Here is a 53,035-nt window from a genome sequence, read left to right as displayed (position 1 = left end):
GTACCGTTCCGTAATTCATCATCCGCCGCATTTACCATTGCTTGCATTTCACCAAGTTCGTTATCGTTAACGAACTTGGTGAGTGAACTAGTATCTAATTTAACTTGTGTCATTCTCCCGATCTTCCTTCTTTTTTGATTCACCTCTAATAATACCGAACGATGTAGCCGTTTTCAATTAGAATTAACAAAATCTAATTACAAGTATTTTTATCTTTAATTAGTGAATCTTTGCCTATTTTTCGTCTTATTAATTGAGAAGGATTTTCCTCAAATTTTTATAAGAAGGAGCTAAGTGAATGCATAAGATAAATTTAGAAAGGCGCTGGGAAGAGGCCGGATTAACTGATGATTTCATTTTCAGTAAGGTCTTTTTAGATCCAGAGATTACTTTAGAATTATTGCGACGAATCTTCCCTGAACTAGCGATTGAAGGAATTAAAATTCTCAATAGTCAGCAAGAATTTAAGAGTACCTATGATGCAAAAAGCATCCGTTTCGATATCTACGTCGAAGATCATGCAAATAATCATTACGATATTGAAATGCAAGTTGCTAACCATCATAACCTCCCCCAGCGAAACCGTTTTTAACAATCAAGTCTGGCAACTGCAGTTTACACGAAAGGACAAAATTACAGTCACGCTGACAACACATTTGTGATCTTCTTTTGTTGCTTCGATCCCTTTGGCCTTGGCGAGCAGCGCTATGAAAGCAAACGAATGCTTAATTATTATCCTGATTATCCCTACAATGACGGTGAAAAAACGATCTTCTTCGACATTACAAACCTCCGGAAAACGGTCGGTCCAAGAATGCAACACGTGTTAGATTTATTAGCCAACCGGAAGCTTGATGAAGAGGATGATTTCATCATACAATTAAAGCAAAGAATCGCACTGGTTAAACAAAATCGGAAATGGAGGAAAGAATATATGCAACGATCATTGTATGAAATGGATATGGAAAATGCCCGAAACGAAGCCGTTAAAGAAGGCCATGAGCGTGGCTTACAACAAGGGCTACAGCAAGGACTGCAAGAGGGCGTGAACGCGGTCTACAAGAAGGACTACAAGAGGGACTACAAGAGGGACGTGAACGTGGTCTACAAGAAGGTCGCAAGCAAGGATTAGAACAGGGAATGCAGCAAGGTTCTGATAATGAACGCCTCGCCCTTGTAACGGATCTAATCAAGAGCGGTCAATCCAAAGAACAAGTCATTTAATGAGCTAATCACATAAAACTTCTTTCGTTCAACCTTTCTTCCCAATAAAACTCGTTCTTTTTTGACAAACCCGATTCATCTTGAGTAATTCCCTCGCATTGGTTAATCAGCTCTATCAACTCATGTAGCGTTAACTGTACTATATTGGTCTCACGCAAGAAACGTTGTAGGTTAGAGTCCTTCTTATATCCAACCACTAGAAGGCTAGTTTCAGCTTTATCAATTGCTGTATGTAATTCCTTTCGATATTCCGCTACTACCTTACTAATGTTTTTAAAATTAGCTATTCCTGTTATTTTTTCACGTAAAGAATCGCGTAAAACTTGCTCACTAATTAGAGTAGGAAATTCATCAATTAAATTTAGTAAATTAATGATATCCAATATTTCTTGATTCCTTTTATCGTAATCTAACCGCCAGAAAATAATTATAATTGAAATGACTCCACCTGCTAATGTTCCTATTGCATTACTTAAAGTATCGTTTTCAAATTTCTTATATTTAATTTGAGTAAAGATCACAATAACAGCTATTAGAATTATCACTATTCCACAAAGGAATAGATTTCTATTCTTTTTCCACATATTTTACCTACCTTTAGCACAAAAAAGTGCTACTCTCGTAGCACTTTGACTATACAATTTATAGCTTACTTGACTACATTTCCCACTTCTTCATCAAGCCAAAACCAAACATCATTGAAACCGCACCTAAGACAACAGCGGCAAGTGAACTATTGTTACCAGTTTGTGGTAAGGCAGTAGCTTTGCTAGAAGCAGAATGACCACTCTTAGCAGAAAGACTTACTACTTGACCACCAGCGGTAAGGTAACCATTAGCGGTACCAGTAACGACTTGCTTAGGCATTAGCTTGTCACGCAAAGCATTGTATTCGGCAGCATCGTTAGCCTTCAAATTAGCTAACTTTTGGTTAAGTTGGTCTTGTTTTGCAGCTAAAGCAGCCTTCAATGCGTTAATCTTATCAATGATTGGTTGGTTAACGTCATTGTGTGAATCAGCTAATTGTTGCTTCAAGGCAGCGATTTGTTGTTCCGCATCAGCCTTGATCTTAGCGAGCTTAGCTCCGTGATCCTTCTTCAATTGAGCCAGCTTTTGTGCTTGCTTTAATTGATCTGTGTTTTCAGGATATGCCTTGATCGCATCAATGTCTTTTTGATATTGAGCATCAAGAGCACTCTTCTTCTGGTTGTAAGCATCGTTTTCTGCCTTAACATTAGCAACATAAGACTTTTCAAGATTGGCAAGTTGGTCTTTCAAAGCCTTAACCTTAGGTGATTCAGTAACGCCAGGAATATCCTTAGTAGCATCACCCTTCTTTAAGCTAGCAAGGTTAGCCTTGGCAGTGTCCAATTTACTTTGATCATTCTTAAGCTGTGTTTGAGCCTTTGATAATGCAGAATTAGCATTATCCAGAATTTGTTGAGCTTGGTTAACGGCATTTTGAAGAGTTTCCGTATTATCAACAGTAGAATTACCAGCTAACGGAAGGTCCTTTTGGTTGTTGAGGTCCATGAACCAGAGCATGTCGATACCCTTCTTACCAGCATAGTTAAAAGCAATATATTGATTGTTCATCAATGGGTACCATAAACCTGTTCCGTAGATTGAGGCACGGTGTCCATCTGAGTTTGATCTAAATTCATCCAGGCTAGCTAAAATATATTGATTAACGTCTTCCTTAATTTTGGCTAGTGAAGTATGCTCATTTGGTGTGAAAGCATTTTTGATTTTGTGACCGAAAAAGAGGCGGCCGTGGCTATATCCATTGGCTGCCTGTTCAGCCGTTGATACAACTTCATTATCACCTTCATTTACTTCCGGTTGATCAAATAGGTGACCGCCCTTGATAGCGATGTTAATAGCGTCTTGACTAACCTTAACATGCTTGGTTCCAACCTGGTCACGTAGGTGGTTAATAATTTTAGCAGCAAATTTAGCGGCTTCAATTGCATCTTGACCTGTTAATCGACCCTCACTGTCTAAAATAACTTCACGCTGGTCTGCTGGGTTAGTGTCCTTCCAGTTTTCCGCTTGATAGTCATTATCATTATCTAATAAGGCTGTATCTCCGTTTCCATCTTTCTAAACAGATCCATCACTGTTTCGGGCGATTTCATACTTAGGAAAGTCATTTGAGTAGTCAGTTTGACTACCCTTTTGCGCATCATTCAATACCTTAGTAGCACTATCAACTTGACTTTGCACCTGGTCAAACAGTCCTTGTGCATTCTTAACGGCAGTTTGGTCGTCATTAACCTGGGCATCCAATTGAGCAACCTTACTCTGGGCAGCACTGATTTGACTAGCCAACTTATCCTTAGCACTTTGAACTGCTTGGTCATGGGCTTGTTCTGCACTAGTTTGGTTGGCCTTGATCTCGTCATTCAACTTAGTGGCTTGCTTGTCATGATCAGCCTTTAAGTTGTTTAACTTAGTTTGGTGTTCTTGATCAAGCTTAGCCTTGTCTTGGTTGTATTGACTAGTCTTGTTCTTTTCTAGCTGTTGCTTTTGGGCTGGCGTGTAAATGTTCTTGGCAGCGTCAGCTAAGGCTTCCTTATTAGCAGCTTCTTGGCTCTTAACCGCATCAGAGTAAATAGCGTTTTCCTTAGCAGTTGCTTCTTCTGCCTTTTGGTTAATGGCCTTCGTACCAGAAGCTAGCTTTGGCGCATCTTCAGCGGCTTGACTAGCTTGGTTAGTCTTTAATTCATCTTGCAATTTTGCTACTTGACTGTTGGTATCGGTAGTAGCAGAAGCCATTTCTGCAGCGTTAGCACTGGCCTTTTGGCTTTCAGCTTGGCTGTGTTGGGCCTAACATGTTGTTCAATTGATCCTGAGCGCTTACTGTTGATTGCTTAGCTTGGGCACTCGTTGTCGTAGTATCAGCATGAGCAGTTGTAGCGACCATCGCACCAGTAGTTGCCGCAGCAACCGCAGCGGTCGTGGTCAAAATCTTCTTGGTCTTAGACATTATTTTTCCTCGCTCCCTGTATAAAAGTTTTCATTTAATTTCTATTACTCTTTTTAGCTTACTTTGAACTAATCGGGAGGAAAACAATTTCTCAACAGATTCTCAAATTAGTCATATCTTAGATGAAATTCGGTTACCGATAACTGAAATGTAGTGAATTATTGCACTTTTTACTAAATTCACTTAATTTTACTCTCTTTGTTTTATCAACCATCCCCTGAAAAACTCCCTTCGCAAATTTCAGCTTTGTTTAACCTTTTCTGCAAAATGTTGATAGGACGGTGGATTCTACCCCTCCCCACTAATTTATAGTAGTTTGTATAGGTTACGGAGGGGTTAAAATGTTAAAGGTATTCATTATGGAAGATGATGTTCAACAGTTAACAGAACTAAAATCCATTACCGAACAAATAATTACAAAACTCGATTTAAGCGATTCACTGGTCTTGACCTTTGACTCGACGACTGATCTTGCTCACGCGTTACCAAAACCGGGACCGGAGAACGTCTACATCCTTGATTTACAGATTAACTATAATAAACGAGCAGGTCTGCAACTGGGACAACTGATTCGGCAATCGGATCCGGACGCGACCATCATCTTTATTACCGTCCATGATGAATTGCTCTACACCGCCTATAAGTACCGGGTTCAGGCGCTCGACTTTATTTCCAAGGATCAGGATAATATCTACCAAGAACTTTTAAAGGATTTTCGTTTGCTTACTCACCGCCAGCAACAACAGCAAGCTAATGTTTTTACCTATAAGAGCTACAAAAAGGATCCCCGCTTTTACCGGGTCCACCGTAGTTACCTTGTTAACCCCCATACAGTAAAAAATGTCGACTTCTACAGTCGGCAGATTGTATTTTATAACGGTTTAACCTGTCCTGTTTCACGGCGGAAAGCACGTGATTTCTTTGAACTTGTCCGTCAGTTGAAGCATCCCCAGGACGAGAATTTACCAAAACAGAAGCGTAAGTAAAACAATCCTATTAGCATTCCTCGTTAATGGGATTTTCTCATATATAGAAAGTAATCTCATGGTATGATAGTTCATGTATTTTTATTTAGGTGGTGTAAATTATCATTCATTATTTCCTACCGAGTGACCCTCTCATAGTAGTCATTTAGAAAACCCTTAACCCGTTAATTGTGTCAGTTATTGAGCTGTTACTATTTCAACTCTTAACGAAAATCAAAAGTCCCTGGTGGCTTTACCTGATTAATGCCTTAATCGGTATTTCGGTTGTTAATTCCGTCCCCCTTACCTCCTTGGTGCTTGTTGTAATCCCGGTCCTCATTTATTTCTTTGTTGTTCACCGGAATATTACTTTTACCTTTGTCGCCAGCAGCTTCATTTTCGCTTACCTTTCTTACAATGTAATTACGGCGCTGATCGGACCAATCGTGTTAGTAATTTATAGTTCAATCTCACCGGAAACTACAATGGCTTTCAGTAATTGGTGTGCTAACTTCATTTTACTTGTTGAGGGGTACCTGACCTACCTTCTCTTAAAGTCATTCTTGAAATTCTACCAAAAGTATACCCAAGTAGTTATCCGTCAACGGCAAATCTTTGCGTGGATTGTTAACATTTTCTTCGCTAGTTTCGAGTTAGTTCGTTTTGGCTACCACTACCAAATTTTGAAGTTCCCGCTGCCGATTTACTTCCTGATCATCCTTATCCTCTACCTGGTGGTTATAATGGCAACCATGAAGATCAGTGCAAACTACTTTGCTTACCGTGACCTGGCAAATAACCAAGCAGTGGAATTAGCAAACTTACAAACCTACACCAGCCATATTGAGTCGATGTATGATGATCTGCGACGTTTTACAAAAATATTCTTTTGAGTCTCCAAGATGCAATCTAAACAGGGACGATTGAGGACGTCCGCCGACTCTTTAACCAGATCGTCCTCCCAACAAACAATAACGTTGAGATCCGAACGGCTGTCCTCGGGCACCTCAAGAATATTAAAGATCTCGAAGTAAAGAGTCTAGTTTACAGTAAGGTTATCGCGGCAATCGAGCAAAAAATCGATGTAACTGTTGAAGTAGTTGACCCAATTAAACTACCAGATAATGTTGATCAAGTTGATATTCTCCGAATGATTTTAATTCTATTCGATAATGCGATTAACGCTGCAATTCAGTCCGAAAAAAAGCAGATCAACTTTAGCTTCTTTACGAAGGATGACGCGGAATATATCGTCGTTGGAAACTCGACGAAAGAAGAACGGGTTGACCTGCAAAAACTTTCCGGAAGTTTTAAGGGACTGTCCAGCAGTCGTCATTCATTAGGATTGCGGAACCTCCGTATCTTGCTTGCTAAGTACCCGTTTATCCAACATAATACCTCTGCTAATCACTATTGGGTTGAACAAGTGTTAATTATTCACGGAGCTGTTAGGAAGAAAAACGAAAATTAAATAAAGAGGCTTGGAAAACAAAATATTTTCCAGGCCTCTTCCTATTTCATCCCGTATTTGTAATAATAATGTTTATATCAATATAGCGAACCTTGGGTTGTCCACTAACCTTGACTGAATAACTCTTATCTTCTAATGGATCAAACAGTTCCCAACCAGAAACATGATTCTCTTTTCGTGTTAACTTAATATCGATCCGTCGCGGGGTAGTTATTAATGTGTTGTGCTGATTCATAACGATTTGGCCCCGCCGGCTGCTTTGCTCATACAGCTTACGCATCTTACCAAAATTGATCGTCTTAATTAATCGCTTATCAGTTGTCGTTTGCCCAATATACGCAACAGGAAGGTGGTAATTATCCGGCCGCTTATCCATATAGTAACTTGTATACAGGCGCTTTTGATGTTGATCAAAGTAGGTTAACTGTAAGCCGTAATAACCAGTCGACCGTTCCGAGATAGATAATTGGCGGGTCGAGATAATATAGTATGCGGTTAGAATAAAAAGAATAGTTGCACCAATCCAACTATTCTTTTTATTCTAACCGCTTATGATGAGTATGGACATGGTTTGTCAACGGTACTGTTTGTAACTTTGCCTGCTTCAACGAGGTATGACAGACCGGGCACTCCTTGGTTCCAATTGGTGAAACCTTCCCACAGTTCGGACAAACCAAGGCAAACATTCCTGGGAGTTTTGCCCCACAGTTACGACTGAACAAGGCATCGTCACTATTCACCGTATTACATTTCTTACACGTTTTCATTTTAATTACCCTAACTCTGAAATAATCCTCTACCTATTATATAAGAAAACAAAAAAGGAGGAAAACGGTAGCTCATCGCTTTCCCGTTTTTCTCCTTTATTTGGATATTTTCTTTGATCTGCTTTAATTTTGACCTAATCTCTATGCGAAGGCAGTTGCAATACTACCAACAACAATTAAAACAATTCCCCAGATAGTGTAGGTCATTTCACGGTGACTCTTGTGTTCGTGAAGGATCCAAATACCACCAAATGTTGCGATGATAACGTTTAATTGAGTGAAGATGAATGCTTCGGTAACACCGAGAGCCTTAGCTGAAAAGATGTAAGCAAAGGCGGCAATTCCCCATGATAAACCACCAAGAATGTTTAAGTACTGTTCCTTTTGCTTAAATGATGAAGCATTACCAGAGCAGATTGCGTAAATTACGGAACCAAGTAAGATTCCGAGCATTTCTGGGAGGAAGATCCCTTGGGCACTTTCATGAGCAACAATCGGGATCTTTGGGAAACTAGAGTATACCCAGAAACCAATGGTAGTAACCAGCAAGAAGATGAAGTTACTCGTAGTAACCTTCTTGTCTGAATTACCATCAGATACTGATGTCATTAAAGCACCAATGATAACGATTGCTAAGGCGATGAAACCAATAGTCAAAGCCCGAGCACTGCGCCATTCACCAAAAATGATAACCCCAATCAATGAGTTACCAACTAATTGGAAAACAGTTGAGAGTGGCATTGTGTTAGAAACACCCATCCGCTTAAAGGAAACGAATTGACCAATTTGACCAATTGTCCATAAGGCACCACACAATACTGAGAACCAGAAGGCGGTTGTGCTGACAGTTGGTTGAGTAGTGACGTACGCAATCAAGCCAACAATTGTTGCACCGGCACCGATACCGAACATCTGATTAACAGCTGAACCACCAATCTTACCGGTGATCAATGGCATAAGCCCCCAACCAAGCGCTGGGATTAATGCGAGTAAATAAACCATCTTTTTTCTCTCTCCTATCAAATGAATAATGATTACGAGATAGTATTATAACTGGTTGCAAACGTTTACACAAGGACTTTCACAAAATAAGTAGATGGTCTAAAGCAATTTATTATTGTTAATACACTTAAGAAAACGTTTGACAAAACATTGGTCTAAATGTGAAATCAGGATTATTGAGCATTCCGATGCGGGGCGTTTTGCTGATCAGGGAGAAAGATTGTGAATGTCGTTCCCTTCTTTGGTTGGCTTTTGACGGTAATTTTCCCGCCATGAAGGTTCACTAATTCATGAACAATCGGTAATCCAAGACCAGATTCACCATATTGACTATTACTTCGTGACTGGTCTGCCTTATAGAAACGCTCCCAGATGTTCTTGAGTTGTTCATCGGTCATTCCAATACCATTATCGCTGATCTTGAACTCACAGCCATGCTTAGCTTTTCGAGCAGTCACCTTAATTAAGCCTTCATCGGTGAATTGGATGGCATTTTGAATAATGTTAAACATGATTTGAACAAAACGATCATAGTCGGCGTAAACTAAGAGGCCATCTGGAACATCTAGTTCAAGTGTGTCTCCCTTTTCGCTAGCCCGCTTAGCAAACTGTTCTTTAAGGTTCGTCAAAACGGCGGAACAATCAAATAACTTCCGGTCCATTGAGATTTGGTTAGTTCGGATCTTCTCGTAATCCAGATTGTCATTTACAAGACGGATGAGCCGCTGAGTATCATTCCGCATTAATTCAAGACTGTGTTTCCGGTCTTCTTCTGGAATGGCATCATATTGAAGGCCTTCTAGTAGACCGTTAATGGTGGTTAATGGCGTTCTCATCTCATGAGCAGCATCAGCGAGGAACTTACGACGACGTTCTTCCTGCCGGCGAATTTCTTGATCGGATTCACGAAGAGCTGTCGTCATTTTGTTAAAGCTTCGAGCTAGATCATCCACTTCGTCCTTCCCATTGACGGGAACCTTAACCTGATAATTTCCCTTAGCAACTTGCCGGGTCGCAACCCGCAAACGATCGATCCTTCCGGTAATTGACCGAGCCATAATATAGCTGATTATTAAGGCCACCAACGTAGCGATTAGGAAGGCAACTGCTAGATTAATCTTAAGCTGATGCATATTTTCCTCTACCACAGAAACGAAGGTCGCGATCGAAACAACCGCGATTAACTTTTTATGGTAGAAATACGGCCGAATTACCTCGGTCATTGCTGAATGTTCTGAATTACGAACGTTGATTTGGGGTCGAGTAATCCGTAAATAGATTGTCTTTCCCTTGCCCAACTTTTTCCAGTCACTTTTACTAATCTGTGGTGCAAAGCCGTTACTAGCAAAGGTCTGCTTCTGGCTCACATCGAAGATCGCAAAATGAACATGTTGATTGGAAAGTAAGGCAGCATTGCTAAGAAGGGCCTGATTTTCAAAGCCACGAAACTTATGATTTACAGTATCATAGCGGATTGCATCCTGAACAAGACTATCAGAGTACGTTTTCAACTGGTTCCAGGTATTCCGGTACATCGTCTCGTTAGTAACGTTGATGAACGCAAGACTCAAAACAGCCATTAGCGTAATGATTACTGTGAAAAAGGCAATCATTAACCGATATAAGAGCTTCATTATTCCTTACCTTCATCATCAAACTTGTACCCAACACCCCAAACAGTCTGAATTACTTGGGGACCAACAGCTTCGAGTTTTTGCCGTAATTTTTTGATGTGGGCATCGACTGTTCGCTCATCACCGTAATATTCATAATCCCAAACTAATTGAAGCAATTGAGAACGCGTAAAGACTTGCCGTGGCTTACTTGCCAGAGTCTTTAGGAGATCGAACTCTTTTGGTGTCAGATCCTTAACGGGCTTTCCGTACATGTAAACTTCACGGGTCTTGGTATCCATCTTAAAGTGCTTAGTCTTAACGTCAAAACGATCATTGGTTGCTTGGTGGCTTTCTTGAATAGCGCCAAGTTGTGAACGCCGCTTGAGAGCTTTAATCCGGGCAATCAAAGTAATCGGGCTGAATGGTTTTGTTACGTAGTCATCAGCTCCGATCCCCAAGCCAAGGACTTGATCACTCTCTGAGTCCCGCGCTGTTAACATAATCAATGGGACTGTAGATGAAATCCGCCGAATATCAGCTGCAACCTGCATTCCATCCTTTTTAGGCAAGTTCAAATCAAGCAGAATAACATCCCATTCATGAGGATCCGCACTAAACTTTTCTTCAGCCTCTACCCCATCATAAGCAAATTCATATTGCCAGTTTTCTTTTTTGAAAAACATTGCCATCATTTCGCATACGGAATGATTATCCTCAATCATTAATATCTTCATTATGCCAAATCCTCCAATCATGCATATTTAAGTACACTATAATTTCCTGGGAAATAATTTATCAGTTATTATCAATAATTTCTTAAGTGAGTCTCCTTATACAGTAAAAAGACTGATCATGCTGGCTATCAACATTCTCAGTCTTTCAATCACTGTTTCATTCACTAATGGAGATGACGGGAGTCGAACCCGTGTCCAAGCATATCGCCATTTCAATCTCTACGTTCGTATCTCAACTATTTAAATTTTATTAGCCAAAACGCCGTTGATCAGGGCAACCATGACTAACTAGCTTGGTAATCTCTTCTTAATACTTCAAGCTTGAGCATTAAGCGTAGTCCACTATTTTATGAAACCCATCACTGCATCATGGACGAACCCAGAATGGATTTACGCGCGCTACTTGTTAGGCAGCGTATGCGTAAGAGTTTGAATTATTGTTTGCAGTTATAATTTAAAACTGAGCGTTTTTACGAAGACGCAACCTTCGAAACGCAATTGAAACTCGACCTATACCTGTCGAATCCAAAAAGCATCCCCAAGATACTGTACTCATTGTATCATTGAAGTGATTTAATTGCACTACTTAGGCTTGGTTTTTATTCTAAAAAAACTCCCAACTAAATGCACATAGCATCTAGTTAGGAGTCATTTTTTATTTGTTAGGATTGTTCTAGGTTACATAGACGAAATACGTTCGCCAGGAGCCTGCTAGAGTTAGCGGTTCTACTTTAACACAGTCAAAACGTGCTCGCCCTAAGCATCCTCAAGCTAACGACCTCCACCTCCGACGACAAACTCGTCGTTCGGTGGAGAAATCGTTAGCCACCGGAAGCTTTTAACGGGCTCACACTCTACTTTTTTAATACCAACCGTTTGCGATCCAATGTTGTTGGGCAGCGGTCCAGGAACCGTAGCGACTAGCAACGTATTGGTCGGCAACCCGTTCTTGGTTAGCAGCTGAGTAGTCACCGTTAAGGTATGAGGCAGAAAGTTGGTACTTACCAATGTATTGGCCGTTAGTAGCACCGTAGTTACCACCAGATTCGCGGTTAGCAATCCATGCCTTTGCTGCGGCATCTGATCCACTTACAGTACTAGTTGCACTTTGTTGACCATTATTAGTAGTAGTGCTCTTTTGAGTAGTCGTTTGAGATGGAGCTACTTGAATTTCGCCATCGCTCTTGATAACTAAGCGTTGGCCAACGTAAATCTTGTTAATATCCTTGATGCTGTTTTGTTGAGCAATCTTGTTAACAAGGCTGTTGTCTTTGTTAAACTTGTAAGAAATGCTTGAAAGTGTGTCACCACTCTTAACAGTGTAAATTGTGTCAGCGTTAGCAGCAGCTTGAGTTGCGGCAACACCGAAAACAACAGCACCAATAGAAGCAGTTAATTTAGCAAGCTTTTTCTTAGAAATCATAAATTCAATACCATCCTTTTTTATTTAATTCGATTCAACGTTTCCTATATTACACGATTAATGTTACTGCCAGATAACAGCAAGATATCGATTAGCGGATTATTGCGAAGTGTTTGTAAAGTTACTGAAATATTAATTGTACAAAAACTCACATTTATTAAATTTATGGTGTTAAAGCCTAACATATCGCAATTTACCATTTCTTTGGCTAACCTAAATTAACTGAGTGAATAATAAAAAAGTTGTTAAATTAACTGTGATTTTTCTCTAAATCACTCTATTTAACAACTTTTTAGTTATTTTTATCAACTTTTATTACAGCAATGTTGCAAAATACTTCTCACAATACGTAGCAACACCGTCATCATCGTTTGAATCAGTAATTGCAGTAGCGACCTTCTTAACTTGTGGTAAGCCATTTGCCATTACAATTCCTTGGGCAGCAGCTTGGATCATTTCAAAATCATTATCCGCATCCCCAAATGTCATCAGGTTACTGAAGTCTAATCCAAAATGCTTCAAAAGTGCTTGCAAACCAACCATCTTGTTAACCTTTGGTGGTAAGAACTCCATAATCATTGGCTGCGATTGAACTGCATGATACTTTTCTTTTAGTTCTGTTGGCAACTGCTTGATAATTGGTGTCAGCTTTTCAGCTGGTGTTGCAATAATGGCTTTACTATAAGTTGTATCTGGAAGATTAGCACCCTTAATGTCACGGAATTCAATGTTCTTCAAGACCGCCTTATAAATTGATCTCGGTACATCGCTTAATTCATATACCCGATCAAAGTCCAAGATATCAAGCGGAATCTTTTCTTCGTTAGCAAATTTCAAAAGCGGCCGAAGATCATCCCGACTCATCCCTAATTCAAAAAGCCGTTCCTTTGATACGTTATTAATTACCAAACCACCATTAAAGGTAATTGTATAATCATCGGGAGTAGTCAAACCTAGTTGTTCAATCAATGGCCAGATAGCGTTAATCGGCCGACCAGTACATAAAACAACGTGAATCCCTTTTGCATGTAACTGCTTAAGGACCCGTTCGTTCCGTGCGCTAATTTCCTTGTTACTGTTTAAAAGGGTATTATCTAAATCTAATGCAACTACTTTAATCATTTTCTTCTCCTCATTATTATCTGCTTGTTGAAATCTTCCAGGAGGTCTAACAGTTCAGCACCACGGTCCTTCCCGTAAACATCGACCCACTTTGAAAAGCGCCTCATCACTAACGAGCTAATCCGGTGTTCAACTTGCTTACCCTCTGGAGTGCTAATTAAGAATAAGCGGCGCCGATCTTCCGGATCAGCCTCCTGCTTAATATAATTATTATTCAAAAGTGGCCGAAGTTGTCGGGAAATGGCACTTCTAGTTACGCCCCGCTCCTCCGCAATATCCATTAACTTAATTTTCGGTTTTCGTATGATTTTCTTTAGGATTAGGTACTGTTCAAAGGACAGTGAATATTCTGCGGAAGGCTCGGAAATAAATGAACCGAGGCCCTTTAAGCCAGTTAAGTATAAATCAATTGCCTTATCCAGCAGTTTTTCATTATCATCCATCCCTACTCACCTCATTGATGTTTCAAGATTGTCTTTGCAATTAACTTGGCGTAGTGATTATTTCCTTGCTTATTCATATGGACGCCATCCTTAGCGAACCAGCCAGCCTGACCATTACTTGCGGCATACCAGTCAACTAAGTGCACGTTGTGGTGCTCCTTAGCAATCTCTCGAATTTGACTATTAACTTGCTGTTGCCAACTCTTTGTTGGAATATGGGGAGTTACCCAATAGACTTGTCGCTCTTTACCAATTGTATTTAAGATCTCATCAATTGTTTTCTGGTCCATTGCTCCATTATTTCCCAGGTTAAGAATTACGATCTGGTTAAGGTGACCTTCATCCTTCAGTTGACTAAGGACCTTTGGTGTTTGCGAGCCTTGACGACCAACCTTGGCATCGACATAGGCATGGGGCATTAATTGTTGCAAGCTATCTGAAGCATCGAGCATTACCGAATCACCGACTGCTGTAGCCTTCAGCTTTTGTGCACGCTTAATTTCTGCCTTACTTAGCTGGTACTTCTTTTGTACCGTACTAATTTTAGCCGTTTTAACATTTTTTCCCTTACTAAGTTGCTTATTATGCTGCTCGGTTAGTTGATCATTCTTTTCAATCCGTTTCTGAAGATTCGTCTTTTTCGGTTGAACGTTGTGTTGGCAAAGTCCATATACTGCTGTACCAACCACTAGAAAAGCAACGATTGCTAATGAAGCTTGCCGCCAATTAGTAAAGTAAATCTTATGCCACTTAATATCTGATAGTCGTCGCTTTAATAATGGTTGTTCAATTAACCTGTAAGAACACTCACTAATAATTATGATAATTGCCAATTCCTCAATCCCGCTAACTACGGGGTGAACACCAACATCAATTGCTCGTTCATAAAAGACGAGGACAGGGTACTGATAAACATAAATCCCGTAAGAGCGCTCCCCACACCAAGTAAAGAATGGGTTAGTCAGCCACCGGTTCATGTGACTTCCAGGATGAAGAATCGTTGCCATAAGAACCATCCCAACGACACTATAGAAGAACATTCCTCCGTAATAAGTAAAGGATGATTGACCATCCAAACTTATAAAACCATACAAGGTAATAATTAAGGTAATAATCCCTAAGCCATCTAATATTCGAGATGCAGTCACTGAAATATCCTTCTTTAATCGGTCTAACGGCCAAACTAAGCCAAGCCAAGAACCCAGCAAGAGGGAGAAAGCTCGAGTGTCTGTTCCGTAGTAAACCCGGTTAAGAGTCGCAGGATGATAAAGGACCGCCATTTCAATTGCGGATAAGATCGCTAACACTAAGACGATGTACTGGACGATTGAACGTTTCTTAAAGATTTTGAACAAGAGATAGATAATCACCGGCCACAAAACGTAAAACTGAGCTTCAACACCTAATGTCCAAAGGTGAGTAAACGGTGACTTATTAGCAAACTGATCAAAATATGACTGGCCGTGATAAATCTCCCACCAGTTATATACCCAAAGAATATTTGTAATAAAGATTTGCCGAATATTATGTAATAACTCACGGGCAAATAGCGTGATATAAGCAATCGTCAGTACTAGCATCGTGATGAGGACCGGGTACAAACGATAAAAGCGCTTGGCATAGAAATGACCTAAGCCTAGCGCACTGCCACGTTCAAATTTTTTACTGAATTGGTAAGTAATAAAATAGCCTGAAATTAACAGGAAAAGTGGAACACCAAGAAAGCCACCCTTTACTTGAGTTGGCAATAAATGGTAAACAATAACGCCCAAAACAGCAATTGTCCGCAAACCATCGATCCCAGTAACGTGGTGAGGACGAGTCCGGCAATTGCTAAAGTCTTTTTTTGTGTTCATCAACAGAACCCCCAATATATATCTTGTTTAATTATAATGTCTTGGCAAATGACTGTATAGACTCTTTTAAAATTAAATTCATAATCACATAATTCACTAACCAATGTGGTTTTCTTCCAAAATATCGTGAACTAGTTGATCTGCTTCTGGTGTTCGTTCCCATTCCTCCCAGTAGTCCATTGACTCATCCTGCATCTTGTAATGCGTATTGATAAAGTGCTCATACTTAATAACGTTTTGTGAATGCGGAATATTTAATTGGAGGATCCGGACCTCTTTAATAAATCCTCGCTCAGCTGCAAGTTCAGCCCGGCCATTTTGGACCATGTTACCAATCTCATAATAGGTGGTCCCGTCATTTCGGGTAATCAATTCAATTAAATCTAAGACTTCATGTTGTTCTTCCACAATCTCTACTCCCTTCATATACTCAAACTATTATAGCCGGAAAAATAAAAAAAATCATCGTCGAAAATGGCGATGATTAGCATAAGAGAGAAAGAGAATTGATTAGAAGGTAATTACTTAAATACCTTACAGCTATTATGATAGCGGTTTCAGAAACTAATGTCAATAAGTTTTTTTATTATTTTCCTTAAAAATGTTAAGTTATTTCTTAAATAATGGACAAAAAATCGCCAGATGCTAATCATTGAAGTGCATCTAGCGATTATAAATTAATTATTGAACAGTAACTGACTTAGCTAGGTTACGTGGTTTATCAACATCCAAGCCTTTACCAAGACTAGTGTAGTAAGCCAACAATTGTGCTGGCACAACACTAAGCAATGGACTTAATAATTCGTCAACGTCTGGCAAGATAATGTTATCGTTATCCTTTGCCAAGTGACGAGAAACGATTGTCAGGGTATTAGCACCCCGGGCTTCAGTTTCTTCAAGGTTACTCCGAGTCAAACCGGCAGTCCGGTCTTGAGTAATGATTCCAATAACTGGAGTTCCCTTTTCAATCAAGGCAATTGTTCCGTGCTTTAATTCACCAGAAGCAAAGCCCTCAGCTTGAACGTAGGAAATTTCCTTCAACTTCAAAGCCGCTTCAAGAGATACAGACCAGTCGATTCCTCGACCAATGTAGAAGGCATTCCGTGGCTTGGAAAGGTACTTGTCTGAAAGGTCCTTCAAGATGCTCTTGCTATCAGTAATTGATTGCATCCCGTTGGCAACCAAACCAAGTTGGTGCTTAACATCAAATGCACCAGCAACAGGCTTATCCATGTATTCCCCAAGGGCCTTAGCCAAAATTGCTTCAACAGCAATTTGAGCAGTGTAAGCCTTCGTAGAAGCAACGGCAATTTCTGGACCAGCATAAAGTAATTCAGTGAAAGTTGCTTCACGAGAAAGAGTTGACTTGTCAACATTAGTGATCGTCAAACTTGGCCAGTTATTCTTATTAACATTAACCAAAACTTCACGACTATCAGCGGTTTCACCACTTTGACTCAAGAAGATAAAGAATGGTTTCTTAGAAAGCAATGGTTGTTCATAAGCAAATTCTGATGAAATGTGAACAGAAGTTGGGATACCAACCAATTTTTCAAAGATCCGTGCACCAATCAAACCAGCGTGGTAACTAGTACCAGCGCCAATGATGTAAAGGTGATCAGCTTCTGACATTGCCTTTAACAATTCTTCGTTGATTGTTGGCTTGCCATCTTCGTCAAAGTACTTTTGGACTAACTTCCGCATTACAGCAGGTTGTTCGTCAACTTCCTTTAACATGTAGAATGGGTAAGCTCCCTTATCAGCAGCATTTGGATCCATATCAACAGTAAAGGTATCACGGTGCTTTTCGTTTCCATCAAAGTCTTCGATCTCAATGGAGTGTGGCTTAACGATAACTAATTCGTGATCGTCCAATTCCATGAATTCGTTAGTTTGCTTCAACATTGAAGTAGCATCTGAACCAACCATGTTGTAGCCGTCACCAATTCCCACAAGTAATGGACTCTTGTTCTTGGCAACGTAAAGGGTGTCTGGTTCTTCCTTATCCATCAAGACAAATGCATATGATGAATCAGAACTAATTAACTTCAGAACCTTAAGCAATGCTTCCTTGGTGGTTAAGTTATCTTCAACCACAAACTTATCTACTAACTGAACAATTACTTCAGTATCTGTTTGACTCTTGAAATCAACATCAGCCAAGTAGTCAGCCTTCAATTGAGCATAGTTTTCAATCACACCATTGTGAACAAGGTAGAAACGTTCATCGCTTGAGTATTGTGGGTGAGCGTTGGCTTCATTTGGTTCACCATGGGTAGCCCAACGAGTATGACCAATTCCTGATAACCCTTGAACCTCATCAGTCAAAGCGGCTTCAAGGTTACTAATTCGCCCAGCCCGCTTTACAAGGTAATCATGACCTTCGTTATCGTTAACATAGACACCGGCTGAATCATAACCACGGTATTCAAGCCGTTTTAAGCCATTAATTAAAATTGATAGACTGTCCTTATTTCCAGTCACTCCAACAATTCCACACATAATTAATACCATCCTTTTAAAATTGGTATAGACACTTATGAAGCGTCCCGTTTATTAAATACACTTAGTATCATAATGCCTTGCGCAGTTCTTGTCAATTTAATTATCTTTAATTGGTCTAGTTTATAAAATTGTGAAATAAAAGGTGAGAAAAAGCAAAACGCTTTTTCTCACCCTTAACCAATTATTTAACTTCAAGTTCTTGCCGAGCAACATCAGCAATCCGTTCAACATATTGGTGGACCAATTCTGGAGTGGCTGCTTCTGCCATAATCCGGAGTAGTGGTTCCGTTCCACTTGGACGAACTAATACACGACCATCGCCATTCATTTCATTTTCAACTTCTTCGATGATTGCACGAAGCTTTTCGTTATTCATCGCAGCAGCCTTATCAGCAACCTTGATGTTTACAAGTTCTTGTGGGTAATCAGCCACATCACTTGCCAATTCCTTCAATGACTTACCAGTTTCCTTAATTACGGAAAGTAATTGAAGGGCAGTCAACATTCCGTCTCCAGTAGTGTTGTAGTCCAAGAAGATAATGTGACCGGATTGTTCACCACCGAGGTTATAACCGTTCTTCAACATTTCTTCAACAACGTAACGGTCACCAACCTTGGTCTTTACGCTAGTCATGTCATGACTTTCAAGTGCCTTGTACATCCCCATGTTACTCATCACTGTCGTTACAACAGTATCTTTCTTCAACAATCCCTTACTATCCATGTACTTACCACAGATATACATGATCTTGTCACCGTTAACGATATTTCCTTCACTATCAACAGCAATACACCGGTCACCATCACCATCAAAGGCAATTCCAAGATCAGCCTTATTTTCGACAACGGCCTTTTGTAGTCCTTCTGGGTGTGTTGAACCACAGTTAAGGTTGGTATTTAAGCCGTTTGGTTGGGCGTTGATTGGAATAAAGTCAACGTTCATGTCAGCAAAAAGGTTGGAAACAAAACCTGAAGTAGCACCATTAGCGGCATCAACAACAACCTTCAAACCAGATAGATCTGTTGATACAGTTTGTTCAAGGAATGAAGTATACTTTAGTGCCCCTTCATGATAATCCGCCACAGTTCCAAGACCTTCGTCAGATGGACGTGGTAAAGTATCTTCTTCAGCATCTAATAATTGTTCAATTTCGTATTCCAAGTCATCAGATAACTTAAAGCCGTCTCCACCAAAGTACTTAATCCCATTGTACTTGATTGGATTATGACTTGCAGTAATCATGACACCCGCATCGGCTTCTTGGGCCCGAACAAGGTAAGCTACACCAGGCGTAGTAACTACTCCTAACCGTAAAACTTCGATTCCCACTGATAGCAAACCAGCAACTAAAGCGCTCTCTAACATTTGACCAGAGATCCGGGTATCACGTGAAACCAACACTTGTGGTTGCTTCCGATCAGAGTGACGGGTTAGAACATACCCACCAGCGCGGCCAACACGAAAGGCTAATTCAGGGCTTAAATCTTGATTTGCAACTCCACGAACTCCATCAGTACCAAAATATTTTAACTTCATTATTTTTCTCCTCTTAATCATTATTATTTGAACTTACTTGTGTGCTACTACTTGACGAACTATTTTCACTCGAACTTTCGCGACTGGAGTGGCTAGCACTGGAACTAGATTGCTCATTTTCACTACCACTCGACGAATCATCAGTATCGCTATTGTTACCGTGAATTGGGATCGTCACGTTAGTTGTATTCGGCTCAATCACCACGTTTAGTATTTGACCATTCTTATCCACTGCTTGTAAGGTTACTAGACGGTGAATATCTTCGGTAGTTTTATTTGGCATTGCAACAAAGGCCACTACCCGGTCAACCTTATCAACCTCTTCACGTGAGCCAGAAACACGGACATGATCCACATCAGTCCGTGGATCCCCAACTTTGAAATTATTGCTTAAGGAATGGGAACTCAAACGAACCGTAATCTTCTTTACGATCGTCTTCCGTGGTTGAATATTAATCGTCACGTACTTTGGTTTGATCGTTGCGTGAAGTTCTGAATTCAAACCGCTCGTTTTTACCTTTACCCGGTGCTTACCGGTCCCAACGTTGGTTAAGTCGATATAGGCCTTAAAATTCTGTGTATTTGAGGTCGTTGTTACTAACGCTGAAGGACCACTAACACTGACCTTTACCGTTTTGGGATAACCACTCACTACATAGTTGCTATCCGTAGTGATATCAAGTGGCATCCGAATAACTGCTGTTTTGTTAGACATTAACGCACTCGTTTGATCATGCTGCCTAGTATTCTGACGAAGGAAACCATTACTCCCGTTATTAACATAGAAGAATAAGAACAGCGCCAAAACCAGTGATGTTATCCGCAAGAACCACTTATTATTGAAAAATTCCCAGTTATTCATTGCTGCCACCTCCCCGGCGACTAAAGAATGAGAAGAGCTTGGTAAAGAAGTTCGTATTCTCATTTCCGGATGACTCACTGTAAAGTTGAGCCCGCAAGAATTTCAGGTAATCATTTCGTGACATATTACGGATTAGTTCGTTATCTTTTGTAATCGAAACTTCACCAGTTTCTTCAGAAATAACAATTGTCAACGCATCTGTCACTTCACTAATCCCGACTGCAGCCCGGTGACGGGTTCCTAGTTCCTTTGGAATCAGCTTACTATCGGATAACGGTAGATAGGCTGCAGCAACTGAAATCCGATTATTCTTAATAATAACCGCTCCATCATGAAGTGGTGTGTTAGGAATAAACGTATTAATCAGTAACGCTCCTGAAATATCCGCATCTAGTGGAATCCCAGTTTCAATATATTCCTCCAAACCGGTCTTCATTTCAATACTAATCAACGCACCAATTCGTCGTTTTGACATATACTGGATTGCCTGATCTAATTGTCTAATAGTCTCTTCCTCAGTCTCATTAGCTGTCTGGTTATGGGTAAAGAAAGTGCCACGACCCAGGTGCTCTAGTCCCCGACGAATTTCTGGCTGGAAAATGATCACAATGGCGATAACTCCCCAATTAATGATCTGATCCATAACCCATGAAACCGTACTCAGACCGATATACCAGCTCACAACCTTGACCAAGATAATAATCAAGATCCCCCGGAATAGCTGAACAGCACGGGTACCACGAATTAACAGCAATAATTCATAGATTAAAAACCAAATTACTAAGATATCGATTAGATGGATCAGGTTCTGCCAAGTAAACAGCGCTGAAATAAACTGCATAACTTATCTCACCATCCTCTAAATTACCATAACATTATATCATTTTCTTCCGAAAAGAACCGTAGTTTACTGATATAAATTAGGCAGAAACCCCGTAACTTTAGTCATGGGATGAATGCCTTTATTTTGCTATAATTTGATTACGGAAAAGTGGTGAAAAGATGCTAAAAGGCATTAAGATTCGTTTATATCCAAACGAAAATCAAAAAATAAACTATGGCAAATGTTTGGTAATAACCGCTTTGTTTGTAATCAAATGTTAGGAATGGCTAAGCAACGCTATCGAAACAATCCAAGTAGCCAATTTATAAATGGCTATCAAATGGATGCTTTGTTAAAACGATTAAAACAAGAATATCCGTTCTTGAAGGATAGCGATTCATCAAGCTTACAAATTGTTAATCATAATCTTGATCAAGCATTTAAAATGCTATTTAAGCATCGTGGTGGTTATCCGCGGTTTAAGAGTAGACGGACAGCTAAACAAGCATATACGGGAAAATCTACGATTTCTGTGGTTGCTAAGCGTTACTTAAGATTGCCAAAGTTAGGCGTTATCAAATCTAGCAAAACTAATCAATTAACTAACTGTAAAATTAAACGTTATACTGTTAGCCATGATGCTACTGGTCGGTATTATCTATCGTTACAGTTAGAAGCACCAGAACCACTCTCACTACCTAAAACAGGTAAAAAAGTTGGCATTGATGTTGGAATAGCTGATTTAGCAATTAGTTCTGATGGAGAAAAGTTTGGTACTTTTAATGCTAAATGGTTAGAAAGACAAGCGCTCGCTTGGCAAAGCAAATATGCCAAGCGTAAACATTTAGTGACAATTGCCCAAAGGCAATGGAATCATAACCATAAAACGGTTAAAGAAGAACTGGATGACTATCAAAACTGGCAACGGGCACGAAAACAAAAGGCTCGCTATCAGCAACGGATAACAAATAAGCGAAAAGACTACTTGCATAAGCTAACAACTAATTTGGTGAAAAAGTATGACGTGATTGTCATTGAAGATTTGAAAGCCAAGAACCTTCAAAAAAATCATCATCTAGCTAAATCAATTGCTAATGCAAGTTGGTACCAATTCCGAGCGATGCTTGAATACAAATGTGCTTGGTATGGTAAGAAGCTAGTAACTGTTAAGCCAAATCTTACAACACAAACCTGCCACCAATGTGGCTTTGTGATGGGGAAACATGGTAGTTCCAAGATTGTTCTTGGCGAAGAAGAATGGACCTGTCCTAAGTGTGGGATTTATCATGATAGAGATATTAATGCGGCAGTTGATATCTTAAACAAAGGAATAAACGCTATTAGCTAGGAACTAGCCATGGTAAAAGAGTGAAGTTCCGTAAGTTAGGTATTGTGAATACACATGTAAAATCCTAAATACTACTTCATGTTCCCAGAAACCACTGACTTTAGTCGGTGTGTAGTTCATTAAATTTCTGGTATCTACAGTAAAGTCTGGTATTCTGGACAGTGAAACAATTATTTCTGGAAGGAACCGATTAAATGTTTAAATTAACTAAGCAGTGGCAAATCCGCATTTTCTTTTGGATTGCGATTATTCTCCTTAAGCTTTTCATGCCTAAGCCGTTTAACTTCATGGCTTTCAACGTTTTTCTTGCTTATATCCCGGTAGAAATTGGCTTTCAGTTACCACGGTTCAATGATCGGCGAGCACTAGCTTTTTGGGCTGGTCTGATTATTTGGTTATTATTTTATCCTAATACCCCATACGTCATGACCGACCTCTTTCACCTTTCCTGGCTCAATCCCCATACTAGTATTAATGGGATTCTCAAGTCAGATCCTCATATTTGGCTGATTTTTGCGATCATGGTTCTCTGTGCCGTCAGTTGCCTTTTCTTCGGTTTACTTTCATTAGATCAAGTCAGCCACCAACTTACTGAACTGATTACTCCTAAACACCCGAAGCTAAAATTTGGGTGGATTATTCTCTTTTCATTTATTTCCAGTATTGGGATCTACATTGGCCGCTTCCTCCGTCTCCATTCCATCTACCTCTTTTTCACCCCAAGTTGGTTTTTCCACCAACTCATGTCTATCTGGTCAATTAACATGTTAAAGTTCACCCTCATTCTCACCTGCCTCCAAATTCTTTCCTATTGGATCCTCAAAACAGTGCAGAATACAAGGTTTAGAGTGTGAGTCCGTTAAAACCTTCCGGTGGCTAACGATTTCTCCACCGAACGCCGCCTCGTCGTCAGAGGTGGAGTTCGTTAGCTCGAGGAAGGTTAGGGCGAACTCATTTTGACTCTGCTGCAATAAAAAACTATCTCAACAAAAAAAGTAAGGGGCTGTGACATAAGCCCTACTATATAGATAAAGCACGAACAGTGCAGTACACAAATGACTTCTGTCACGCTCCCTTACTTTTTATTAATCGCGTCCAATAATCCGGACTTCTGTTTCGAGATAAACACCAAACTTCTCTTTGACAACCTTTTGAACATGGTGGATAACATTCAAGTAATCAGTAGCTGTCCCGTTGTTGATATTAACAATAAAGCCAGCATGCTTCTTTGACACTTGGACACCACCTGAAGTGTAACCTTGAAGGCCAGCATCATGAATTAATTTACCAGCAAAATATCCCTTTGGTCGCTTAAAGACACTCCCACAAGATGGCAGCTCTAATGGTTGCTTAGCTGCCCGACGAGCATTAAGATCATCCATTTGGGCAGTAATCTCTTCTTTGTTACCCGGCTTTAAACCAAAGGAGGCTTCTAGCACAACCCCGTTATTGTCCTGAACGCTACTGTGTCGGTAACCAAAGTCTAGTGCTTCGTTATTTAGTTCTTGAATCTCACCAGTTGGTAACATAATCGTTGCTGACTTAACAACAAATTGTGTCTCTCCACCATATGCTCCGGCGTTCATAAAGACCGCCCCGCCAACACTTCCAGGAATCCCGGCAGCAAACTCTAAGCCAGTCAAACTGTGATCCCGGGCTACTTGAGTTGTTTTAATATAAGTAGCACCAGCTTGGGCCTTAACTACATTACCTTCAACCTTAATCTGATTCATCTTCGTAACAATCATTACCAAGCCAGCAATCCCACCATCACGAACAATCAAATTACTGGCGTTTCCGATGACAGTTAACGGAATATCGTTTTCCTGGACAAAATCAACTAATTGTTGAACCTGTTCAACACTTTCTGGAAAAGCTAGCCAATCAGCCTTGCCACCAGTATGAGTAAAAGTATACTTTGAAAGTGGTTCTTGCTTTTTTATATCAATCTCAGGAAATTCTTTAATTAAATCAACTACCATTGCTTCGTCGTCCTTTATTTTGTTTTAATAATATTGTATCATGTTTGTTCAATAAACTTTTGCAATCTACACAAAATTATTGTTAGAATTAATTATATTATTAATAATTTAACTATTGAAAGGAGAGCCTGCTTCGTGAACTTCATCGCGATGGATTTTGAAACTGCAAGCGGCAAACGTTATAGCGCCTGCTCATTGGCCCTAACAATCGTTCGGGATAACCAAATCACTGACGAATTTTATACTCTAATTAATCCCCAAACTGATTTCTTCTGGCGAAACATTCAAATTCATGGCATCCATGAAAAAGATGTTCAGGATGCTCCACTATTTCCCGAAGTTTGGCAGCACATCAAGCAATTCTACCAGCCAGAGCAACTAGTAATTGCCCACAATAATAGTTTTGATAATAGCGTCTTAAAAAACACCCTTCTTCACTATGGAATCCAACCACCGACTTACCAGACTCTTGATACTGTTAAAAGCAGTCGTCAACTAATTCCCGGTCTCAGTAACTACAAGCTCAATACCGTTTGTGACGCCTTACAGATTGATCTGCACCACCACCATAACGCCCTTGATGACGCCCAGGCTTGTGCAAACATTCTGTTATATGAAGCCGAGCATTTTGGTGGCGACAAGCTCCGACCATTTATTAATTTTTATAACTAAAGGAGAACCCAATCCATGAATAACAAGACAGTTAATCTCCTGGGTGGTAATTTAACCTTAACCCAGCTTAACGCAATCTTTCAAACTATCCCCGAAGAATTCGATTTCATTGACAAACATGATATTATTCGCTGGTCGTCTGCAAATAAGCACCGACTCTTCAAGCGGACCGATGACGATTTAGGCAAGCATGTTTTGGAAGTCCATCCCGGTCACAGCCAAGAACGGGTTAAGCAAGTTCTCAAGCAAATGCATGACGGCAAACGTGGTGTTCTTAGCTTGATCATTCATTATCATGGTAAACCAGTTAATATCGCTTTCTACTCACTTCATGATAACGATGGCAAATATATTGGTTGCGTTGAAGTTACTCAAGACGTTTCAGGGCACCAAGAAAAGGGTGCTTGGTGGCATAATCTTAAACAAGTGTTTTTTAAGAAGCATTAAAAGTAACAGGGATGGAAAAAATTTTTTCATCTTCGCTATTTATTACTGAAAGTAATTAATATAATACTAAAAACGGTCCAGAGTTCGCTTTTAACGAATTCTGAACCGTATTTTAATTTAGTTATTATTTAGAATAATACGTCATCAATAAAGCAGGGCGTCCTGCGATTTGCACATGTTTTTGAACCACAAAATTCATTTTTCGATAAAGGTTAATTGCCGGAAGATTATCTTCAAACACATCCAACACTAAACCACTTAAACTACTGTAATTACTATACCAATATTGAGCTTCGTCAACTAAGAGCTGACCGATCCCCTGGCGCCAATACTTTTGGGCAACAATGACACCAAGTTCTCCCATTTCCGGTTTTTCAGCTAACCGCATTACCGTAACGATCCCGATAATTTGTTCACCTAAAATTGCTAAGAGGATTACGCAATCATCAGAGTCATTAATTACTTGTAGGTTTTCCTGTTCTTCCTTTACGGTAACTCGTTCTAAGTGCGGAATTGTTACCGCATCACTTTCGGTTGCAGCTTGCCGGAGAAAACTCAAGACTTTAGATGCGTCCTTTGGTTCTGCTAATTTAATTTTAACTGTATCTGCCAAGATTAAAGCTCCGTAACGATCTGTTCAAAGTGCTGTCCATGAGGTTCAAATTGTAGGCACCGCGTATTTTCATCATCTGTCCGCTTAAAATGAATTGCTAAAAAGTCGGCCGGCAATTCATCCGCAACAAATTGAGCCCACTCAACAACACTGACTCCATCACTATCAAAGTATTCTTCAAGTCCGAGGTCTTCTGCCCCACCATTCTCAAGTCGGTAAGCGTCCATATGATAAAGTGGTAACCGCCCATCATGATATTCCCGGACAATGGTAAAAGTCGGGCTCTTAATTAGATCTGGGATTGCTAAGCCCTTTGCAATTCCTTTAGTGAAGGTCGTTTTACCGGCTCCTAAGTCACCATCAAGTACAAGAACATCTCCCGCCTTAAGTAACCGGCCAATTTGTTCACCGAGATTAATTGTTTCTTCCCGATCAGTTAAAGTTACTTCTTTCATATTTCCATTTCTCCTTGAATTTTCTGTAACCATTGTAGCCGATTTTTTGCCTTAAAAGCAAAAAAGAAGCAAACAAAAATAAGAAGGAAACGTGATCTTCACGTAACCTTCTCATTATATCTATCTTAAATTATAGTGCTTGTGCGGCCGTGATGATAGCAACCTTGTAAGCATCATCTTCACTGCATCCCCGTGAAAGGTCAGCAATTGGTGCATTCAACCCTTGAAGGATTGGACCAACAGCAGTAAAACCACCAAGACGTTGTGCAATTTTGTAACCAATGTTTCCGGCTTCCAAGCTTGGGAAGATGAAGACATTTGCATGACCAGCGACCTTAGAATCTGGGGCCTTTAGCTTTGCAACTTCCGGAACAACGGCAGCATCAAACTGCATTTCACCATCTGCTGCAAGGTCTGGTTCCATTTCATGAACCTTCTTCACTGCTTCAGCAACTTTGGTAACCATGTCACCCTTAGCAGAACCCTTAGTAGAGAAACTAAGAAGAGCAACCTTTGGATCAATTCCAAAGAGCTTAGCAGTTTCAGCACTTTGAACAGCTACTTCAGCCATTGTTGGTGCATCCAATTCAATGTTGATCGCACAATCAGCAAAGATATAGCGTTGTTCACCCTTCTTCATTAAGAAAGCACCACTGATTCGGTGAGCGTTTGGCTTAGTCTTGATAATTTGCAAGGCAGGCCGAACAGTCGAACCAGTTGAGTGAACAGCACCAGAAACCATTCCGTCAGCTTTTCCCATGTAAACTAACATGGTCCCAAAGTAACTAACGTCTTCCAGCATCTTTTTAACTTGTTCAGGGGTGTTCTTCCCCTTCCGCCGTTCGAGCAGGGCATCAAACATTTCCTGCTTATCTGATTCTGGATAGGTCGCAGGATCGATAATTCTTAAGCCATCACTATCTAAATTATTTTGACGAGCAGTGGTCTTAATATCTTCTTCCTTACCTAAGAGAATTGGCTCTACTAAGCCATCGTTTTTCAACCGAATAGCAGCACCTAAAATCCGCTTATCAGCACCTTCAGGGAATACAATTGTCTTGCCCTTTCCCTTTATCTTTGCAGCAATTTCATCAAATAAATCCATCTACAAGAACCTCCTTGTTGGTTATCAAGCCTTACCGTCAACTATCGGTTGATCCGGTAATTGCCAATCAATTGGCTCCTCTCCCATTGCGCGAAGTGCTTCATTTGTCTTTGAAAATGGTTTTGAACCAAAGAATCCGCGGTTAGCTGAAAGCGGGCTTGGATGGGCTGACTCCAAAATGATATTAGTCTTGAGGTTAATCAGCTTTTTCTTATCCCGTGCGGCTCTTCCCCACAGAATAAAGACAACTGGTTGGGGACGCTCGGACAATGCATGAATCGCAGCATCCGTTAATTGCTCCCAACCATGCCCCTTATGAGAAAAGGCTTGGCCTGCACGAACTGTTAAGACTGAGTTCAAAAGTAAAACACCTTGATCAGCCCATTTCTTTAGGTAACCATGTTGAACCGGATGACAACCAACATCACTTTGCAACTCTTTATAGATATTCTGCAAAGATGGTGGAACCGGGATCCCTGGTAAAACTGAAAAGCTGCACCCATGGGCTTGGTGAGGACCATGGTACGGATCTTGACCTAAAATGACAACCTTAACTTTACTAAAGGGCGTCCACTCAAAAGCCTCAAAAATATGATGCATCTCCGGATAAATCGTCCGGTGACTGTATTCTTCTTTTAAGAAATTATGTAGTTGCGCATAATATGCACTTTCAAATTGGGGTTTTAAAACGTCCCACCAATCATTATGAATAAGTTGTTTCACGATTCTAGCACCTCACCTAATATTTTAGCATAAGTCGCCAATAGCCGGAACCGAAAATGAAACCGCTTCGTAAAGTTAACAATTTTATAATTAACCTGGTACAATAATGGTAATTAACTTGTCTTATAAGGAGTGGTGATTGAATGCGGCAACTTTATCTACGTGATCATGATACAGACCTCCACGGAACCACCGTGATCCGAAACTACCAAGGACGCTCATTGTATCTGTTGGTAGGTAAATGGGGAGTGCTTCATGATGTTCTCTCTTTGTATTCAATTTCTGGGGACTTACTTGCGGAAGTTAAGCAGCTTAGCTTTGGGATTATTCCGAAGTTTGCATTATATAAAGATCGACAAAAGGTTGGTACGGTTAGCAAGTCGCTTGGTTTTGTTCGCGAAGTAATTTACATCAAGGGGCTTAGTTGGGTTATTGTCGGTTCACCATTCTCCGGAAAGTACCGAGTCTTTAAGAAAAATCACCTTGTTTTCTCAATTCAACCAGTCGCATTCACTGGTGATTATTACCATGAACTAAAAGTCCAAAGAGAAGAAGATGAACCACTAGCGATCCTCATTGCCAGTGTTCTCCAACACTGGGCTCGTCGCAAGCAACCTTCCCCTCTCCGTGTTCATTGGGGCAGTGTTGCTACAGGAAATGATGCTTGTTTAGGTTACCAGATTGAACCATCACAACTTAAGAAACGTCATTAAATGAAAATAACAAAAGACATCCAGAAATGATCACTTCTGGATGTCTTTTGTGTTATTTAATTAAATTTCTCGAACTAAGCTTATGACGTCCTAGGCATCATTGCTTAGATCTGTTCGCCAGGAACTTGCTGGCTCACACTCTCTTTTAATAGTGCTTCATTACCCTTTCCATTTCACGGTTGGCTTCGCGGCGTTTGATGGATTCACGCTTGTCGTATTCATGCTTTCCTTTAGCGAGGCCAAGGAGGACCTTAGCATATCCATGCTTAATATACATTTTCAGCGGAATTAGGGTAACCCCCTTGTCTTGGAGGGCACCGGTAAGTTTATGAATTTCCTTCTTATGGAGGAGGAGTTTCCGGTTACGGAGTGGGTCCTGGTTAAAGAAGGTCCCGTTATCGTACTCACTAATATGAACATTCATTAACCAAGCTTCACCATTCCGAATTTGAGCAAAGCCATCTTTTAAGTTTACCCGGTGGGCACGGACAGATTTAATCTCAGTTCCTGTCAAAACTAACCCTGCTTCATAGGTATCTGTCACAAAATAATCATGGCGAGCCTTTTTATTCTGGGCAATTAAATTATCATTATTCTGTTTCTTTTTGGCCATGGTATCCCTCCATTAGGTCAAAATATTAGTGACGACGCTGACGACGTCCTTCAAAATCACGAGAGTTATTATGGTGACGGGTCCGACCTCGGTTAATTTGCCGATTATTCCGGTGCCCATTCTCGTGACCGTCATGCTTCCACTTTCCTTGAGTATTTCGGAAGTGTTCTTTGTTATGACCATGACGGTTATTATTGCGACGACCTCCCCGGCCACCGCGACGCCGATCATCATTATGGGGAACTCGAATCTTTGTTGTTGGGGCTTCTTCAGGATTAACTAACTCGAAGTCAACTTCACGAAGATCCTTATCAACCCGAACCAATTTAACCTTAATTGGCTGACCAATTTGGAAGATCCGGTGGTGACTACGTCCAATCAATGCCATATGCTTTTCAGAATATTCATAGTAGTCATCATTCATAACACTAATATGAATTAACCCTTCAACGGTATTTTCTAGTTCAACAAATAAACCAAACTTCATCACTGAACTAACAACAGCATCAAAGGTTTCACCAACATGGTCTTCCATGTATTCAGCCTTCTTCATGCTATCAACATCCCGTTCGGTATCAATTCCCCGTCGTTCAGTAAATGAGGCGTGTTCCGCAATTTCAGGCAAACGATCACGCCAGGCAGCCTTCGCTTTTTCACCCTTACCATATTTTTCGTACCACTTAATTAAACGGTGAACGGTGTCATCAGGGTAACGCCGAATTGGTGAAGTAAAGTGGGTGTAGTAGTTTGCGCCCAGGCCAAAGTGACCGACTTCTTCATCGTCATACTTTGCCTGTTGCATGCTCCGTAACATCATTACCTGAACCATCTGTTCTTCCGGCTTACCAGCAACTTGTTTCAGGACATTTTGAAGCATCTTTGGCTTGATATTATTAACATCTCCATGAGCATTAATCCCGAAGACACTCAGGAATTCGAAGAAGGATTTAATCTTTTCGTTATCTGGTTGTTCGTGGATCCGGTAAAGGAACGGCACGTGTTCTTTGTAATAATGCTCAGCAACAGTTTCATTGGCAGCCAACATAAATGATTCGATCATCCGTTCAGCCAAGCCCCGTTCCCGAAGTTGAATATCGGTTGGGTGTCCCTTGTCATCAACAATGATCTTTGCTTCTGGAGCTTCAAAATCAATTGCCCCGCGACGTTTCCGGGCATTTAAGAGGATCTTGTGAATATCCCGCATAGTTTCAAACATTGGGACTAGATCTTTATATTCAGCCATCGTTTTGGCATCGTGGGATTCCAAAATCCGGTTAACTGCCTTATAAGTCATCCGGGCATGTGACCGCATCACACTTGGGAAAATCCGGTGTTTAACAATCCGTCCCTGTTCATCAATCTCCATTTCACAACTCATTGAAAGTCGTTCTTCTCCAGGATTTAACGAACAGATACCGTTAGAAAGTCGCTTAGGCAGCATTGGAACTACCCGGTCAGTTAAGTAAACGGAAGTCCCCCGTTTAAATGCTTCCTTATCAAGAGCAGAACCTGGTTTTACGTAGTGACTAACATCAGCAATGTGAACCCCAAGGTGGTAGTGACCGTTATCCATCTTCCAAGCGACAACCGCATCATCCAAGTCTTTTGACTCAATGGCATCAATTGTCACAAGTGGTTGATCAGTGATGTCTTCCCGTCCCTTCTTTTCTTCAGGAAGGACTTTTAACGGGATCTTATTCGCTTCGTCCATTACTTCTTTTGGAAATTCATGAGGAACATCATGGGCATAGATTACCGAGAGAATATCAATTCCTGGTTCATCTTTATCCCCGATTACTTCGTTAATTGCCCCGGTCATAACTTGGGGAACTTCATCATCAGGGTAGGTAGCAACAGTTGCAGTTACTACTTGACCGTCCATTGGCTTGAGGCCCTTATCGTTGACGAAGAAGCGGTAATTAGAAAGTTTTTTATCCTTGAGGAGGATTTCACCAATATAATCCCCAACAGTTTCCTGCTTAAATTCACCAACAATCTGATCGTAATTGTGTTCAACGATCTTAACGACTTGACCTTCCGGACCCTGATCACTCCCCGGCTTAGCAGGACGCAGGATTTTAACTTCAACCTGATCACCATTCAAAGCGTGCATTGTGTGATCGGGATTGATATACATATCCGGCAAATCAGGATCGTAATCAACAAAGCCAAATCCCTTATCATTAGCATGGAAGGTCCCAACAATCGCTTGTGGCTTAATTATTGCTTTAAATTCTCCTCGATCCGTTACTTCAACTTGCTTCTCTCGTTCAAGTTCGGCAAGCGTCTGGACGATTGGCGTAAAGGATTCAGCATCGTCCATTTTTAATGCCCGACCTAACTTTTCTGCAGAAAAGCTAACGTTAGCATTATCCTTTAGATAATCTAATATCTGATCTTTTAATTTTGTTTTTGTTGTCATATTACACCTCAAATATTTTTTGTAAGAAGTTAGTAACATCAGCAAATAATTGCTGGTGGGCATCATTAACGGTAAGGACGTGGCCTGCTTGTGGGTAATAATGGTAATCAACCGGTGTCCCCTGCGCTAATAATTTATTTCTTAATTCTTCTCCAGAGTGCGGATCAATCATCTCGTCTTTTCCTCCCTGACCAATAAAAAATGGCTGGTGGATTTGATCAAGGTGTTGATCGATTTCTCGTGTCATTTGACTAATTTCGGTTAATTGCTTAGGTAACAATTGATTAATTTCTGTAATTCGCTCAGTAATTTGTTGCGGGCTTAATCCGGCTTTCTGGTAGTAAGCAGCAGCTAGCCGAGGGAAAAACTGAGGTACGTTAGACTTGCCCCAGCTAGTTACAGGAGAAGCAAACACGCCTCCCCCAGCTAAACTTGGCTCATTTTCTAACGCCTTCGTTGCTAGTAACCCTCCTAATGATAGACCTAGAACCGCTATTTTTTCCATTCGTAAGTCTTTTAGCTTGCGAATTGCAAATTGCGTATCCGCCCACCAATCATCTGGACTACTCTTTTTTAGAACAGTAAGGGGATCACTACCATGTCCCGTAAATACTGGAGCATAAATCGTATAATTCTGTCTTTCTAGGTGCCGTGCAAGCATTCGCATGTCCGCACTGCTACTTGTATATGAATGAAGCAAAACAACACCAAAGCGCCCGTGCGGAAATAAAAAGGGCTTGCCCGAACTAACTTCCATTATTTCTTACTCCTTAAAATAAAAAAGGCCTCCTGAATACATGATACAGGAGGCATCGCTACTCTAGTGTGATGAAACGAAAACCAAGGCTAAAGCAAGGATAAAGAAAATTGCTCCACAAATTGTAGTAACAACTTGCATTACCGCTTCAAAACCACGAGCCTTACGCCGTGAGAATAGGTCTCCAGCACCACCGCTTAAAGCAGACATTGCATCATTATCGTTTTTAGCTGGTTGCATCATTACACATGCAATCAAAACTACACAGTCTATTAAAAATAAAGTCATTAATGTGTTATACAAGGATTTTTCCTCCTAATAATTGCCCACTATATCTAGTACAGAATAACATATTATTTAACTAATTTCTACATTTTTGGCGCGTGAGATGCTCGCTCCAATATTTCTTGTAGTTTGTTCTTATCAGAAATATTTGCTTGAATTACAAGAGTATCCCCTGCTAATAAAACCGTCTTCCCGTTTGGAATAATCTTATCTTCTCCACGGTAAACCAAAGAAACAATACAGTCAGCTGGCCAGTTATAATCTGCAATCTTACAACCATCTAGCTCAGAACCTGGATAAATTGATACAGAAAGTGTTTCCTGGTGAAGCGGCTTTTTCTCGGCCCGTAATCCAATAAAGTTCTCAAACATTTCAGTATAAACCGGCTTACCGTGAAGGGCATCGACCACCAGGTAAGCGATAATTGAAACCATTGCTAATGGCATTAAGTGAGCTAGTGAACCAACCATTTCAGTAATAAGGAGGATTGCGGTAAACGGTGCTTTACTAATGCAGGCAAAGTAACCGGCCATCGCATAAATAATAAAGTTTGGTAGGTATTGAATTGGAAGGATCCCCAAATTAGTCATCAAGGCACAATAAGCTGCACCAAGAACAGCTCCTAACGTCAAAATTGGAAGGAAAATCCCCCCTGGCAACTGGCTCCCGTAACTAACCATTGAAAAGACAAAGCGTAGAATAAAGAGTCCCACGAAAAGAGAGAGTGAAAATGGTAAGAGGCGTAATTCCGCGATTAACTGGTTACCACCGCCAAGGGTATAAGGAAGGTACCAGGCAACCGGGATAACTAGGAGGAACGGGATGATTGGGTAAGCTGTAGGTTTGAGCCAAGTGAGTTTACCAGACCAGTAATCAAGATGTAAAATCACAACCTGATAAAGACGACCAAGAAATCCCAGAATAACCCCTAAAACAATCAAGTGCCAATATAAGCCAACTGGCAATTCATAATGGTAAGGAACGTTCAATACCGGCTTAAGCCCAAAAATAGTCATTGAAACCATGTTTGAACACAGGGAACTGATGAAGGTTGCCAACCAAATTAACGGTGAAAAGTTATGGTAGACTTCTTCAAGAATAAAAATGGTACTGGCAATTGGCGCATTAAAGGCTGCTGCTAGTCCCGCAGCTGCCCCACTTGCAATCCCAACTCGTCGGTTTAGTGAATCCACATGTGCCGTTTCAGCGACTCCTTGGCCAATTGTTGCCCCCAATTGAATAGAAGGTCCTTCACGGCCAAGAAATAGTCCTGAGCCAATTGCAAAGATTCCACCAAGGTATTTCCGCCAAAGAACTGGCCACCATTTTTCCTCAAATTGACACTTTAGTTGTCCCTCAACTTGAGGAATCCCAGACCCCTTAATATTTGGGTACCGTTGTGCCAAATCACCTAAGATTAACGCCAAAATAACAGAGCCAACCGCCCAATAAATTAGTCCAGTCGGATGATGGTGGAAATAGGTAAAACTAATCTGAACAAATTGCAAAAAGTGTTGAATAATTAGTCGAAATGTACTAACCACTAACCCTGTTAATAATCCAATAATGATTGCACGAATCATTTGCTTAACTTGGCTATTTTGGTTGGTAATTACTTTTTTATCCATTCTTTCCCCTGACTTTCCTCAAAAGATACACCAAAATATTGTACTACACCAATTAAGATAAAAAAATAATGAAGGTGAGAAAAAACGTTTTGTTTTTTCTCACCCTCATTCTGTCACTAATAGTCTCCAAACTTATAGAGTCTAACGCAGCGGAGCAAGCCTATTTGGCTACGAACGATTCCGATGATTTAATCATCATTCATCGTTCTAGGTTAGCCAATCAGGCTCTCGAGAAGGTTAGTTCCCAGCTTCCCCTAATTTAAATTATTTAGCTGTCGATTTACTTAAGCCGTGACGAATCAAGTAAACAGTCGTTGCAACAATTAAGACAAGTGCCCCAACAATAACCGAAATCCGTGTATCAGGATTAATAAACATAAAGATCACGATTACAATCAGCATTATAAATGCAAAGTAATTAGAGAATGGGTAAAGGGGCAACTTAAATGGGTGATCTGTCATTAAGTCGGAATTATTTTTCCGAAAACGTAATTCAGCAAGTAAAATTACAAACCACGGAATCATCCCAGGTAAGACGGATGAACTAAAGACAACAACAAACATATCAGATGTCGAATGGCTGTAAGTCGATGAAATCATATCAATAATGAACCCGATTAAGATCCCACCAGAAATTCCTAAGATCGCTGCATCCGGAACAATCCGTTTAGAAAGACGACCAAAAATCTTTGGCGCATCCCCTTCATGCGAGAGTTTAAATAACATTCGGCTTGAACTATAAATCCCAGAGTTAGCACCAGAAAGGGCAGCCGTTAAAACAACAAAGTTAATAATGGATGCTGCTGCAGTAATCCCAACCTTAGCGAAAGTCGAAACAAATGGTGAACCAACACTGCTCAGCTTATCCCACGGGTAAATCGTGACAATTACGAAAATAGCACCGACATAGAAGATTAGAATCCGGAAAAGGACAGACTTAACAGATTTAACAATTGCTTCTTGTGGATCGGCAACTTCTCCGGCAGAAATCCCTAACAATTCAATTCCTTCATATGAACCCACAATGATTGACATTGAGAAGAAGAAACCACTAATCCCACCGGTAAAGAAACCTCCATGTGCCCATAAATTACTAAAGCCTGTCGGATGGCCACCATTACCAAAGCCAAAAAGGATCACCATAAAGCCAAGGAAAATCATAAAAATAATGGTAACGACCTTAATCATCGCAAACCAAAATTCAAGTGAACCGTACGCCTTAGCACTAGCAAGGTTAGCTAACACTAAAAAGATAATGATTATAACTCCGGCAATCCATGTATGCATATGCGGCCACCAAAATTTTAGGTATTCCGTTGCCGCAACCACTTCTGACATTCCCACTACGATGTACTCAAAGACATTCGCCCACTTGGCAAGGTAACCAGCAAGGGGATGAACATATTCGGTAGCATAATCCGCAAAGGAACCAGTTCCTGGATTAATATAAATCATTTCTCCTAAGGCCCGCATAACGACATAAAGGATTAAGCCAACGAATGCATACGCTAAAAGGACTGAAGGCCCCGTCCACTTAATCGTTGAGGTTGATCCCATAAACAAGCCAACACCGATAGCGCCACCTAAGGAAATCATTTCCATTTGGTTAGCCGTCATCGATCGCCGCAACTTTGGCGCAGAATCTTTCATTAGTATCAAATTCCTTTCTCAAACTATAGCTTTTCAAATTATATTATATGAATTACTAATTGCCAAGAGCTTTCTCATCGTTTTCTCATTATTAATTAGAATAGTTACGAAAGTAATTGTTTAACCTAAAGAAAGCAAAAATAGGTTCCTTACGCCCAGATTTAACCAGACGCAAGGAACCTATTCATATTTTAACGCTAATTAAATTAACGGTTTTCGATGTCTTGACGAGCTTGTTCACTCAAATTGTAGAATGAGTGGATACCCTTGTATTGAGCAACGTCACCAAGTTGATCTTCAATCCGCATTAATTGGTTGTACTTAGCAAGACGGTCAGTCCGGCTCATTGAACCAGTCTTGATTTGTCCGGCATTAGTAGCAACAACCAAGTCAGCAATGGTAGTGTCTTCAGTTTCACCAGAACGGTGTGAAACAATGGCAGTGTAACCAGCTTCCTTAGCCATTTCGATAGCTTCAACAGTTTCAGTCAAAGTACCAATTTGGTTAAGCTTGATTAAGATTGAGTTAGCAGCACCCATCTTAATACCCTTCTTAAGGTAGTCGGTGTTAGTTACGAAGAAGTCGTCACCAACAAGTTGAACCTTCTTACCAAGCTTGTTGGTAAGGGTTACCCAGTCGTCCCAGTTGTTTTCATCAATTGGGTCTTCAACAGATACTACTGGGTACTTTTCAATAATACCTGACAAGTAGTTGATCCATTCTTCAGTGGTGTATTCTTCACCAGTTGACCAACGAAGCTTGTACTTCTTGTCTTCGTCGTTCCACAATTCTGAAGCGGCAACGTCAAAGGCAATAGCAATGTCCTTACCAGGCTTGTAGCCGGCATCCTTGATAGCCTTGATCAAGTATTCGAATGGCTCTTCGTTGTTAGCAAAGTCAGGAGCGAATCCACCTTCGTCACCAACAGAAGTTACCTTACCAGCTGCTTCCAATTCCTTCTTCAAAGCGTGGAAAGTTTCTGATCCCCAACGAATTGCTTCACGAACAGTTGGTGCACCAACTGGCATGATCATGAATTCTTGGAAATCAACCTTGTTATCAGAGTGAGCACCACCGTTGATAACGTTCATCATTGGTGTTGGCAATACGTGAGCATTGAAACCACCAAGGTAGTTGTAAAGAGGAACTTGTAATTCGTCGGCAGCAGCACGAGCAGCAGCAAGTGAAACAGCCAAGATAGCGTTAGCACCTAACTTACCCTTGTTTGGAGTACCGTCTAACTTGATCATTGCCTTGTCAATTGCGATTTGGTCGGTAACTTCCATACCAACAATTTCCTTAGCAATAACGTCGTTAACGTTAGCAACGGCCTTTAATACTCCCTTACCGCCGAAACGGTTCTTATCACCGTCACGCAATTCAACGGCTTCGTGTTCACCAGTTGAGGCACCTGAAGGTACGATTCCACGGCCAACACCACCAGCTTCAGTATAAACTTCAGCTTCAACTGTAGGGTTACCACGTGAATCAAGAACTTCACGTGCATAAATATCTGTAATAAGTGACATTTGATGAATCTCTCCTCTGTCTTAAATTCGATAGCAATCGCGCTATTTCATTAATATTGTATTATTTTGTGCATCCAAAAACAAGCATTTAGTGGTTAACTAACCTTAAAAATGTTTCAGGATCTAAACTTGCACCGCCTACTAAGACCCCATCAATGTCCCGACTGGCCATCAGAGCATTGATGTTTGAAATTGTAACACTACCACCATAAAGAACTCGAACATCATCAGCAACTTCTTTTCCGTACATGTATGCAATTGTTTGCCGAATTAGGTAGCATCCTTCTTCAGCTTCATCGGGATCAGCACTTTGACCGGTACCGATTGCCCAACTTGGTTCATAAGCGATGGTTACGTGCCTAATTTCATCACTTGATAGTCCCTTGGCATCAGATAAGATCTGATTAACAACCCAATGAACCTTCTTACCAGCTGTTCGCCGGCCCATTGTGTCGTCACAGCAAACAATTGGACAAAGGTGATCAGCTAAAGCTGCCTTGATCTTCTTATTTACAGTTTCATCAGTCTCATGAAAATATTTCCGGCGCTCAGAGTGTCCAAGGATTACATGGTGAATGCCAGCTTGATATAGAGCATAGGGGCTTGTTTCCCCTGTATATGCTCCCTCATTTTTATAATAACAATTCTCAGCAGCGATTTTTAGTGGGGACCCATCAGCAGCTTCTCTCATTGAAACTAGGGATAGTGTTGGCCCTGCAAGTGCTGTTTCCAACTGATTTGCTGGCGGCAACTGATCCTTTACCTTTTTAACAAACTCAACTGATTCGGCTACCGTTTTGTTCATTTTCCAATTACCAGCAATGATCGGCACCCTCATAAAATCACTCCTTTGCACCATAACGGTATTGTGGTATAAATCATCCTCAATATGCAAATGGGTCCAACCACCCGGAACTTCCGAGTATTTGGACCCTATTGTATTTACGGGGTTTGCAGAAAGCTAGTATCGCATCAACAAACGAACTAGTAGGCTTTCTTCCCTATTATATATTACTTTTCAGAAATTGCAGCAATTCCTGGCAAAGTCTTACCTTCAAGGTAGGTTAATGAAGCCCCACCACCAGTGGAAATGTGGGTAAGCTTGTCAGCAACACCCAATTGCTTAACGGCAGCAGTTGAGTCCCCACCACCAACGATAGTAGTAGCGTCACTCAAAGTACCAAGGAACTTACCAATTTCAAGGGTTCCCTTAGCAAAGTTAGGTTTTTCAAAGACACCCATAGGACCGTTCCAAACAACAGTCTTAGCATCCTTCAATACGTCTTCAAATTCCTTGATGGACTTTGGACCAATATCAAGGGCCATCCAGCCATCATCAATGTCGCCTTCAACAACCTCGGTGTTGGCATCGTTGTCAAACTTATCAGCTACAACGTTGTCAATTGGAAGAACAAGCTTGTCGCCAGCCTTGTCGAGGATCTTCTTAGCAACATCAACCTTGTCCTTTTCAACAAGTGAGTCACCAGTCTTAATACCCTTAGCAGCGTAGAATGTGTAAGCCATTCCTCCACCGATGATGATCTTGTCGGCCTTTTCAAGAAGGTTATCAATAACACCAATCTTGTCAGATACCTTAGCACCACCAAGAATAGCAACAAATGGACGTTCAGGGTTATCAACAGCATCACCCAAGAACTTGATTTCCTTTTGCATTAAGTAACCAGCAGCAGCCTTACCTGGCATATTAGTAGCGATACCAACGTTTGAAGCGTGCTTACGGTGAGCAGTACCAAAGGCATCGTTAACGAAAACGTCACCGAGTGAAGCCCAGTACTTACCTAGTTCAGGATCATTACCCGATTCACGCTTTACATATTCGCCGTCCTTAACATCTTCATAACGAGTGTTTTGAACAAGCAATACGTCACCATCTTTAAGTTCGTTAATAGCATCTTCAAGTTCCTTACCTTCAGTAACTGGAACGAACTTAACTGGCTTATCAAGTAATTCAGAAAGACGTTCTGCAACAGCCTTCAATGACTTAGCTGGCTTGTCTTCTTCCTTCTTAATCCGGCCAAGGTGTGAGAATAAGATTGCCTTACCATTGTGTTCAATAACATACTTAATAGTTGGCAATGCAGCAACGATCCGGTTGTCATCTTCAACCTTACTACCATCGTCACTAATTGGGACATTAAAGTCGACCCGCATTAAAACCTTCTTACCTTCAAGAGGTAAATCTTCAACAGTTAATTTTGCCATGAATTATGTTTCCTCCTTCTCTGTGAAGAAAAAGGTGGTTGGAGTTTCCTCCTCCCACCTTTCATTTAGCTTATTTAAGCAATTAGATTAAAGACTTGCGAAGTGAAGCAAAGTCCGGATCATGTTGCAAGTGAAACCATTTTCGTTGTCGTACCATGCAACAGTCTTAACTAATTGAGTACCGTCTTCGCCTTCCATGATTTCGGTTTGTGATGGGTCAAATACAGAACCAAAAGTAGAACCGATAATATCACTTGAAACGATTGGGTCATCAGTGTAACCGAATGCTGGGTTATCCTTAGCAGCTTCCTTCATAGCGTTGTTAACATCATCAACAGAAACCTTCTTGTTCATGATAGTAACAAGTTCAGTTAATGAACCATCAGGAACAGCAACACGTTGTGCGTGACCTGAAAGCTTACCATTCAATTCAGGAATAACAAGACCGATAGCCTTAGCAGCACCACTTGAGTGAGGAATAGTGTTAACAGCAGCAGCACGGTTGTTACGGAACTTCTTACCACGTGGTTGGTCAAGAACAGCTTGGCTACCAGTGTAAGCGTGAACAGTAGTCATAGTACCAACCTTGATACCAAAGTTCTTATTCAACCAGTATGCCATTGGTGCAAGGCAACTAGTGGTGCATGAACCAGCTGAAACGATCTTGTCGTCAGCCTTCAAAGTATCCAAGTTAACACCAGGAACAACGGTTGGAATGTTACCAGCAGGTGCAGAAATAAGAACACGCTTTGCGCCGGCATCCAAGTGAGCTTGCGACTTTTCTGCAGAAGTGTAGAAACCAGTACATTCAAGGACAAAGTCAACACCGTCGTTCTTTACCCAAGGAATGTTACGTGCGTCACGTTCTGCGTATACAGGGTATTCCTTACCATCAACAACGATACCCTTGTCAGTTGATGAAACTTCGCCATCAAAACGACCTTGGGTTGAGTCGTACTTAAGTAAGTAAGCCAACATTTCTGGTGAAGTCAAGTCGTTAATAGCAACAACTTCGATGTCATCAGTGTTGAGTTCGTGAATACGACGGAATGCCAAACGACCAATACGGCCGAAACCATTAATACCAATCTTTACAGTCATACTGCAATTTCCTCCTTTAGGAAAACATAATTAGTGTCTTTGCTAACTCAATCACATTTACTTAATATCAACTGTAATTAAGTAATACCAAGTATTTATCTAAAATCATGACTTAGCAATTACAACCTTACGGTATTAATAATACTCACAATTCACTAACTTGTCTATTCAATTAGACCGAAAAGTTTGATTTTTCTTGTGAAAACGTTATCATTTTAAAAATTTTAAATTTATTGTTGCAATTATGTTTGAAGTAAGATAATATAATATTTGTTGACGCGCCCTTAGTGTAATGGATCGCACGTGAGATTCCGGTTCTCGAGATCCGAGTTCGACTCTCGGGGGGCGCATTTTTTATGGTGTTTGATTTTGATTACATATTTCACCTAATAAAAAGAACCGTTGCTTATAAGCAACGGTTCTTTTTATATTCAATTGTTTATATTAAAGTAAAAAAGGTTGGTAAAAATTACTCTTACCAACCTTTTTACTTTATAAAGCTAAATTACTTTTCTTCAGCTGGCTTTTCCTTAGCCCACTTACGAATAGCTTCAATCTTTTTTTCCTTTAATGCTCGCTTGTACTTAGGAGCAATTGGCCGACGACCTTGAACGCCGTATGGGTGTGCTTTACGCATAGCAAATGCCTCCTTAATATATTAAACGTAAAATAATTAACGCTCCAATTATACCGGGCACGGTCTTAAAAAGCAACCCTTCTAAAGAATCCCTAACCATTCGATCCCACTATGACAATGATTAACAGCTAAAATATTTTTCTTAAACGTACCTAGACCAATTAAATGTAATCGCCTTAAAAATCCAATAATATAAATAGCTTGTAAAGCATACCAATATGAGGTATTATATAGTCGTAATCAAGAAGGAGCTAATTAAAGAGCTCACTAATATTAAAAAGAGGTAATTTATTATGACTAAAGATATGTTCGAAGCATTCGTTAAATTCAATAATACTGACTGGACAGTTCTTGATAAAGAATCAGCTGCCACTGAATTGGCTTTAATTGCTAAAAACCTTCACTAATAATCAACAATAATTATGGTTAATTATTTTATCTCCCTCTATTAATAATTAATCAACCATTACTATTCTAAATTGATTAAGAATAAAGAAGTTACTAACTAATACTTTAAGTATCTAGTTAGTAACTTCTTTTAATTAAAGCTCCTAGTTATTTTACCGCAAAAAAGGCTAATTATTTTATAGCAAAACATTTGACCTTTTTTGACCAAACGAGTATAGTATTCACATAAGTTAGCAAATAAGACTAACAAGTGCTAAAAATAAGGGAGGCCAATTTACTATGAATTTAGTTCCAACTGTCATTGAACAATCATCTCGTGGTGAACGTGCATATGACATTTACTCACGGCTTCTAAAGGATCGGATCATTATGTTATCTGGTCCAATCGAAGACGACATGGCTAATTCAATCGTTGCGCAATTGCTTTTCTTGGATGCGCAAGACTCTACTAAAGATATTTACCTTTACATTAATTCTCCAGGTGGTGTAGTTACCTCTGGAATGGCAATTTACGATACCATGAACTTTATCAAGTCTGATGTCCAAACTATTGTTATCGGAATGGCTGCTTCAATGGCTAGTGTCTTGGTATCATCTGGTGCTAAGGGTAAGCGTTTTGGTTTGCCACACTCACAAGTCTTGATTCACCAACCATCCGGTGGTGCTCAAGGTCAACAAACTGAAATTGAAATTGCTGCTACTGAAATCTTGAAGACCCGGAAGATGATTAATGAAATTCTGGCCAAAAATTCAGGGCAACCGATAGAAAAAATTAACCGTGATACCGAACGTGATCACTACTTAACCGCTCAAGAAGCTGTTGACTATGGTCTACTTGATGGAATCATGGAAAATAATTCTAAGTTAAAGTAATTTAGTAACTAAGTTAAAAAAAAGAGACCGGAAAAATTCCGGTCTCTTTTTATTTAGTTGCAATTTGACCACGTAACTCATCAGCATAGGCATTTAATTTCCGCAATCTGTGATTTACTCCGGACTTGGAAATTGGACCACCAGGAACTAATTCACCAAGCTCTTTTAAACTAACTTCTTGGTGCGCTAATCTTGTTTCCGCAATTTCCCGTAATTTATCTGGCAAACTTTCCAAACCAACTCGGGCCTCAATCAATTTAATATTCTCAATTTGTCTGGTTGAAGCATTGGCAATCTTATTCATATTGGCATTTTCACAATTAACCAAGCGATTGACTGAATTACGCATGTCACGAACAATCCGAATATTTTCAAATTGGAGCATTGAATTTGTTGCGCCAATCAGTGACATAAAATTAGCAATCTTTTCGGCTTCCTTAAGATAAACGATATATCCACTCCGTCGAGCTGTTGTTTGCGCATTTAGGCCAAACTGATTCATCATTTGTGCAATAATCTCATTATGTTCTTCGTATAAAGAATAAATCTCAAGATGATAACGGGAAGTTTCAGGATTATTCACCGATCCACCGGCTAAAAATGCACCACGTAAGTATGAGCGAACCATCCACTCATCCTTTAATAATTCTACGGGAACCTGCTCTTTTATCTGCATTCCCTGCAAAATCTTTAAGTCATCAAGAACCCGTTCTGCCGAATAACGCAACCGAACAATATATTGATTGTTCTTTTTCAGTTTCATTTTACGACGAACAACAATCTCACTTTCAACGTGGTAAAAGTCTTTCAGCAAAGAATAAATCCGGCGAGCGATTGCTGGATTTTCAGTCTGAATATTTAGTACTAGGTGGTGGTTACTAATTCCGATTGAACCATTCATCCTGATGAGGGCCATTAATTCGGCCTTGGCATTATCACGGTGAACCTTAATCGCTGTTAGCTCTTTTTTAACATCACTAGCATAGGACAAGGTTAAACACCTCCTAATCGTGAACTTCATGGAGGCGATTCATTAATTCATTAACAACCTTATCACGGTCATGAAATGCTCCATTATCCTTTAGCTGCAAGAAATTAGAACTAATTACCCGACATCCCTGCTTACGTAAGCCTTGGAAATCATGGCCAACAGGCTGGGAAATTTCATTCCATTCTTTAAAATCAATATAATTGTCAGGAACTGGTTCAATATTTACCAAAACAGTATTAATAAAGTTTTTACCAAGATGTCGGTTCAAGACACGAACATGATCGGCATCAGTAAAGTGGTCGGTTTCACCCTTTTGCGTCATGATATTACAGATATAGACAACTTCAGCTTTACTTTCACAAACGGCCTTAGCAACATCATGAATCATCAAATTAGGGAGAATACTGGTGAACAGGCTTCCTGGTCCCAAGACAATTTGATCCGCATTTTCAATTGCCTTAATTACTTCAGGAACAGCTTTAGCTTCGTGACCATCCTGATCATTTGATGGTGTTACCCATACCCGTTTAATTTGCTTATGGGCATGAGTGATTTCTGATTCGCCACTCAACGTTGAACCATCAGTAAATTCAGCGTTCAACGTTAATGGTTCGTCAGAAACGGGAAAAACATGTCCCCGAATTTCCATCATTCCTGAAAGTTCCTGGACAGCCTCAAAAATATCACCCTGCATTTCTGAAAGTGCGGAGATGATCAGGTTACCGATCGCGTGACCAGCTAGAAATTGGTCAGTCGTCTTAAAACGGTACTGAAAAATTTCCTGTTGAAGTTTTGGTAACTCGGAAAGGGCAACCAAAACATTCCGAATATCACCAGGTGGGACTACATTAATATAATTCCGTAAAATACCTGATGAACCACCATCATCAGCAACAGTAACTACTGCTGTGATGTCAGCATTTTGATCGCGTAATCCACGGAGAACAACCGGTAATCCGGTTCCACCCCCGATCACAACGATCTTTGGCTTATGAAACATATGATCCTTCCTCTACTGTTTATTCTGCTTTATCCACATCTCGATGGTGAACATTTACTTGGTAACCATCGTTTTTTAGATCTTCCGCAACCTTATTGGCAATTGTAACGGAGCGATGTTGTCCACCTGTACAACCAATTGCAATTGTAAGGCTGCTCTTCCCTTCACGGATATATCCGGGCATTGCTGTTTCTAACAGCGCCTTCAAATGACTGTAAAATTCCTTCGCCAATGGACTCTTCATCACATATTCTTGAACCGGAACGTCATTTCCAGTCAAATGTTTGAGCTCTGGAACATAGAAGGGGTTGGGGAGAAAACGAACATCAAGGACAATATCAGCATCTAACGGAATCCCATATTTAAACCCAAATGACATCACTTCAACGTAGAAGTTACTTCCTTCGCCGTGACCAAAAATCTTATTGATCCGCAATTTAAGGTTCCGCGGTGTCAAAGTTGTGGTATCAATCCGGACATCTGACTCGCTCTTTAAATTATTAAGGAGCTTTCGTTCAGCGGTTACCCCATCCAATAATCTTCCATGAGGAGACAACGGGTGCGAACGCCTTGTTTCCTTATAACGAGAAATCAGTTTATTATCATCTGCATCAAGAAAAAGAACGCTAACCTCAAGGTCCTTAAACTTCTTTAGTTCCTTAATTGCTGGTAATACCTGATCATAAAATCCCTGAGAACGGGAATCCATTACCATTGCAATTTTATCAAACTGACTGGCCTTCTTCATTACATCAACAAACTTCTCTGCTAAATTAGGTAACATATTATCAAACACAAAGTAACCTAAATCTTCAAAACTATGAACAGCAACTGTTTTACCGGCACCGCTCATCCCCGTGATAATAACCACTCGCATCTTTTTCTCCATTTTCTCCCCCTCTTTTCTACGCTTATACTTAGTCATTGTATCACAACGCCCCGGGCGTGTCTTTCAAAAAAGAGTGCGAGCCAGCAAAGGACTTGCGGAAGGCTAACAATTTCTCCTGACAACGGCGGCTTGCGCCTAGGAAGGAAGTTGCTAGTCCTAGCAAGTCTCTGGCGAGCAGATCTAGGCTCAGATGCCTAGAATTTAGGCGGAGATTCGGTCACGGTGAGCTAGATTTAGTAACAGTAGAACTGGCTTGCGCTTAGGAAGAAGGCAGCTCATACATAAAGAAAAAGTTCAGGACGATTTAAAATCGTTCTGAACTAATCTTAGTTATATGCTACTTTTTCTTCTCTTCAAGTTCCTTATCCCGTTCCAACATCTTCTTCAGATATTGCCCGGTATAACTTTCCTTAACTTCAGCAACTTCTTCGGGAGTCCCGGTAGCTACAACATAACCACCTGTATCCCCTCCCTCAGGGCCAAGATCAATTAACCAGTCAGCAGATTTAACGACATCAAGATCGTGTTCAATCACTAAAACAGTGTTCCCTGCATCGACGAGTCGCTGCAAAACTGCCAATAACCGTTTAATATCATCCATATGCAGTCCCGTCGTTGGTTCATCAAGAATATAGAAACTCTTCCCTCGTGATTGCCGGTGAAGTTCAGCGGCCAACTTCATTCGTTGGGCTTCACCACCTGAAAGCGTTGTTGCTGGTTGACCAAGAGTAACATAACCTAAACCAACATCTTCAATTGTTTGGAGTTTTCGCTTAATCTTTGGAATTGCACTGAAGAATTTCAATGCTTCGGAAACAGTCATATTTAAGACTTGTGAAATATTTTTTCCCTTGTACTCAACTTCAAGAGTTTCAGAATTGTAACGAGTACCATGACAAACCTCACACGGAACATAAACATCCGGTAAAAAGTTCATTTCAATCTTAATGATCCCGTCACCATGACACGCTTCACAACGACCACCCTTTACATTAAAGCTAAAGCGTCCTTTGTTGTAGCCGCGCATTTTTGCCTGGTTAGTCTGGGCAAAGAGTTCACGAATATCATCAAAAACACCGGTATAGGTAGCTGGATTACTCCGTGGTGTTCGGCCAATTGGGGACTGATCAATATCAATGATCTTTTCAATATTCTTAATTCCACTAATTGACTTATACTTTCCTGGCTTAGCTGAATTATTATTCAACTTTTGCGCTAAGATCCGTTTCAAGATCATATTAACCAGGGTCGATTTCCCTGAACCAGAAACACCAGTAACACAGATAAATTTACCAAGGGGAAAATCAACATCAATGTTCTTTAGGTTATTTTCGGCAGCACCTTTAAGGACTATGTGTTTTCCGTTACCTTCACGGCGTTCTTTAGGAACTTCAATCATCTTTTTTCCGGAAAGGTACTGACCGGTTAATGATTTTCGTGAACGCATAATTTGCTTAGGAGTTCCAGCGGCCATTACTTTTCCACCACTAGCCCCAGCTCCTGGTCCAATATCAACAATGTAATCGGCCGCACGCATAGTATCCTCATCGTGTTCAACAACGATAAGGGTATTTCCAAGATCACGCATTGCCTTTAATGAGGAAATTAGGCGATCGTTATCCCGCTGGTGTAACCCAATCGATGGTTCATCAAGAACGTACATTACACCAGAAAGGTTCGAACCGATCTGAGTAGCCAAACGAATTCGTTGAGCTTCCCCTCCAGAAAGTGTCCGCGCAGAACGACTAAGGGTTAGGTATTCAACACCAACATTTTTCATAAAGGTTAAGCGGTCTAAAATTTCCTTGAGGATTGGCCGAGCAATCTTCTCTTTTTGTTCAGAAAGCTTGATCCCCTCAAAGAACGAAATTGCCTCACTAATTGGTAATTCAGAAACTTCACCAATATTTTGACCAGCAATTTTTACGGCTAATGCCCGTTGATTAAGCCGGTACCCATGACAAGCTGGACATGGTAACTCTGTCATGTACTTTCGCATTTGCTCCCGGGTAAAGTCAGAATTAGTCTCCTTGTAGCGCCGCTTAACGTTGTTGATCACACCCTCAAATGGAACATCTACATCACGGACACCACCAAAGTCATTTTCGTAATGGAAGTGGAATGTTTTGTCTCCGTTACCATATAAGACTTGCCGTTGTTGCTTCTTTGGCAATTTATTAAATGGCGTATCCATGTCGATCCCGGCAGACTTACAGAATTGCTCAAGTAATTGTGGGTAATACTGTGAAGAAATCGGGTTCCACGGGATCATCGCCCCTTCTTGAAGCGTCTTTGTCCGGTCAGGAACCACTAGATCAACATCAACTTCAAGCTTTGAACCAAGTCCTTCACATTCTGGACAAGCTCCAATTGGCGCATTAAAGGAAAAGAGGCGGGACTCTAGCTCACCAACAGTGAAACCACAGATTGGACAAGCGTACTTTTCAGAAAACGGAATCGGTTCGCCACCAATTACATCTGCAATTGCATAACCATCACTTAGACGAAGGGCTGCTTCAAACGAATCAAACAGCCGGGAGCGAATTCCATCTTTAATAATAATCCGATCAATGACCACGTTAACGGTGTGCTTCTTATTCTTATCAAGCTCTGGAACTTCATCTAGTTCATAAGTTTCACCATCAACTTGAACTCGGACAAATCCTTCTTTCTTGATCTTCTCAAAAACCTTCTTTTGGGTTCCCCGCTTATCCCGGACAACTGGTGAAAGAATTTGCAGACGGGTCCGTTCGGGAAATTCCAATACCCGATCCACCATTTGGTCAGGTGATTGGCTACTAATCGGGATATGATCGTTTGGACAAATTGGTGTCCCAACCCGTGCCCAAAGTAGACGAAGGAAGTCGTTAATTTCCGTAACCGTCCCGACTGTTGAACGAGGGTTATGTGAAGTGGTTTTTTGATCAATTGAGATTGCCGGTGAAAGACCATCAATTGAGTCAACATCTGGCTTATCCATTTGTCCTAAGAACTGCCGGGCATAGGCAGACAAACTCTCAACATAGCGTCGTTGTCCTTCAGCATATAGGGTATCAAAGGCTAAAGAACTCTTTCCCGAACCAGATAAACCAGTAATAACAACAAGCTTATTTTTTGGAATTTTTACATCAATATTCTTTAAATTATGTGCCCGCGCACCATGAATAATAATCTTATCGTTTGCCACGGATAACTCACTCCCCCTTATTATTTTTTACTATGCTTTACTTTTTTAGTTTTCTTTCCTGTCATCTGTGCCTTTAATTCCATTACCGTATCACGGAGAGTTGCTGCTTGCTCAAAGTCAAGGCGTTTGGCAGCTGCCCGCATTTGTTCGGTTAGCTCTTCAATCATCTTAGTTTGATCATCACGTGAAAGTTTTGCAAAGTCCTTACTTGTAAATTCAGTACTATCGGCCTTCTTACCACTATCCTCAGTCTTAGTAGTTGATGAAATAGCTTCTTGAATTGGCTTAATGATGGTCTTCGGTGTAATACCATGTTTCTTATTATAAGCCATCTGGATTTCCCGACGTCGCTTCGTTTCATCAATTGCTTTTTGCATTGAATCCGTAACCGTATCAGCATACATAATTACTGAGCCATTAGCATTCCGGGCAGCCCGACCAATCGTTTGGATCAAGGAACGTTCATTCCGTAAAAATCCTTCCTTATCAGCATCAAGAATTGCTACAAGAGATACTTCTGGAACATCAAGTCCCTCCCGCAAAAGGTTAATCCCTACCAGGACATCAAACTTACCAAGACGAAGATCACGGATAATCTGGGTCCGCTCTAAGGTTTTAATATCACTATGAAGGTACTTTACCTTTAATCCAAGATCCTTGAGATAATCCGTTAAGTCCTCTGACATTTTCTTGGTTAAAGTAGTTACAAAGACCCGCTCATGCTTTTCAATCCGCTTATTAATTTCACCAACTAAGTCATCAATTTGCCCCATTACTGGCCGAACTTCAATCGTCGGATCAAGCAAGCCAGTTGGCCGAATAATTTGTTGGACAACGTGATCAGTTTGTTCCATCTCATATGGACCCGGTGTAGCAGACATGTAGACAACCTGATTAACGTGCTTCTCAAACTCTGCCAATTTTAATGGCCGGTTATCAAGCGCACTTGGTAAACGGAATCCATAATCAATTAACATCTGTTTTCGTGCCCGATCCCCATTGTACATTCCCCGGACCTGAGGCATCGTTTGGTGAGATTCATCAACTACTAACAGAAAGTCCTTGGGAAAGAAGTCCAATAGTGTATACGGTGGTTCACCAGGCTTGCGTCCATCCATATACCGTGAATAGTTTTCGATTCCGTTACAGTAGCCCATTTCACGAAGCATCTCAATATCATAGGTTGTCCGTTGCTGAATTCGTTCAGCTTCAAGCAACTTTCCTTCATTTGTAAACTTCTTAACCTGCTTTTTCATATCGTTTTCGATCTGTGGAAGAGCCCGGTCCATAATTTCCTCACTGGTTAAAAAGTGGGTCGCCGGGAAGATTGATATATGTTCCCGATCCCCAATCACTTCACCAGTAAGGGCATCAACTTCACGAATCCGATCAATCTCGTCACCAAAAAATTCGATTCGTAGCGCCTTATCTTCTCGTGATGCCGGGAAAACTTCAACAACGTCCCCATGAACCCGGAAACGCCCCCGTTGAAAGTCAATATCATTTCGTTCAAACTGGATATTAACCAATTCTCTCAGTAATTGATCCCGTTCAATCTCTTGACCAACCCGCAACGAAACAACGTGGTTATGGTATTCACTTGGGTCCCCAAGTCCAAAGATACTAGAAACTGAAGCAACAACAATCACATCGTCACGTTCCATTAGCGAACTAGTTGCTGAGTGACGAAGTTCATCAATTTCATCATTAATTGAAGCATCCTTTTCAATATAGGTATCACTTGAAGGCACATATGCTTCTGGTTGGTAATAATCATAGTAGGAAACAAAGTATTCAACCGCATTGTGGGGAAAGAACTTCTTCATTTCACTGTATAGTTGACCTGCCAACGTCTTATTGTGAGACAAAATTAACGTTGGCTTATTTACATTTGCAATTACGTTGGAGATCGTAAAAGTCTTCCCAGTCCCAGTTGCCCCTAGTAGGATTTGCGACTTTTCTCCCTTTTCGATTCCAGTCGTTAATTCTTTAATTGCCTCTGGTTGATCACCAGTAGGTTGATAGTCAGAAACTAATTCAAAATTTTTATGAGGTTGGCGATATATCACAAGTAATCCTCCTCAGTACCTGAAAATGGAAGGCAACAATTTATCTCTGCTACCTTCCGTCTCAATGGTTACAATTATCCTCTTTAGTTTATCACCAGAACATGTATTCGTCTATCTATATGAAATGCTCAATTTGTCTTATTATAAAACAACAAATCAACGGAAATTAACTTTATCTTAATCCTGATTAGACATGGTTGAATCATAATTTTCCTCTCCGTATAATAGTAATGTTTAAATTTCACAAAAGAGAAAGTTGGAGATCAATGTTTAGTAGTTTAAAGCAAAAACGGGAACTTCAATTGGGGAGTTTATTTGTTGTTCTCGCAATCATTTGCTTTTTAGGAACCGCAAGTCAGTTGCTCACCCACCTGCAAGAAGCAACCTTACCCTTTATATTATGGTGGATTTTAAAAACATTTATTAGTACGACCGTATTATGGGTCCCAATCGCAATTGGGGCTAACCAACACCAAGGGCGATTTAATCGCCAAATTGCGGTATTAACCTTATGGATCGTCGGGGCAATTACCTTTACCTGGGCAAAGTTTACAACCCAACCAATAATTACCTCAGCCCAGCCATCTCCCGAACTCTACGTTGTCCAGCAGGTATTCATCACCTGGCTCATTTGTAGTGACTTTTACCTTTTCGCACACCCACTACAAAAGTTTTGCCATCGCTGGTCAACAGTTACCCGTCGACACTGGCTAATTGGGTTTTCATTTATTTTCTTGCTGATTAACCTTGTTAGTGGCTACGATGCCTTTGGTTTTCACCGGGGAACGAGTTTAATTTGGTTTATCTACCTTTTCGCACTTGGAGATTGGCTAGCAAATGATCGCGAATGGCTTAAGAAGTGGTCCAATGCTCGTTATTTCTTTTTAACAGTTATTAGTTTACTCTTTGCCGCCCTCATCACCTGGCTTAATATGAACCACGTTGACTATAGCCCCCACAGTGATTTGACTCCTGATACCCACTACCTATTAGGGATTAACCCGTATCAACCATTCTTACTTCTCACTTGTCTTATCATGACGGCGTGGTTCTTACGGACACAGGAGGAAAAACATGAAGATCAGCTTCTTCCTGTCATGGGACTCCTCCTCTTGAATTTTCTTGGGTTACCAATGCTTTTTACACCTTTACTATTACCTCAAGTAAGTTGGCAAGCAATAATTATCCTGGGAATTACGATTGTTGTTATTTTCAGTGCCATTATGATTCTTGTTAATTTCCTGGGAAATAAAATTAATTGGCAGTTAAACTATTGGAATCTTCTTCAAAGACTGAAGCACTTTAGCAAGCATTACTGGCCGGTCCTTTTAACTTACCTTATTCTTTGGGGAATTACGCTAGCCTCATTTGCGATT

General features: G+C 40.6%; 50 protein-coding genes, 1 other RNA gene and 2 pseudogenes (1 of these 53 running past the window's edge). 12 read left to right on the top strand and 41 right to left on the bottom strand.

From position 1 onward, the window contains the following. Window positions 1–298: 298 nt before the first annotated feature. Together NFR46_RS05075 and NFR46_RS05070 are read left to right on the top strand one after the other, a co-directional pair. Entirely contained in the window at window positions 299–592 is a 294-nt protein-coding gene (locus NFR46_RS05075; RefSeq protein ID WP_251575257.1) for a PD-(D/E)XK nuclease family transposase, read from the top strand. A 129-nt stretch (window positions 593–721) separates the two neighbouring features. Continuing rightward, complete coding sequence (locus tag NFR46_RS05070) at window positions 722–1,132, top strand: hypothetical protein (RefSeq protein ID WP_251575255.1); 411 nt, start codon at window positions 722–724, stop codon at window positions 1,130–1,132. Window positions 1,133–1,232: 100 nt separating this feature from the next. Here the strand turns inward: NFR46_RS05070 and NFR46_RS05065 are convergent, their stop codons facing one another. The 5 genes and pseudogenes from NFR46_RS05065 to NFR46_RS05050 all read right to left on the bottom strand — a co-directional run bounded on the left by NFR46_RS05065 (window position 1,233) and on the right by NFR46_RS05050 (window position 4,213). Then, the gene (locus tag NFR46_RS05065) at window positions 1,233–1,808 is read right to left on the bottom strand and encodes a hypothetical protein (protein WP_251575254.1); all 576 of its coding nucleotides are present in this window, start codon (window positions 1,806–1,808) and stop codon (window positions 1,233–1,235) included. 73 nt (window positions 1,809–1,881) lie between these two features. Next, window positions 1,882–2,091: an LPXTG cell wall anchor domain-containing protein gene (locus NFR46_RS09405; protein WP_277612852.1), complete on the bottom strand. Its 210-nt coding sequence runs from the start codon at window positions 2,089–2,091 to the stop codon at window positions 1,882–1,884. 477 nt (window positions 2,092–2,568) lie between these two features. Beyond that, window positions 2,569–3,270 (bottom strand): annotated as a pseudogene (locus NFR46_RS09400) (SEC10/PgrA surface exclusion domain-containing protein); the annotation flags it as partial. 57 nt (window positions 3,271–3,327) lie between these two features. Next, complete coding sequence (locus tag NFR46_RS05055; RefSeq protein ID WP_251575253.1) at window positions 3,328–4,002, bottom strand: hypothetical protein; 675 nt, start codon at window positions 4,000–4,002, stop codon at window positions 3,328–3,330. 31 nt (window positions 4,003–4,033) lie between these two features. After that, window positions 4,034–4,213 carry a hypothetical protein gene (locus NFR46_RS05050; protein WP_251575252.1) on the bottom strand — a complete coding sequence of 60 codons (180 nt, stop codon included), beginning with the start codon at window positions 4,211–4,213 and terminating at the stop codon, window positions 4,034–4,036. Window positions 4,214–4,554: 341 nt separating this feature from the next. Between NFR46_RS05050 and NFR46_RS05045 the strand changes: the two genes are divergently transcribed. The 3 genes from NFR46_RS05045 to NFR46_RS09430 all read left to right on the top strand — a co-directional run bounded on the left by NFR46_RS05045 (window position 4,555) and on the right by NFR46_RS09430 (window position 6,649). Then, on the top strand, window positions 4,555–5,199 hold the full coding sequence (locus NFR46_RS05045; RefSeq protein WP_251575251.1) for a response regulator transcription factor: 645 nt from the start codon (window positions 4,555–4,557) through the stop codon (window positions 5,197–5,199). 170 nt (window positions 5,200–5,369) lie between these two features. Continuing rightward, on the top strand, window positions 5,370–6,071 hold the full coding sequence (locus tag NFR46_RS05040) for a hypothetical protein (protein WP_251575249.1): 702 nt from the start codon (window positions 5,370–5,372) through the stop codon (window positions 6,069–6,071). A 29-nt stretch (window positions 6,072–6,100) separates the two neighbouring features. Beyond that, entirely contained in the window at window positions 6,101–6,649 is a 549-nt protein-coding gene (locus NFR46_RS09430; protein WP_338146923.1) for a GHKL domain-containing protein, read from the top strand. Between the two features lie 46 nt (window positions 6,650–6,695). Here NFR46_RS09430 and NFR46_RS05030 read toward each other — a convergent pair whose 3' ends face one another. From NFR46_RS05030 to cdaA, 15 genes are all read right to left on the bottom strand, one after another. Then, on the bottom strand, window positions 6,696–7,025 hold the full coding sequence (locus NFR46_RS05030; protein ID WP_251575246.1) for a hypothetical protein: 330 nt from the start codon (window positions 7,023–7,025) through the stop codon (window positions 6,696–6,698). A gap of 160 nt (window positions 7,026–7,185) precedes the next feature. Then, a complete protein-coding gene (locus NFR46_RS05025; protein ID WP_251575245.1) occupies window positions 7,186–7,416 on the bottom strand; it encodes a zinc ribbon domain-containing protein in 231 nt (76 codons plus the stop codon). 141 nt (window positions 7,417–7,557) lie between these two features. Beyond that, window positions 7,558–8,418 carry a GRP family sugar transporter gene (locus NFR46_RS05020; protein WP_251575243.1) on the bottom strand — a complete coding sequence of 287 codons (861 nt, stop codon included), beginning with the start codon at window positions 8,416–8,418 and terminating at the stop codon, window positions 7,558–7,560. Between the two features lie 173 nt (window positions 8,419–8,591). Then, on the bottom strand, window positions 8,592–10,052 hold the full coding sequence (locus tag NFR46_RS05015) for a sensor histidine kinase (RefSeq protein ID WP_251575241.1): 1,461 nt from the start codon (window positions 10,050–10,052) through the stop codon (window positions 8,592–8,594). Further along, window positions 10,052–10,768, bottom strand: coding sequence for a response regulator transcription factor (locus NFR46_RS05010; protein ID WP_251575240.1), 717 nt, complete (start codon window positions 10,766–10,768; stop codon window positions 10,052–10,054). Before NFR46_RS05010 ends, NFR46_RS05015 begins: the two co-directional genes overlap by 1 nt. Window positions 10,769–10,933: 165 nt before the next feature. Next, window positions 10,934–11,308: a transfer-messenger RNA gene (ssrA, locus tag NFR46_RS05005) on the bottom strand. 322 nt (window positions 11,309–11,630) lie between these two features. After that, window positions 11,631–12,191 (bottom strand): aggregation-promoting factor, encoded by a 561-nt coding sequence (gene apf / locus NFR46_RS05000; protein ID WP_251575239.1) that lies wholly within the window; start codon window positions 12,189–12,191, stop codon window positions 11,631–11,633. 315 nt (window positions 12,192–12,506) lie between these two features. Further along, window positions 12,507–13,313, bottom strand: coding sequence for a Cof-type HAD-IIB family hydrolase (locus NFR46_RS04995; RefSeq protein WP_251575238.1), 807 nt, complete (start codon window positions 13,311–13,313; stop codon window positions 12,507–12,509). Beyond that, the gene (locus NFR46_RS04990; protein ID WP_251575237.1) at window positions 13,310–13,756 is read right to left on the bottom strand and encodes a MarR family winged helix-turn-helix transcriptional regulator; all 447 of its coding nucleotides are present in this window, start codon (window positions 13,754–13,756) and stop codon (window positions 13,310–13,312) included. Before NFR46_RS04990 ends, NFR46_RS04995 begins: the two co-directional genes overlap by 4 nt. Before the next feature lie 11 nt (window positions 13,757–13,767). Then, window positions 13,768–15,612: an acyltransferase family protein gene (locus NFR46_RS04985; RefSeq protein WP_251575236.1), complete on the bottom strand. Its 1,845-nt coding sequence runs from the start codon at window positions 15,610–15,612 to the stop codon at window positions 13,768–13,770. A gap of 96 nt (window positions 15,613–15,708) precedes the next feature. Then, a complete protein-coding gene (locus tag NFR46_RS04980) occupies window positions 15,709–16,020 on the bottom strand; it encodes a hypothetical protein (protein ID WP_251575235.1) in 312 nt (103 codons plus the stop codon). Window positions 16,021–16,293: 273 nt separating this feature from the next. Beyond that, entirely contained in the window at window positions 16,294–18,114 is a 1,821-nt protein-coding gene (glmS, locus tag NFR46_RS04975; protein ID WP_251575234.1) for a glutamine--fructose-6-phosphate transaminase (isomerizing), read from the bottom strand. Between the two features lie 184 nt (window positions 18,115–18,298). Further along, window positions 18,299–19,654 carry a phosphoglucosamine mutase gene (glmM, locus tag NFR46_RS04970; protein WP_251575232.1) on the bottom strand — a complete coding sequence of 452 codons (1,356 nt, stop codon included), beginning with the start codon at window positions 19,652–19,654 and terminating at the stop codon, window positions 18,299–18,301. A gap of 13 nt (window positions 19,655–19,667) precedes the next feature. Next, entirely contained in the window at window positions 19,668–20,516 is an 849-nt protein-coding gene (locus NFR46_RS04965; protein WP_251575229.1) for a CdaR family protein, read from the bottom strand. Then, on the bottom strand, window positions 20,509–21,357 hold the full coding sequence (cdaA, locus tag NFR46_RS04960) for a diadenylate cyclase CdaA (RefSeq protein ID WP_191684514.1): 849 nt from the start codon (window positions 21,355–21,357) through the stop codon (window positions 20,509–20,511). Before cdaA ends, NFR46_RS04965 begins: the two co-directional genes overlap by 8 nt. Window positions 21,358–21,518: 161 nt before the next feature. Between cdaA and NFR46_RS04955 the strand changes: the two are divergent. Both NFR46_RS04955 and NFR46_RS04950 read left to right on the top strand, forming a co-directional pair. Next, a pseudogene (locus tag NFR46_RS04955) lies at window positions 21,519–22,687 on the top strand (RNA-guided endonuclease InsQ/TnpB family protein). A 194-nt stretch (window positions 22,688–22,881) separates the two neighbouring features. Continuing rightward, window positions 22,882–23,541 (top strand): DUF1361 domain-containing protein, encoded by a 660-nt coding sequence (locus tag NFR46_RS04950; protein WP_251575227.1) that lies wholly within the window; start codon window positions 22,882–22,884, stop codon window positions 23,539–23,541. 231 nt (window positions 23,542–23,772) lie between these two features. Here the strand turns inward: NFR46_RS04950 and murB are convergent, their stop codons facing one another. Further along, on the bottom strand, window positions 23,773–24,669 hold the full coding sequence (gene murB / locus NFR46_RS04945) for a UDP-N-acetylmuramate dehydrogenase (protein ID WP_251575225.1): 897 nt from the start codon (window positions 24,667–24,669) through the stop codon (window positions 23,773–23,775). 135 nt (window positions 24,670–24,804) lie between these two features. On the opposite strand from murB, the gene NFR46_RS04940 reads away from it, so the two are divergent. Together NFR46_RS04940 and NFR46_RS04935 are read left to right on the top strand one after the other, a co-directional pair. Continuing rightward, complete coding sequence (locus NFR46_RS04940; protein ID WP_251575219.1) at window positions 24,805–25,341, top strand: 3'-5' exonuclease; 537 nt, start codon at window positions 24,805–24,807, stop codon at window positions 25,339–25,341. Between the two features lie 15 nt (window positions 25,342–25,356). Beyond that, complete coding sequence (locus NFR46_RS04935; protein ID WP_251575218.1) at window positions 25,357–25,788, top strand: PAS domain-containing protein; 432 nt, start codon at window positions 25,357–25,359, stop codon at window positions 25,786–25,788. A 124-nt stretch (window positions 25,789–25,912) separates the two neighbouring features. On the opposite strand, the gene NFR46_RS04930 is transcribed toward NFR46_RS04935, so the two are convergent. From NFR46_RS04930 to NFR46_RS04915, 4 genes are all read right to left on the bottom strand, one after another. Then, window positions 25,913–26,401, bottom strand: a complete 489-nt coding sequence (locus NFR46_RS04930) for a GNAT family N-acetyltransferase (protein ID WP_251575217.1) — start codon at window positions 26,399–26,401, stop codon at window positions 25,913–25,915. A gap of 2 nt (window positions 26,402–26,403) precedes the next feature. After that, window positions 26,404–26,856 (bottom strand): tRNA (adenosine(37)-N6)-threonylcarbamoyltransferase complex ATPase subunit type 1 TsaE, encoded by a 453-nt coding sequence (gene tsaE, locus NFR46_RS04925; RefSeq protein ID WP_251575215.1) that lies wholly within the window; start codon window positions 26,854–26,856, stop codon window positions 26,404–26,406. A 130-nt stretch (window positions 26,857–26,986) separates the two neighbouring features. After that, window positions 26,987–27,961, bottom strand: coding sequence for a phosphate acetyltransferase (gene pta / locus NFR46_RS04920; RefSeq protein WP_251575213.1), 975 nt, complete (start codon window positions 27,959–27,961; stop codon window positions 26,987–26,989). A gap of 24 nt (window positions 27,962–27,985) precedes the next feature. After that, the gene (locus NFR46_RS04915) at window positions 27,986–28,684 is read right to left on the bottom strand and encodes a uracil-DNA glycosylase (protein WP_003717611.1); all 699 of its coding nucleotides are present in this window, start codon (window positions 28,682–28,684) and stop codon (window positions 27,986–27,988) included. A gap of 143 nt (window positions 28,685–28,827) precedes the next feature. Between NFR46_RS04915 and NFR46_RS04910 the strand changes: the two genes are divergently transcribed. Further along, window positions 28,828–29,397: an LURP-one-related/scramblase family protein gene (locus NFR46_RS04910; RefSeq protein WP_251575210.1), complete on the top strand. Its 570-nt coding sequence runs from the start codon at window positions 28,828–28,830 to the stop codon at window positions 29,395–29,397. A 145-nt stretch (window positions 29,398–29,542) separates the two neighbouring features. Here NFR46_RS04910 and smpB read toward each other — a convergent pair whose 3' ends face one another. The 11 genes from smpB to NFR46_RS09395 all read right to left on the bottom strand — a co-directional run bounded on the left by smpB (window position 29,543) and on the right by NFR46_RS09395 (window position 42,242). Beyond that, window positions 29,543–30,010 carry an SsrA-binding protein SmpB gene (gene smpB / locus NFR46_RS04905; RefSeq protein ID WP_191684523.1) on the bottom strand — a complete coding sequence of 156 codons (468 nt, stop codon included), beginning with the start codon at window positions 30,008–30,010 and terminating at the stop codon, window positions 29,543–29,545. A 25-nt stretch (window positions 30,011–30,035) separates the two neighbouring features. Further along, window positions 30,036–32,432, bottom strand: a complete 2,397-nt coding sequence (rnr, locus tag NFR46_RS04900; protein ID WP_251575208.1) for a ribonuclease R — start codon at window positions 32,430–32,432, stop codon at window positions 30,036–30,038. 1 nt (window position 32,433) lies between these two features. After that, window positions 32,434–33,189: an alpha/beta hydrolase gene (locus NFR46_RS04895; RefSeq protein ID WP_251575202.1), complete on the bottom strand. Its 756-nt coding sequence runs from the start codon at window positions 33,187–33,189 to the stop codon at window positions 32,434–32,436. Window positions 33,190–33,252: 63 nt separating this feature from the next. Next, window positions 33,253–33,492 carry a preprotein translocase subunit SecG gene (gene secG / locus NFR46_RS04890; RefSeq protein ID WP_182580987.1) on the bottom strand — a complete coding sequence of 80 codons (240 nt, stop codon included), beginning with the start codon at window positions 33,490–33,492 and terminating at the stop codon, window positions 33,253–33,255. A gap of 65 nt (window positions 33,493–33,557) precedes the next feature. Further along, window positions 33,558–35,102 carry a ClC family H(+)/Cl(-) exchange transporter gene (locus NFR46_RS04885; RefSeq protein WP_251575201.1) on the bottom strand — a complete coding sequence of 515 codons (1,545 nt, stop codon included), beginning with the start codon at window positions 35,100–35,102 and terminating at the stop codon, window positions 33,558–33,560. Between the two features lie 264 nt (window positions 35,103–35,366). Next, window positions 35,367–36,752, bottom strand: a complete 1,386-nt coding sequence (locus tag NFR46_RS04880) for an amino acid permease (protein ID WP_251575200.1) — start codon at window positions 36,750–36,752, stop codon at window positions 35,367–35,369. 206 nt (window positions 36,753–36,958) lie between these two features. Continuing rightward, on the bottom strand, window positions 36,959–38,281 hold the full coding sequence (gene eno, locus NFR46_RS04875; protein WP_191684528.1) for a phosphopyruvate hydratase: 1,323 nt from the start codon (window positions 38,279–38,281) through the stop codon (window positions 36,959–36,961). Window positions 38,282–38,369: 88 nt separating this feature from the next. Then, window positions 38,370–39,119 (bottom strand): triose-phosphate isomerase, encoded by a 750-nt coding sequence (gene tpiA, locus NFR46_RS04870; RefSeq protein WP_251575199.1) that lies wholly within the window; start codon window positions 39,117–39,119, stop codon window positions 38,370–38,372. 173 nt (window positions 39,120–39,292) lie between these two features. Further along, window positions 39,293–40,504 (bottom strand): phosphoglycerate kinase, encoded by a 1,212-nt coding sequence (locus NFR46_RS04865; RefSeq protein ID WP_251575198.1) that lies wholly within the window; start codon window positions 40,502–40,504, stop codon window positions 39,293–39,295. A gap of 87 nt (window positions 40,505–40,591) precedes the next feature. Next, the gene (gap, locus tag NFR46_RS04860) at window positions 40,592–41,605 is read right to left on the bottom strand and encodes a type I glyceraldehyde-3-phosphate dehydrogenase (RefSeq protein ID WP_191684531.1); all 1,014 of its coding nucleotides are present in this window, start codon (window positions 41,603–41,605) and stop codon (window positions 40,592–40,594) included. A gap of 505 nt (window positions 41,606–42,110) precedes the next feature. Beyond that, window positions 42,111–42,242, bottom strand: a complete 132-nt coding sequence (locus NFR46_RS09395) for a hypothetical protein (protein WP_255372237.1) — start codon at window positions 42,240–42,242, stop codon at window positions 42,111–42,113. 687 nt (window positions 42,243–42,929) lie between these two features. Between NFR46_RS09395 and clpP the strand changes: the two genes are divergently transcribed. Beyond that, a complete protein-coding gene (gene clpP, locus NFR46_RS04855) occupies window positions 42,930–43,523 on the top strand; it encodes an ATP-dependent Clp endopeptidase proteolytic subunit ClpP (protein WP_003717598.1) in 594 nt (197 codons plus the stop codon). Between the two features lie 49 nt (window positions 43,524–43,572). Here clpP and whiA read toward each other — a convergent pair whose 3' ends face one another. The 5 genes from whiA to uvrB all read right to left on the bottom strand — a co-directional run bounded on the left by whiA (window position 43,573) and on the right by uvrB (window position 51,659). After that, complete coding sequence (gene whiA / locus NFR46_RS04850) at window positions 43,573–44,514, bottom strand: DNA-binding protein WhiA (RefSeq protein ID WP_251575195.1); 942 nt, start codon at window positions 44,512–44,514, stop codon at window positions 43,573–43,575. A 13-nt stretch (window positions 44,515–44,527) separates the two neighbouring features. Next, window positions 44,528–45,514 carry a gluconeogenesis factor YvcK family protein gene (locus tag NFR46_RS04845; RefSeq protein WP_251575191.1) on the bottom strand — a complete coding sequence of 329 codons (987 nt, stop codon included), beginning with the start codon at window positions 45,512–45,514 and terminating at the stop codon, window positions 44,528–44,530. Window positions 45,515–45,533: 19 nt separating this feature from the next. Then, window positions 45,534–46,403, bottom strand: a complete 870-nt coding sequence (gene rapZ, locus NFR46_RS04840) for an RNase adapter RapZ (RefSeq protein WP_251575189.1) — start codon at window positions 46,401–46,403, stop codon at window positions 45,534–45,536. A gap of 337 nt (window positions 46,404–46,740) precedes the next feature. Continuing rightward, window positions 46,741–49,590 carry an excinuclease ABC subunit UvrA gene (uvrA, locus tag NFR46_RS04835; protein ID WP_251575187.1) on the bottom strand — a complete coding sequence of 950 codons (2,850 nt, stop codon included), beginning with the start codon at window positions 49,588–49,590 and terminating at the stop codon, window positions 46,741–46,743. A gap of 20 nt (window positions 49,591–49,610) precedes the next feature. After that, the gene (gene uvrB / locus NFR46_RS04830) at window positions 49,611–51,659 is read right to left on the bottom strand and encodes an excinuclease ABC subunit UvrB (protein WP_251575185.1); all 2,049 of its coding nucleotides are present in this window, start codon (window positions 51,657–51,659) and stop codon (window positions 49,611–49,613) included. A gap of 266 nt (window positions 51,660–51,925) precedes the next feature. Between uvrB and NFR46_RS04825 the strand changes: the two genes are divergently transcribed. Further along, window positions 51,926–53,035, top strand: partial view of an LTA synthase family protein gene (locus tag NFR46_RS04825; protein WP_251575181.1) — the 5' portion only. It continues 1,815 nt past the right edge of the window; the window shows 1,110 of its 2,925 coding nt (coding positions 1–1,110); the start codon lies at window positions 51,926–51,928; its stop codon lies off the right edge, out of view.

It is taken from the genome of Limosilactobacillus agrestimuris, from assembly GCF_943193105.1.
Lineage (GTDB): Bacteria > Bacillota > Bacilli > Lactobacillales > Lactobacillaceae > Limosilactobacillus > Limosilactobacillus agrestimuris.
This window is presented reverse-complemented; position numbering and strand designations above follow the sequence as displayed.

Bases quoted from the DNA above. Each gene is read 5' to 3' on its own strand.
- NFR46_RS04845 (WP_251575191.1), bottom strand. From the start codon at position 45,514: ATGTTTCATAAGCCAAAGATCGTTGTGATCGGGGGTGGAACCGGATTA.
- pta (WP_251575213.1), bottom strand. From the start codon at position 27,961: ATGGATTTATTTGATGAAATTGCTGCAAAGATAAAGGGAAAGGGCAAG.
- NFR46_RS04865 (WP_251575198.1), bottom strand. From the start codon at position 40,504: ATGGCAAAATTAACTGTTGAAGATTTACCTCTTGAAGGTAAGAAGGTT.
- NFR46_RS05070 (WP_251575255.1), top strand. From the start codon at position 722: ATGCTTAATTATTATCCTGATTATCCCTACAATGACGGTGAAAAAACG.
- NFR46_RS05075 (WP_251575257.1), top strand. From the start codon at position 299: ATGCATAAGATAAATTTAGAAAGGCGCTGGGAAGAGGCCGGATTAACT.
- glmM (WP_251575232.1), bottom strand. From the start codon at position 19,654: ATGAAGTTAAAATATTTTGGTACTGATGGAGTTCGTGGAGTTGCAAAT.
- gap (WP_191684531.1), bottom strand. From the start codon at position 41,605: ATGACTGTAAAGATTGGTATTAATGGTTTCGGCCGTATTGGTCGTTTG.
- NFR46_RS05015 (WP_251575241.1), bottom strand. From the start codon at position 10,052: ATGAAGCTCTTATATCGGTTAATGATTGCCTTTTTCACAGTAATCATT.
- NFR46_RS04950 (WP_251575227.1), top strand. From the start codon at position 22,882: ATGTTTAAATTAACTAAGCAGTGGCAAATCCGCATTTTCTTTTGGATT.
- NFR46_RS05020 (WP_251575243.1), bottom strand. From the start codon at position 8,418: ATGGTTTATTTACTCGCATTAATCCCAGCGCTTGGTTGGGGGCTTATG.
- NFR46_RS05050 (WP_251575252.1), bottom strand. From the start codon at position 4,213: ATGTCTAAGACCAAGAAGATTTTGACCACGACCGCTGCGGTTGCTGCG.
- NFR46_RS04985 (WP_251575236.1), bottom strand. From the start codon at position 15,612: ATGAACACAAAAAAAGACTTTAGCAATTGCCGGACTCGTCCTCACCAC.
- NFR46_RS04885 (WP_251575201.1), bottom strand. From the start codon at position 35,102: ATGGATAAAAAAGTAATTACCAACCAAAATAGCCAAGTTAAGCAAATG.
- NFR46_RS04990 (WP_251575237.1), bottom strand. From the start codon at position 13,756: ATGGATGATAATGAAAAACTGCTGGATAAGGCAATTGATTTATACTTA.
- eno (WP_191684528.1), bottom strand. From the start codon at position 38,281: ATGTCACTTATTACAGATATTTATGCACGTGAAGTTCTTGATTCACGT.
- NFR46_RS04880 (WP_251575200.1), bottom strand. From the start codon at position 36,752: ATGAAAGATTCTGCGCCAAAGTTGCGGCGATCGATGACGGCTAACCAA.
- NFR46_RS04895 (WP_251575202.1), bottom strand. From the start codon at position 33,189: ATGGAAGTTAGTTCGGGCAAGCCCTTTTTATTTCCGCACGGGCGCTTT.
- rnr (WP_251575208.1), bottom strand. From the start codon at position 32,432: ATGACAACAAAAACAAAATTAAAAGATCAGATATTAGATTATCTAAAG.
- NFR46_RS05010 (WP_251575240.1), bottom strand. From the start codon at position 10,768: ATGAAGATATTAATGATTGAGGATAATCATTCCGTATGCGAAATGATG.
- NFR46_RS05025 (WP_251575245.1), bottom strand. From the start codon at position 7,416: ATGAAAACGTGTAAGAAATGTAATACGGTGAATAGTGACGATGCCTTG.
- NFR46_RS05065 (WP_251575254.1), bottom strand. From the start codon at position 1,808: ATGTGGAAAAAGAATAGAAATCTATTCCTTTGTGGAATAGTGATAATT.
- glmS (WP_251575234.1), bottom strand. From the start codon at position 18,114: ATGTGTGGAATTGTTGGAGTGACTGGAAATAAGGACAGTCTATCAATT.
- NFR46_RS09405 (WP_277612852.1), bottom strand. From the start codon at position 2,091: ATGCCTAAGCAAGTCGTTACTGGTACCGCTAATGGTTACCTTACCGCT.
- NFR46_RS04965 (WP_251575229.1), bottom strand. From the start codon at position 20,516: ATGAATAACTGGGAATTTTTCAATAATAAGTGGTTCTTGCGGATAACA.
- NFR46_RS04910 (WP_251575210.1), top strand. From the start codon at position 28,828: ATGCGGCAACTTTATCTACGTGATCATGATACAGACCTCCACGGAACC.
- murB (WP_251575225.1), bottom strand. From the start codon at position 24,669: ATGGTAGTTGATTTAATTAAAGAATTTCCTGAGATTGATATAAAAAAG.
- clpP (WP_003717598.1), top strand. From the start codon at position 42,930: ATGAATTTAGTTCCAACTGTCATTGAACAATCATCTCGTGGTGAACGT.
- NFR46_RS04935 (WP_251575218.1), top strand. From the start codon at position 25,357: ATGAATAACAAGACAGTTAATCTCCTGGGTGGTAATTTAACCTTAACC.
- NFR46_RS04995 (WP_251575238.1), bottom strand. From the start codon at position 13,313: ATGATTAAAGTAGTTGCATTAGATTTAGATAATACCCTTTTAAACAGT.
- NFR46_RS05030 (WP_251575246.1), bottom strand. From the start codon at position 7,025: ATGGATAAGCGGCCGGATAATTACCACCTTCCTGTTGCGTATATTGGG.
- NFR46_RS09395 (WP_255372237.1), bottom strand. From the start codon at position 42,242: ATGCGTAAAGCACACCCATACGGCGTTCAAGGTCGTCGGCCAATTGCT.
- rapZ (WP_251575189.1), bottom strand. From the start codon at position 46,403: ATGGAGAAAAAGATGCGAGTGGTTATTATCACGGGGATGAGCGGTGCC.
- smpB (WP_191684523.1), bottom strand. From the start codon at position 30,010: ATGGCCAAAAAGAAACAGAATAATGATAATTTAATTGCCCAGAATAAA.
- tsaE (WP_251575215.1), bottom strand. From the start codon at position 26,856: ATGAAAGAAGTAACTTTAACTGATCGGGAAGAAACAATTAATCTCGGT.
- NFR46_RS05055 (WP_251575253.1), bottom strand. From the start codon at position 4,002: ATGGCTTCTGCTACTACCGATACCAACAGTCAAGTAGCAAAATTGCAA.
- apf (WP_251575239.1), bottom strand. From the start codon at position 12,191: ATGATTTCTAAGAAAAAGCTTGCTAAATTAACTGCTTCTATTGGTGCT.
- tpiA (WP_251575199.1), bottom strand. From the start codon at position 39,119: ATGAGGGTGCCGATCATTGCTGGTAATTGGAAAATGAACAAAACGGTA.
- NFR46_RS05045 (WP_251575251.1), top strand. From the start codon at position 4,555: ATGTTAAAGGTATTCATTATGGAAGATGATGTTCAACAGTTAACAGAA.
- cdaA (WP_191684514.1), bottom strand. From the start codon at position 21,357: ATGCAGTTTATTTCAGCGCTGTTTACTTGGCAGAACCTGATCCATCTA.